This window comes from Pseudoalteromonas sp. XI10, from assembly GCF_001469895.1.
GTDB lineage: Bacteria > Pseudomonadota > Gammaproteobacteria > Enterobacterales > Alteromonadaceae > Pseudoalteromonas.
The window spans coordinates 173,014-230,684 of record NZ_LOPY01000061.1; the positions used below are offsets into that span (position 1 = coordinate 173,014).

General features: G+C 42.1%; 56 protein-coding genes (2 of these 56 only partly in view). 20 read left to right on the forward strand and 36 right to left on the reverse strand.

Annotated features, from left to right (window positions below; all coding sequences use genetic code 11):
• Together AUR67_RS19435 and AUR67_RS21520 are read left to right on the forward strand one after the other, a co-directional pair.
• Positions 1–57, forward strand: the 3' end of a protein-coding gene (locus tag AUR67_RS19435) for a hypothetical protein (RefSeq protein ID WP_058586470.1). 414 nt of this gene lie to the left of the window's left edge; only the last 57 of its 471 coding nucleotides appear in the window; its start codon lies beyond the left edge, outside the window; the stop codon is at positions 55–57.
• Positions 58–308: 251 nt separating this feature from the next.
• Entirely contained in the window at positions 309–1,721 is a 1,413-nt protein-coding gene (locus AUR67_RS21520) for a family 43 glycosylhydrolase (protein WP_058586471.1), read from the forward strand.
• A gap of 32 nt (positions 1,722–1,753) precedes the next feature.
• Here AUR67_RS21520 and AUR67_RS19445 read toward each other — a convergent pair whose 3' ends face one another.
• Together AUR67_RS19445 and AUR67_RS19450 are read right to left on the reverse strand one after the other, a co-directional pair.
• Positions 1,754–2,503, reverse strand: a complete 750-nt coding sequence (locus AUR67_RS19445) for an RIO1 family regulatory kinase/ATPase (RefSeq protein ID WP_058586472.1) — start codon at positions 2,501–2,503, stop codon at positions 1,754–1,756.
• 86 nt (positions 2,504–2,589) lie between these two features.
• Entirely contained in the window at positions 2,590–3,054 is a 465-nt protein-coding gene (locus tag AUR67_RS19450; RefSeq protein WP_058586473.1) for a MarR family winged helix-turn-helix transcriptional regulator, read from the reverse strand.
• Between the two features lie 127 nt (positions 3,055–3,181).
• Here AUR67_RS19450 and AUR67_RS19455 point away from each other — a divergent pair, with 127 nt between their 5' ends.
• From AUR67_RS19455 to AUR67_RS19465, 3 genes are read left to right on the forward strand one after another with little or no spacing between them, the layout of a single operon-like run.
• Complete coding sequence (locus AUR67_RS19455) at positions 3,182–4,333, forward strand: hypothetical protein (protein WP_058586474.1); 1,152 nt, start codon at positions 3,182–3,184, stop codon at positions 4,331–4,333.
• Between the two features lie 48 nt (positions 4,334–4,381).
• Positions 4,382–5,272 carry a dienelactone hydrolase family protein gene (locus AUR67_RS19460; protein WP_058586475.1) on the forward strand — a complete coding sequence of 297 codons (891 nt, stop codon included), beginning with the start codon at positions 4,382–4,384 and terminating at the stop codon, positions 5,270–5,272.
• 48 nt (positions 5,273–5,320) lie between these two features.
• Entirely contained in the window at positions 5,321–5,536 is a 216-nt protein-coding gene (locus tag AUR67_RS19465; RefSeq protein WP_054562273.1) for a hypothetical protein, read from the forward strand.
• Positions 5,537–5,622: 86 nt separating this feature from the next.
• Here AUR67_RS19465 and AUR67_RS19470 read toward each other — a convergent pair whose 3' ends face one another.
• From AUR67_RS19470 to AUR67_RS19500, 7 genes are all read right to left on the reverse strand, one after another.
• The gene (locus AUR67_RS19470; RefSeq protein WP_058586476.1) at positions 5,623–6,330 is read right to left on the reverse strand and encodes a TorF family putative porin; all 708 of its coding nucleotides are present in this window, start codon (positions 6,328–6,330) and stop codon (positions 5,623–5,625) included.
• 11 nt (positions 6,331–6,341) lie between these two features.
• Positions 6,342–7,559, reverse strand: coding sequence for a choline transporter (locus AUR67_RS19475; protein ID WP_058586477.1), 1,218 nt, complete (start codon positions 7,557–7,559; stop codon positions 6,342–6,344).
• 129 nt (positions 7,560–7,688) lie between these two features.
• A complete protein-coding gene (gene betA / locus AUR67_RS19480) occupies positions 7,689–9,359 on the reverse strand; it encodes a choline dehydrogenase (RefSeq protein WP_058586478.1) in 1,671 nt (556 codons plus the stop codon).
• Positions 9,359–10,822 carry a betaine-aldehyde dehydrogenase gene (betB, locus tag AUR67_RS19485; protein WP_054554308.1) on the reverse strand — a complete coding sequence of 488 codons (1,464 nt, stop codon included), beginning with the start codon at positions 10,820–10,822 and terminating at the stop codon, positions 9,359–9,361. Before betB ends, betA begins: the two co-directional genes overlap by 1 nt.
• Before the next feature lies 1 nt (position 10,823).
• The gene (gene betI / locus AUR67_RS19490) at positions 10,824–11,414 is read right to left on the reverse strand and encodes a transcriptional regulator BetI (protein WP_055020667.1); all 591 of its coding nucleotides are present in this window, start codon (positions 11,412–11,414) and stop codon (positions 10,824–10,826) included.
• Positions 11,415–11,695: 281 nt separating this feature from the next.
• Positions 11,696–12,163: a nuclear transport factor 2 family protein gene (locus tag AUR67_RS19495; RefSeq protein WP_058586479.1), complete on the reverse strand. Its 468-nt coding sequence runs from the start codon at positions 12,161–12,163 to the stop codon at positions 11,696–11,698.
• Positions 12,164–12,251: 88 nt separating this feature from the next.
• Positions 12,252–13,433, reverse strand: coding sequence for an MFS transporter (locus AUR67_RS19500; protein WP_058586480.1), 1,182 nt, complete (start codon positions 13,431–13,433; stop codon positions 12,252–12,254).
• Positions 13,434–13,543: 110 nt separating this feature from the next.
• Between AUR67_RS19500 and AUR67_RS19505 the strand changes: the two genes are divergently transcribed.
• Entirely contained in the window at positions 13,544–14,431 is an 888-nt protein-coding gene (locus AUR67_RS19505) for a LysR substrate-binding domain-containing protein (protein WP_058586481.1), read from the forward strand.
• Positions 14,432–14,529: 98 nt separating this feature from the next.
• The gene (locus tag AUR67_RS19510) at positions 14,530–15,621 is read left to right on the forward strand and encodes an alkene reductase (RefSeq protein ID WP_058586482.1); all 1,092 of its coding nucleotides are present in this window, start codon (positions 14,530–14,532) and stop codon (positions 15,619–15,621) included.
• A 2-nt stretch (positions 15,622–15,623) separates the two neighbouring features.
• Here the strand turns inward: AUR67_RS19510 and AUR67_RS19515 are convergent, their stop codons facing one another.
• Entirely contained in the window at positions 15,624–16,061 is a 438-nt protein-coding gene (locus tag AUR67_RS19515) for a hypothetical protein (protein WP_058586483.1), read from the reverse strand.
• 239 nt (positions 16,062–16,300) lie between these two features.
• Here AUR67_RS19515 and AUR67_RS19520 point away from each other — a divergent pair, with 239 nt between their 5' ends.
• Both AUR67_RS19520 and AUR67_RS19525 read left to right on the forward strand, forming a co-directional pair.
• Positions 16,301–16,675, forward strand: coding sequence for a type II toxin-antitoxin system RelE/ParE family toxin (locus tag AUR67_RS19520; RefSeq protein ID WP_058586484.1), 375 nt, complete (start codon positions 16,301–16,303; stop codon positions 16,673–16,675).
• Positions 16,668–16,970 (forward strand): helix-turn-helix domain-containing protein, encoded by a 303-nt coding sequence (locus tag AUR67_RS19525; RefSeq protein ID WP_058586485.1) that lies wholly within the window; start codon positions 16,668–16,670, stop codon positions 16,968–16,970. The genes AUR67_RS19520 and AUR67_RS19525 overlap by 8 nt, the downstream gene beginning before the upstream one ends.
• Before the next feature lie 38 nt (positions 16,971–17,008).
• Here AUR67_RS19525 and hrpB read toward each other — a convergent pair whose 3' ends face one another.
• A complete protein-coding gene (gene hrpB / locus AUR67_RS19530) occupies positions 17,009–19,429 on the reverse strand; it encodes an ATP-dependent helicase HrpB (RefSeq protein WP_058586486.1) in 2,421 nt (806 codons plus the stop codon).
• A 169-nt stretch (positions 19,430–19,598) separates the two neighbouring features.
• On the opposite strand from hrpB, the gene AUR67_RS19535 reads away from it, so the two are divergent.
• Both AUR67_RS19535 and AUR67_RS19540 read left to right on the forward strand, forming a co-directional pair.
• Positions 19,599–20,366 (forward strand): substrate-binding periplasmic protein, encoded by a 768-nt coding sequence (locus AUR67_RS19535; RefSeq protein WP_058586487.1) that lies wholly within the window; start codon positions 19,599–19,601, stop codon positions 20,364–20,366.
• Positions 20,367–20,561: 195 nt separating this feature from the next.
• Positions 20,562–20,759, forward strand: coding sequence for a CsbD family protein (locus tag AUR67_RS19540; RefSeq protein ID WP_058586488.1), 198 nt, complete (start codon positions 20,562–20,564; stop codon positions 20,757–20,759).
• A 40-nt stretch (positions 20,760–20,799) separates the two neighbouring features.
• Here AUR67_RS19540 and AUR67_RS19545 read toward each other — a convergent pair whose 3' ends face one another.
• The 4 genes from AUR67_RS19545 to AUR67_RS19560 all read right to left on the reverse strand — a co-directional run bounded on the left by AUR67_RS19545 (position 20,800) and on the right by AUR67_RS19560 (position 26,664).
• Positions 20,800–21,840 carry a GGDEF domain-containing protein gene (locus AUR67_RS19545; RefSeq protein WP_058586489.1) on the reverse strand — a complete coding sequence of 347 codons (1,041 nt, stop codon included), beginning with the start codon at positions 21,838–21,840 and terminating at the stop codon, positions 20,800–20,802.
• A 179-nt stretch (positions 21,841–22,019) separates the two neighbouring features.
• Complete coding sequence (metH, locus tag AUR67_RS19550) at positions 22,020–24,650, reverse strand: methionine synthase (protein WP_058586490.1); 2,631 nt, start codon at positions 24,648–24,650, stop codon at positions 22,020–22,022.
• A 9-nt stretch (positions 24,651–24,659) separates the two neighbouring features.
• The gene (locus tag AUR67_RS19555; RefSeq protein ID WP_058586491.1) at positions 24,660–25,727 is read right to left on the reverse strand and encodes a homocysteine S-methyltransferase family protein; all 1,068 of its coding nucleotides are present in this window, start codon (positions 25,725–25,727) and stop codon (positions 24,660–24,662) included.
• Complete coding sequence (locus tag AUR67_RS19560; RefSeq protein ID WP_054562290.1) at positions 25,717–26,664, reverse strand: homoserine O-succinyltransferase; 948 nt, start codon at positions 26,662–26,664, stop codon at positions 25,717–25,719. Before AUR67_RS19560 ends, AUR67_RS19555 begins: the two co-directional genes overlap by 11 nt.
• Positions 26,665–26,863: 199 nt before the next feature.
• Between AUR67_RS19560 and ettA the strand changes: the two genes are divergently transcribed.
• From ettA to AUR67_RS19575, 3 genes are all read left to right on the forward strand, one after another.
• Positions 26,864–28,537, forward strand: coding sequence for an energy-dependent translational throttle protein EttA (gene ettA, locus AUR67_RS19565; RefSeq protein WP_054562291.1), 1,674 nt, complete (start codon positions 26,864–26,866; stop codon positions 28,535–28,537).
• A 115-nt stretch (positions 28,538–28,652) separates the two neighbouring features.
• A complete protein-coding gene (locus AUR67_RS19570) occupies positions 28,653–29,018 on the forward strand; it encodes a PilZ domain-containing protein (protein WP_058586492.1) in 366 nt (121 codons plus the stop codon).
• Between the two features lie 53 nt (positions 29,019–29,071).
• Positions 29,072–29,980, forward strand: coding sequence for a histone deacetylase (locus AUR67_RS19575; RefSeq protein WP_058586493.1), 909 nt, complete (start codon positions 29,072–29,074; stop codon positions 29,978–29,980).
• 81 nt (positions 29,981–30,061) lie between these two features.
• Here AUR67_RS19575 and cyoE read toward each other — a convergent pair whose 3' ends face one another.
• The 6 genes from cyoE to AUR67_RS19605 all read right to left on the reverse strand — a co-directional run bounded on the left by cyoE (position 30,062) and on the right by AUR67_RS19605 (position 35,640).
• Positions 30,062–30,946, reverse strand: a complete 885-nt coding sequence (gene cyoE, locus AUR67_RS19580) for a heme o synthase (RefSeq protein ID WP_054554292.1) — start codon at positions 30,944–30,946, stop codon at positions 30,062–30,064.
• Between the two features lie 141 nt (positions 30,947–31,087).
• Positions 31,088–31,447: a cytochrome o ubiquinol oxidase subunit IV gene (gene cyoD / locus AUR67_RS19585; RefSeq protein WP_058586494.1), complete on the reverse strand. Its 360-nt coding sequence runs from the start codon at positions 31,445–31,447 to the stop codon at positions 31,088–31,090.
• Complete coding sequence (cyoC, locus tag AUR67_RS19590; RefSeq protein WP_058586495.1) at positions 31,447–32,082, reverse strand: cytochrome o ubiquinol oxidase subunit III; 636 nt, start codon at positions 32,080–32,082, stop codon at positions 31,447–31,449. The genes cyoD and cyoC overlap by 1 nt, the downstream gene beginning before the upstream one ends.
• Complete coding sequence (gene cyoB / locus AUR67_RS19595) at positions 32,079–34,067, reverse strand: cytochrome o ubiquinol oxidase subunit I (protein ID WP_058586496.1); 1,989 nt, start codon at positions 34,065–34,067, stop codon at positions 32,079–32,081. Before cyoB ends, cyoC begins: the two co-directional genes overlap by 4 nt.
• Before the next feature lie 2 nt (positions 34,068–34,069).
• Complete coding sequence (gene cyoA, locus AUR67_RS19600; protein ID WP_054562298.1) at positions 34,070–34,984, reverse strand: ubiquinol oxidase subunit II; 915 nt, start codon at positions 34,982–34,984, stop codon at positions 34,070–34,072.
• 236 nt (positions 34,985–35,220) lie between these two features.
• Complete coding sequence (locus AUR67_RS19605; protein WP_058586497.1) at positions 35,221–35,640, reverse strand: hypothetical protein; 420 nt, start codon at positions 35,638–35,640, stop codon at positions 35,221–35,223.
• Positions 35,641–36,055: 415 nt separating this feature from the next.
• On the opposite strand from AUR67_RS19605, the gene AUR67_RS19610 reads away from it, so the two are divergent.
• Entirely contained in the window at positions 36,056–37,411 is a 1,356-nt protein-coding gene (locus AUR67_RS19610) for a M14 family zinc carboxypeptidase (RefSeq protein WP_058586498.1), read from the forward strand.
• Positions 37,412–37,624: 213 nt separating this feature from the next.
• On the opposite strand, the gene AUR67_RS19615 is transcribed toward AUR67_RS19610, so the two are convergent.
• The 12 genes from AUR67_RS19615 to AUR67_RS19670 form a co-directional block, all read right to left on the reverse strand.
• Positions 37,625–38,602 carry a transposase gene (locus AUR67_RS19615; RefSeq protein ID WP_058586499.1) on the reverse strand — a complete coding sequence of 326 codons (978 nt, stop codon included), beginning with the start codon at positions 38,600–38,602 and terminating at the stop codon, positions 37,625–37,627.
• 154 nt (positions 38,603–38,756) lie between these two features.
• Positions 38,757–38,969 (reverse strand): (Na+)-NQR maturation NqrM, encoded by a 213-nt coding sequence (gene nqrM, locus AUR67_RS19620; protein ID WP_036966498.1) that lies wholly within the window; start codon positions 38,967–38,969, stop codon positions 38,757–38,759.
• A gap of 341 nt (positions 38,970–39,310) precedes the next feature.
• A complete protein-coding gene (locus AUR67_RS19625) occupies positions 39,311–40,342 on the reverse strand; it encodes an FAD:protein FMN transferase (RefSeq protein WP_058586500.1) in 1,032 nt (343 codons plus the stop codon).
• 112 nt (positions 40,343–40,454) lie between these two features.
• On the reverse strand, positions 40,455–41,681 hold the full coding sequence (gene nqrF / locus AUR67_RS19630; RefSeq protein ID WP_058586501.1) for an NADH:ubiquinone reductase (Na(+)-transporting) subunit F: 1,227 nt from the start codon (positions 41,679–41,681) through the stop codon (positions 40,455–40,457).
• 19 nt (positions 41,682–41,700) lie between these two features.
• On the reverse strand, positions 41,701–42,309 hold the full coding sequence (nqrE, locus tag AUR67_RS19635; RefSeq protein ID WP_016708692.1) for an NADH:ubiquinone reductase (Na(+)-transporting) subunit E: 609 nt from the start codon (positions 42,307–42,309) through the stop codon (positions 41,701–41,703).
• A 10-nt stretch (positions 42,310–42,319) separates the two neighbouring features.
• Positions 42,320–42,952 carry an NADH:ubiquinone reductase (Na(+)-transporting) subunit D gene (locus tag AUR67_RS19640; RefSeq protein WP_054554281.1) on the reverse strand — a complete coding sequence of 211 codons (633 nt, stop codon included), beginning with the start codon at positions 42,950–42,952 and terminating at the stop codon, positions 42,320–42,322.
• A complete protein-coding gene (locus tag AUR67_RS19645; protein ID WP_054562304.1) occupies positions 42,952–43,704 on the reverse strand; it encodes a Na(+)-translocating NADH-quinone reductase subunit C in 753 nt (250 codons plus the stop codon). Before AUR67_RS19645 ends, AUR67_RS19640 begins: the two co-directional genes overlap by 1 nt.
• Positions 43,697–44,899 (reverse strand): NADH:ubiquinone reductase (Na(+)-transporting) subunit B, encoded by a 1,203-nt coding sequence (locus tag AUR67_RS19650; protein WP_054554279.1) that lies wholly within the window; start codon positions 44,897–44,899, stop codon positions 43,697–43,699. The genes AUR67_RS19645 and AUR67_RS19650 overlap by 8 nt, the downstream gene beginning before the upstream one ends.
• A gap of 4 nt (positions 44,900–44,903) precedes the next feature.
• Positions 44,904–46,247, reverse strand: coding sequence for a Na(+)-translocating NADH-quinone reductase subunit A (locus AUR67_RS19655; protein WP_058586535.1), 1,344 nt, complete (start codon positions 46,245–46,247; stop codon positions 44,904–44,906).
• 348 nt (positions 46,248–46,595) lie between these two features.
• The gene (fabV, locus tag AUR67_RS19660; protein ID WP_058586502.1) at positions 46,596–47,789 is read right to left on the reverse strand and encodes an enoyl-ACP reductase FabV; all 1,194 of its coding nucleotides are present in this window, start codon (positions 47,787–47,789) and stop codon (positions 46,596–46,598) included.
• A 243-nt stretch (positions 47,790–48,032) separates the two neighbouring features.
• The gene (locus AUR67_RS19665; RefSeq protein WP_054554277.1) at positions 48,033–48,344 is read right to left on the reverse strand and encodes a BolA family protein; all 312 of its coding nucleotides are present in this window, start codon (positions 48,342–48,344) and stop codon (positions 48,033–48,035) included.
• Between the two features lie 73 nt (positions 48,345–48,417).
• Positions 48,418–49,005, reverse strand: a complete 588-nt coding sequence (locus tag AUR67_RS19670) for an alpha-ketoglutarate-dependent dioxygenase AlkB family protein (RefSeq protein ID WP_058586503.1) — start codon at positions 49,003–49,005, stop codon at positions 48,418–48,420.
• A gap of 41 nt (positions 49,006–49,046) precedes the next feature.
• Here AUR67_RS19670 and AUR67_RS19675 point away from each other — a divergent pair, with 41 nt between their 5' ends.
• The 4 genes from AUR67_RS19675 to AUR67_RS19690 are packed head-to-tail and all read left to right on the forward strand — an operon-like array spanning position 49,047 to position 52,781.
• Positions 49,047–50,180 (forward strand): methyltransferase, encoded by a 1,134-nt coding sequence (locus tag AUR67_RS19675; RefSeq protein WP_058586536.1) that lies wholly within the window; start codon positions 49,047–49,049, stop codon positions 50,178–50,180.
• A gap of 13 nt (positions 50,181–50,193) precedes the next feature.
• Positions 50,194–50,745, forward strand: coding sequence for a YajG family lipoprotein (locus tag AUR67_RS19680; RefSeq protein WP_054562307.1), 552 nt, complete (start codon positions 50,194–50,196; stop codon positions 50,743–50,745).
• Between the two features lie 2 nt (positions 50,746–50,747).
• On the forward strand, positions 50,748–51,365 hold the full coding sequence (locus AUR67_RS19685; RefSeq protein WP_054562308.1) for a peptidylprolyl isomerase: 618 nt from the start codon (positions 50,748–50,750) through the stop codon (positions 51,363–51,365).
• A gap of 36 nt (positions 51,366–51,401) precedes the next feature.
• Entirely contained in the window at positions 51,402–52,781 is a 1,380-nt protein-coding gene (locus AUR67_RS19690) for an AmpG family muropeptide MFS transporter (protein WP_054562309.1), read from the forward strand.
• A 118-nt stretch (positions 52,782–52,899) separates the two neighbouring features.
• Here AUR67_RS19690 and AUR67_RS19695 read toward each other — a convergent pair whose 3' ends face one another.
• Complete coding sequence (locus tag AUR67_RS19695) at positions 52,900–53,139, reverse strand: helix-turn-helix domain-containing protein (RefSeq protein WP_054562310.1); 240 nt, start codon at positions 53,137–53,139, stop codon at positions 52,900–52,902.
• A gap of 311 nt (positions 53,140–53,450) precedes the next feature.
• On the opposite strand from AUR67_RS19695, the gene AUR67_RS21310 reads away from it, so the two are divergent.
• Positions 53,451–53,624 carry a hypothetical protein gene (locus AUR67_RS21310; RefSeq protein WP_165385093.1) on the forward strand — a complete coding sequence of 58 codons (174 nt, stop codon included), beginning with the start codon at positions 53,451–53,453 and terminating at the stop codon, positions 53,622–53,624.
• Positions 53,625–53,663: 39 nt separating this feature from the next.
• Here the strand turns inward: AUR67_RS21310 and AUR67_RS19700 are convergent, their stop codons facing one another.
• Positions 53,664–56,738 carry an efflux RND transporter permease subunit gene (locus AUR67_RS19700; RefSeq protein WP_058586504.1) on the reverse strand — a complete coding sequence of 1,025 codons (3,075 nt, stop codon included), beginning with the start codon at positions 56,736–56,738 and terminating at the stop codon, positions 53,664–53,666.
• Positions 56,739–56,740: 2 nt separating this feature from the next.
• A protein-coding gene (locus AUR67_RS19705; RefSeq protein WP_058586505.1) for an efflux RND transporter periplasmic adaptor subunit crosses the window boundary here: on the reverse strand, positions 56,741–57,671 show its 3' portion. Its footprint extends 161 nt past the window's final position; the window shows 931 of its 1,092 coding nt (coding positions 162–1,092); its start codon lies off the right edge, out of view; its stop codon occupies positions 56,741–56,743.

Sequence of the window (57,671 nt, forward strand, 5' to 3'; positions counted from 1 at the left end):
CAAGGCCAACTGCATACCCTCAAATGGGATATTCCCAGCCAGTTTATTACTCAATAACATCCGAAAAGCCACTCACTGAGTGGCTTTTTTGTATCTCAGCTAAACACTAAAGTCCCTTCAAAAATAGTTAAAGGTAAAATTTTTGTTAATTATTTTTACCGATCACCTTTACAAAGGTAATAATATAATAAAGTATTATAAATAGTTTTCATTTGCATCAATCCTCTTAAGAGAGTTGGTGTTGATCAAAACTCATCCAAGGAGCAGAACACACAAGGAAAGCTCAATAACAATGATTTGGAGACACAATGATACTTTCAAAAAAAGCCCTGGCTGCACTCAGCTTGGCAACAACACTCATACTGCCCAATGCTTATGCGATTGATAATGGCGTATACACCATTAAATCAAAGTACAGTGCTAAATTTGTTGAAGTAGCCAGCGCGCAAACCAACGATGGTGCAAATGTTAGTCAGTGGGCTGACACCAATCACGACACCCAGCGCTGGTTAATCACCAACATAGGTGGCAGCAACTATTCGGTTATTAACTTAAACAGTGGTAAAGCCCTCGAAGTGTTTGACTTCTCGACTGCCGATGGCGGCAATGTGGTGCAATATGAGTACGCTGATCTTGCCAGCCAACACTGGCAAATTAATGAGGAAGGTAGCGGCTATTACAGCTTTATTAACGATCACAGTGGTAAGGCACTCGACCTTTATGCTTTTGATGGCAACGATGGCGCGAATATTAGCCAGTGGAGCTATAACGGCAGCGATGCACAGCAGTGGCAGCTAACCAAGCTTGCTAATGTTGAATCAACCCCTTGGGATCCATCCACAACCAATGGCGCTGCAGATCACTGGCCACTTACAGGTAATTTAGTCACCCACGATCCAACCCTTAGCTATGAAAATGGCACTTGGTGGGTTTTTCAAACAGGCCCTGGTATTTACGGTAAATATTCAAGCAACGGTGTAGATTGGAATGATGCACAACCAATTTTCTCAAATGGCTTAAGCTGGTGGAGTAACTATGTGCCAGATCATGATGGAATTGATGTCTGGGCGCCTGAATTAAAAAGCTACAATGGTCGTAGCTGGCTTTATTATTCGATTTCGACCTTTGGTTCACGTGTCAGCGCTATTGGTCTTACCTCAGCAAGTAGTGTGGCAGCGGGTGATTGGCGTGATGATGGTTTAGTAATTAACACGACCAATAGCAATAATTATAACGCCATTGATCCTGATCTGGTGGTAGCAAAAGATGGTGCACCTTGGCTTGCCTTTGGCTCATGGAATTCGGGTATTAAACTAACGCGTATTAACCCAATGACCATGAAACCATTTGGCCAAATCTACTCTTTAGCAAGTCGCTCTGGTGGTATCGAAGCACCTACCATAGTGTATCGCCAAGGCTATTACTATTTGTTTGTTTCAGTTGGCAAATGCTGTGATGGCACGAATAGTACTTACCGTATTGCGTATGGTCGCTCTAGTGACATCCGCGGTCCATACCTAGATAAAAATGGCACCGACATGTTAGCCAGCGGCGGGAGCATTCTTGATGCGGGTAATAGCCAATGGGTAGGTCCGGGTGGACAAGACATTTTAAATACCGATGTGATTGTTCGTCATGCCTATGATGCAGGTGATAATGGTATCCCTAAATTGCTCATCAGCACCCTGAATTGGGATGCAAACGGTTGGCCTAAATACTAGTTCTCCCCACTAAGCGCGTGCAAGCGCGCTTTTTACAATCTCTCTAATATACTGCGAACAAATTCAGAATTAAGAATCTGAGTTACTGCCCCGCTACACCATAAATAGGCACGTTGAATCGGATAACCTTTAAAAATCCAACGCTTACGCACATGATTAAAGTCGTGCAAATAATCAGCCTTTGCTTGCGGTAACGAGTCTTTGGCTAACTTATGCCATGCTTTATAAACCCCACTCATATCGGCACCACGCATAAAACGCTGTAACCAGCGAGGAAAGCGTGCAAAGCGAATCGCTGACTGAAAATCAATAATGTAAGGCTTGCCGTCTTTTGAACAAATAACATTACCTAAATTACGTAAGTCGAGGTGCACCACGCCGCGGCGATGCATTTTTGCTACCAAACGCTCAAACTCTTTAAAGAACTCACCCGGTAAATGCTGCTGTTGCAAGGCAAGCTGGCGAAGTGGCGTGCCTTCAATAAAATCATAAGCAATAGCAATTGATGACAAACGACAAAAGTTATCGACCACTCCGTCTACGTCTTGCAGGCGTGCCAGCCCCTTGTACTCTTGATTGATAAATAGCGGCGCGATGGTTTTTCTCACCCACCATGGGCTGTGCTGAAAGTCTTTAATAATTAGATCAAATTTCGCGTCTTTATAACGATAAACAATGGCATTGGCAAAGCGGCCTGTGTGAACAACCGACAAACCTTCTGGGCTAAATTGATGAGCTGGAAATTGAGCGTGAAGCTCTGCAAGCAAAGATGATTCAAACATAACAACCCGGACTTGTTAAAATTAAGTGCCTAGGCAACTATATTATCAAAATGCGTCTACAGCGACAATGTACCGCTTAGAGAAATTTATGCTTTTAAATTATGAATTGCTCTAAACAGTAGGCTTGCGAGTTGCTCTTGCTCATCATCAGAGAAGCCTGTGAGTGCTCTGCGATAGATATCATTTACAGTGGGTAAAATTTCCGGGTAAAGCTGTTGGCCTTTTTCAGTCAGGCATAAAAGAGTTGAACGGCGATCTTCAACTGATTGCTTTTTAGCAACTAAGCCCTTGTCTTCTAAACGAGAAAGTAACCGACTCATGGCACCGCGGTCATACATCATGTGCTCACAAAGCTCAGCCAAGGTATTTACTTTACCACGCGCAAGTAGCACAACCACAATGTACTGAGCTGAGGTTAGCTCTTTATCCTCTAAAGCATTATCAAGATGAGTCACTAGGTTTGAACGTAAGTAAGAGACTAAGCGACCTAAGTCTTGCACGGGATCTAAATCTTCAATACAGCACTGGCCAATTGATGCAGGTTCTTTCATATTTCCTCTAAAGCGGTTAATAGCAATTCATAGACAGTTAATCGGAAAAATAATTCAATCCTATTAGATTGCTTCAACGGCTATGAATAGTGTAGCGTGGAGAAGCGTACTAACTGTCGGGGGCGTTATGCTAACTAAACAACATATTATCAAGTATTTATCTCTTACAATACTGCTACTTCTTTGTTGGCTAGAGCATTATAACCATTTCATTATGCGCTTTATCGACAGCGCTCTTGTGCAATCAACCCTAGTGTACGCTTCATCTCGTACAGTTAATGCTGCTATATCACTATTGCAATCAGCCGAAGTGGGCATTGGTATTGCGAGTATTCAACCTGCACAACTACTCGACCCAGTAAATGACTTAGCTGAATACATGTCGGATGCCATGCGCCTCGCAATAGGCTCGTTATTTTTACAGCGCATTTTATACACCATTTCTTCTGGGGTTATTTTTAGTGGTGTATTTACAGTTTCGGTTGTCGCTTACTTTATTTGTGAATGGCGTAACTTCTTACCTAACTTGCGTCATAAAATTATGGCGAGTCTGATTTTAATTCGCTTTTTAGTGCCTGCTGTGGTGCTTACAACTGGCCTCGTGAGCCAAATATTCTTAGATGAGCAAATAAACCAGCAAAGTGAAATCGTGAGCGAAAAAGTCGAGACAGTGAATAGCAGTGCAAATAACACCTCTGCCCTATCAGCCAAGCTAAAAGCCGAGGTCGATAGTGAAAAACAAACCATCTTCGACAAGCTCTCTCTCTTAAATGAGCAGCAGATTAAAAACCACCAGCGAGCCACTGAGCTCAAAGGTGATTTAGCAGAGGTCGAAACCCAAATAGAAGCGATTCAAGCAACCCGCAGCTTGTCTGAGCGACTGACCTTTACTGAGCTTGAACAAGCCAAGCCATTACTTGATAAAAAGCAGCAATTAACAGCGCAATTTAATGCAGTACTGAACCAGCAAAGACAGCTAAATCAAGACAAAGACGCCTTAAACGAGAAACTAGAAAACCTTAATGCATCACTCAATCAAGACCAATCGTCGCAGGTGAGTAAAATTATCGATACCGTCACCTCTGGCATTAGTAACATGGTGGCAGCCGTCGAAGACTTATTTATCGACTTTTTGAATATCTTGTCACTGCTGATTTTAAAGCTGTTATTAATGCCGCTAATATTTTTATACCTATTTAACAAAGCCTTTAAGGCCATTTGGCAACGCCGCTTTATGGACGTAGTAATGCAAACAAAGCAACTGGCTGTTAATCGCTGATATTTCAGCTAAAGTTATAAACCTAACTAGTTTTTAAAGGATATAAGTATGACTGAGCAACGCCATAACCACATTCCCCAAGAAGCTTTCGATTGGTACGATGAATACGCCCATGGCTTAATGGACCGTCGCACCTTTATGAAAAAGCTGGGTGGCTTAGCTGCCCTTGGCTATTCAATGGCAATGCTAAGTAGCGCTTTACTGCCAAACTACGCATTAGCTGAGCAAGTATCCTTTAATGACCCTGATATCAAAGCCAGTTATAAAACCTTTGATTCGTTTAAAGGTCACGGCGAAGGTAAAGGCTATTTAGTCGAACCTGCTAATTTAACGGGCAAGCTCCCAATAGTATTAGTGATCCACGAAAACAGAGGCTTAAACCCTTATATTAAAGATGTTGCTCGCCGCCTTGCTAAAGCCGGTTTTATTGCCTTTGCGCCAGATGCATTACACCCTCTTGGTGGCTACCCTGGCAATGACGATGAAGGCCGCGCCATGCAGCGCTCTATGGATAAACAAAAAATCCAACAAGACTTTATCGCCGCAGCAGAATACATAAAAAGATACCCAAATAGTAACGGCAAACTTGGTGCGGTAGGCTTTTGCTTTGGTGGCTATATGGTTAACTACCTAGCAGCAGTTGATAGCAAGCTGATTGATGCGGGCGTGCCTTATTACGGCACTCCTGCCGTTAAAGAGCTCAGACAAAATATCAAAGCCCCACTACTAGTACACTTAGCCGAGTTTGATAAACGCGTTAATGCAACATGGCCAGAATACGAGAGCGACTTAAAAGCGCATCAAGTGCCTTACACTATGCACATGTATGAGCAAGCAAATCATGGTTTTCATAACGACTCTACTTCTCGTTATGATGAAAAGCAGGCGGAGCTTTCTTGGCAACGCACATTGGCGTTTTTCAATGAGCAATTGATTTAAACAGAGCAATTTCATACACTCTCGAAAAAATTTTAGGCTAGAAAAGAGATGGAATCGCAAGTCAGTTATCGCTTTGACTCACAGCAAACCGCCAATCGGTTTTTAAACAAGCTTAAGCACTGGTCGGTGGCTAAAGTCACTGCGAGTCTTTGCCAAGGCGGTTATGGCGTAAAAATACGCTACGAAGTCGATACCAGTGGTTTTGATTACACCCTTGCAGAGCTTGATGATTTAGCGATGCAACACGAAGGCGAAGAGATTTAATTCTTATACTCTAGTATTCTAGACATAAAAAAACGGCTAACTAAGGTTAGCCGTTTCATTTTAAAGCCGAGCTTATAACGCTCTACTTATAAATCAAAGCTACGTGAAATAGACGCAACAATTCGCTCGTCTGCGTACTCAGAATCAATGCTGGTATTCTCACCTGCAATTTCAATATTAAAGCCCGCATAGCTCGTTTGATACGCTAAACGATAATGCTTGTATGACTTATCACTGCCATCCCAGCTAAACTTATCGCCATCTAATGAATTAGATACATCAAAGCTGGCACGAATTGCATGATTTGGCGCTACTTCAAATGTGTGCGCTACCATGTAGATTAAATGGCCTGCACCAGTACCAAAGTAATCCCAAGTATACCAAAAGTTAAGCTCTACTTGACCAATGCTGCTGGCATAACCAAATTTCGAATACACTTCAGGGTAGTTGCCATCGCTTGAGTAATCTTCACCGTGGTAAGAGTAGTAAGCAATACCATAATCAACACTAAGGGTGTCAGTTAACTCAGCATAGTTACCAAAATACGCATCCCACTCGATGTCTGTGCCATCGCCAAAATCTACATTTGAAGCCCAAGTACCTACATACATACCTGAATCTGCAAAGGCATAATCTAAGCTGCCCTGAATCGCTGGGTCATTCATAGTTTGGCTTACACCATTGAAGGTGTAATCTGATGCCAATGTAACCGTAGTCGATAAGTCAGCCATGGCTGATGTCGATAGTAATGCCAATGGCAACGCTGCTGCTAATACTGTTTGTCTTGTTGTCATGTTGGTTTCCCTTAGCTAACTGTTTCTATTTTTGTGTAATCTAATTTATTGTCTTTTGGTGAGCCTTCGATATTTTTCACTGTTTTTAACTTGCTGTAGCCAATAAACGCAGCACAGCCGAAAAATAACGCAATAACGAGCGCACCAACCCATTGGATCTGTAAAAAGTCGAACTTAAACAGCAGGGTTAACAATGAAAGCGCCACCACATTTAAGGCAATATAATTAAATTTACCTAAACGTTTCACCGTTAAGTTTAGGTTATCTGTGTATAAACGGATCAAAGAATCAAGTGAGTTGATCACAAACACCACACCAACAAACACCATAGCGATGTTTTTCAGGCCTGCTGTTGCAATACCCGCTTCATGATATTGATACAAAACACTAAACCAGATGGCGATTGGAATAGACGGGAAAATCAACATAGCCGCCAGCACTTGGTAAGTTTTTAAACCACCCACAAAGCGTGAGGTAAATTGACCAATCATGATGCTCCAAGCAAACCACCAAAACAGGTAGAAGGCATGGTAATCATTCAGCGGTAATATAAATTCATTGATATTGCCAAAGTAACCGCCGATCAACGCAAGGTTATCAACAAATGCTGATGTTTGTGCATCAGAACCAACAAAGGCACCGAACCACATAAATGCGATTAAAGCGATAAACAACCAAGTAGTAGAAATACTTAAAAAGCGTACATACTTAATGTCTGTGCTCGAATAAACAGCAAAACAAATCGCTGCAAACACCATTAAGTAGAATGTCGGAATAATTGACTCACCATCACCAAGCGACGGCAAATACCAAGGTAAATTCGACAGCAGTAAAAATGCAGTAAATGCGCATGTACCAATAATAACGATGTTATTAATTAGTTTTACCCAAGCAATTTCAAAGAACTTTACTTTGGGTTCTATTACACAGAAATAAAAGCACGTAAGGAAATAAAATCCCCAGATCAAGAAGCCCCAATAACCAAACTCGATGGCTAGAGGATTGGCAAACGCATACTCTGGGCTTGCTTTTATGTCTGCATAACCTGCAAACTCTGTCAGTGGAAACATAATCAAGCCAACGTCTAGGCCCGATGTAAATAAAATTGCAATGAACGTAAACGTTCTAACCGGTGTGACGCCAACACACCTAACCGTACCCCATTTAAATAAAATAACCGCAATTGCTAACAGGGTAAAAATGATGCCAGCACTAAGCCAAAAGGTCATAGTTACCCCCCCAAAATAAGTAATAATACTTCATTGTTTCTCCAGTTTTATTCCTCGCATTAACGCACCACAAACAACTCGTGATGCGCGCCACTGCAAGCCCCACAGCCGAAACTACGGGTGGCCTTATTAGATCTCCGAACTACGCTGCGTTGATTGCCATTGTTTTTCCATGGCAACATCTGCAGTTGATGCCGATAACACAGGCTTACCTAAAATGTGGTCCGCCGCTTTTTCTGCCACCATAATGGTTGGCGCATTTAAATTACCGTTTGGAACGGTTGGGAAGATAGATGAATCCACAACCCGTAAACCTTCGATCCCGTGTACTTGAGTTTGCGAGTTAACCACGGCCATCTCGTCCTCACCCATCTTGCACGAACACGACGGATGGTAAGCACTCTCAACCGCCTGACGAACAAAAGCATCGATTTCTTCATCGCTTTGAACATCTTTACCGGGTTGAATTTCACCATCGCGATATTCATCAAACGCACTTTGTTCGATAATCTCGCGAGTTAGACGTACACAAGCTCTAAAGCCTTCAATGTCATCTTGATGCTGTAAGTAGTTAAATTGGATCTTAGGCGCAACCTGTGGATCCGCTGACTTAATCGTTACTGCACCACGGCTTTTTGGTTTGTTATGCCCAACATGAACTTGGAAACCATGACCATCAAAGGCACTTTTACCGTCATAACGAATGGCTGCTGGTAAAAAGTGATACTGAATATCTGGCCATTCAACACCCGGTTTTGAACGAATAAATGCACATGATTCAAAATGGTTAGTCGCCCCTAAACCTGAGCGATTTAATAACCAACGAGCACCAATTAGCCCTTTTGAAACAAGGCCTAATTTGCCGTTTAAAGTAATTGGTTGCTTACACTTATATTGGAAGTAAAACTCCAAGTGATCTTGTAAGTTTTGGCCAACACCTGGTAAGTGATGTTTAACCTCAACACCCGCTTCGCTCAGGATGTCTTTGTCACCAATACCTGATAATTGCAGAATATGCGGTGAGCCAATTGGGCCCGCACTTAAAATAACGTCTTTTGCTGCAAATACTTGCTGCTTAGAGCCAGATACTGAAAACTCAACACCCACGGCTTTTTTGCCTTCTAGCAAAACTTTTTCAGCTAAAGCACCGGTGACTAGCGTTAAGTTTTTACGTGACTTAACTGGGTCTAAATACTCACGGCTAGCAGAGCTTCTTACGCCATCTTTAACTGTCATATGCATTGGCCCAAAACCTTCTTGCTGGGCTGCATTGTAGTCATCAGTTTGAGCATAACCTGCTTGCTGGCCCGCTTTGATAAAGGCTTTATAAAGCGGATTAGCCATTTCATTACCGTTATTAACCCCTAATGGGCCGTTATCGCCACGGTAACTGTTACCACCTAAGTAGAATGATTCAGCACGTTTAAAGTACGGTAAACATGCTTGGTAATCCCAACCATTAGCGCCGTGTTGCTGCCACTCATCAAAATCTTTGGCATGACCACGTACATAGACCATGCCGTTAATCGATGATGAGCCACCTAACACCTTACCTCGTGGGCAGTGCATTTGACGGTTATCTAAATATGGCTCTGGCTCGGTATGAAATTGCCATGCATATTTGTCAGTATTCATTGGGATTGATAGCGCGGTAGGCATCTTTATAAAAATGCTTTTATCACTACCACCCGTTTCAAGTAATAACACCTTATTAGAAGGGTCTGCTGATAGTCGGTTTGCCAACACGCAGCCTGCTGAGCCAGCACCGACTATGATGTAATCATAGTTCTGTGTACTCATTAAAATGGACTCTCTATATTGCTCATACCCACATAAATCGATTTTGTTTGGGTATAGTGATCTAAGGTTTCGATACCGTTTTCACGGCCGATACCTGATTGCTTGTAACCACCTACTGGCATTTCTGCAGGTGAATTACCATAGCTGTTTATCCAACAAATACCGGCTTGTAGTTGGTGGATCACGCGGTGTGCACGCTGAATATCTTTAGTAAACACGCCTGCGGCTAAGCCTAGGTGCGTATCGTTTGCACGCTGAATAACGTCATCTTCATCATCAAACACCAACACGCTCATTACCGGGCCAAAGATCTCTTCTTTAACTATGGTCATGTCGTCTTTACAGTCGACAAAAACGGTCGGTTCCACAAAGTAGCCGTTTGGCGCAGATGCTGGTGATAGTGCCTTACCGCCGGTTAATAAGGTTGCGCCTTCTTGAATACCTTTATCGATATAGCCAAGTACTAGCTCTTGGTGTTTTTTAGAGATAAGCGCCCCTAAATTCACCTCAGGATCCATTGGGTCGCCAGCAATAATATTTTGCTCAGTGCGTGTTTTCAGCTCATCAATAAACTGCTGATAAACATTTTTATGCACATAAATGCGCGTACAGTTAGTGCAGATTTCACCTTGCGTATAAAAATTACCTAACATTGCCGCACTAACAGCTTGTGATACATCGGCATCATCAAATACTAATAACGGTGACTTACCGCCAAGCTCCATGGTCACATCTTTAAGTGAACCAGCAGCGCTTGCCATTACTTTTTTGCCTGTGCCTACTTCACCAGTGAAAGACACTTTTTCAATATTTGGGTTTGCTGTTAACCATTGCCCTACTTCAGCAGCGCCTTGCACAACGTTGAATACGCCAGCAGGTACACCCGCTTCGATAAAAATCTCTGCAAGTTTAATTGCACCAAGTGGTGTTTCTTCAGAAGGTTTGAAAATAACCGCATTACCCGCAGCCAGTGCTGGGCCTGATTTCCAACAAGCAATTTGTAGTGGGTAGTTCCATGCACCAATACCGGCACAAATACCTAAAGGCTCTTTACGTGTGTAGTAAAAGTCATTGCCAACCATTTGTTGCTGACCCACTTGCGCAGGAGCAAGACCAGCAAAATATTCGATAACATCGGCGCCAGTTTCAACATCGACACACTCGGCTTCTTGCCAAGGCTTCCCCGTATCAAGTACTTCTACTTTTGCTAGTTCATCGTTACGTTCGCGTAAGATTGCCACGGCTTTTAATAAAATACGGCTACGCTCAATTGGTGTCATTGCAGACCATGCTGCAAACCCTTGTTTTGCGCTTTCGATTGCCGCGTTTTGAATAAACTCATCAGCGATTTCAACGTGATAAATCACTTCATCCGTTGCAGGGTTCTTAACTGCAAAGGTATCGCCAGTTTGATTCTTTAAAAAATGGCCATTAATAAAATTTTCGTAAACAGGTGTGGTCATTTTAGGCTCCATACTGTTTTATCAGTGAACGAATGTAGTCTTTGGCTAATCGCTCACAATTTTCGAATTGATCTTGGTCTGACTTACTTAATACGGCTCTTAGCCATAAACCATCGATCATGGCTGCACTTAGCTCAGCAGCTAAATTGGCATCGCTATCGCTCATTAACTGTTTGAATGAGCTTAATAAGTTACTAAATAAACGTTTACTATTTACGTTTTGTAAGCGATGCAACTGGGCGTCGTGCATTGAATGCGCCCAAAAGCTCAACCAAGTTTTGGTGTTGTTGCTTTGCTGCTGAATACGCGAAAAGTTTGCTTCAACGATAAACATTAATCGTTGCTCTGGACTAGTTTGTGGCGTTACTTGATTCAAAAGTGCTTGCTTTAAGCTGGTCAATAAATAACGCACAGTGGCTTCAATTAAGCCCTGCTTACCACCAAAATAATGACTGATAATGCCAGACGATAAGCCTGCCTTTTTACTAATGCTATTTATGGTGGTGCCTTGCAAACCAAGCTCTGCAACCGACTCTATTGTGGCGTCAATTAACTGCTGACGACGAACAGGTTCCATTCCAACTTTCGGCATAATTTTTTATTGATTGAACGTTCAATTAAAATAAAGGTTAAGGTAATGAGCATGGCAATTCAAGGTTGACAAATTGTAAACAGCCGCAAAGCTATACTCGTAAGTTAAGCTAACCCACTGTTCTTACGCTCATTATCAGATATATAAAAAAGTTTTAAATTTATTCAAAATAAAGCCTAAAAAGTATGAATTTAGGCTGAAATGCGGAAAAAAGAGAATATTTATTGCAGGCGTATTTTTAATAAAAAAGCGCTTATAAAAGCGCTCATGTTAGGCTAAGCTCATTCGTGATATTTACGAATCACCGCTATCTTGCCATCTTCGATTTCGAGCACATCCATAATGGTCTGCGTGTATTCAATTTCTTGCTGGTTTTGCGGGTGTATACCTTTAGCATGATGGGTATAACGTAAAGCAATGGCAGAATCATTAAAAATAAAGGTATCGAGTAAGTTTGCTTGGTATTCAGTGTGTGCCCCAAGGTAAAAAGTCATGCCTTTACGCATCATCGCTTTGCCATCAGGCTCTCTAGAATCATCTGTTTGATAAGGTAAGTGTTGGTTTGCTACATCGTCAGTTAATAAAGCTAAAAAGGCTTCTAACTCTTTGTTGGTGGCATTGGGTGCTTGTGTTGCAACCATGGTATTAAAGTACTGCTGTGCCAATGCTGTAAGCGCTGGGTTAGCTTGCTTTGCTTGGCTGCTAAATGCGCTTAACAGGCAAATAGCTAGAAAATAAAGGTGCTTCATCGTTATTCCTTGTGGTTTTAGTTATTGACTAATAATCAAACTACGCACCTAAAATAACGACAAAGCCCTGAACTATCAATATATTAGTTTAAGCTGTTTGTGGCTTTGGGATCTCGCGTTTATCTAAATAGCCGCTGTATCGTGTTGCAATTAATGCAGCTAAACTGATGATAGCGCCAATCCAAGCAGTGTCTTGCAATGAGTAGTTTTCAACGACAACACCACCTAACACTGAGCCCAGCGCAATCCCGATATTAAACGCTGCAATGTTTAACCCTGATGCCACATCGACGGCATTGGGGGTGAACTTTTCGGCAAGTTTAACCACATATACTTGCAGCCCAGGCACATTACCAAACGCAAATGCCCCCCATACAAGTATGGTCAGTACCGCAGCGACTTTAGATTGCATGGTAAAGGTCAGCACTAACAGCACAATACTCAAAGCACTAAAGATAATGGTCAGCGCACTAATGGGGCCTTTTTTATCGGCTAACTTACCGCCATAAATATTACCAACAGCAACCGATACCCCATATACCAGCATGATTAAGCTAATGGTGGCTGATGCAAATCCAGTTTGCTCCTCTAAAATGGGCGCTAAATAGGTAAAGGCAGTAAATGTGCCGCCATAACCAAGTATGGTCATCAAGTACACCAGTAAAAGCCTAGGTTGCACCATTACTTTTAGCTGCTCACCCAAAGTAGCCGGTTTACTTTGCTTTAAGTTGCTAGGAATTAAAAACGCGCTACCAACAAGTGCAATTAAGCCCAGTAAAGACACCACTAAAAAGGTCGCTCGCCAACCAAAGTGCTGACCAATCCAAGTCCCTAATGGCACACCGGTTACTAATGCAACCGTTAACCCCGTAAACATAATCGCAATGGCACTAGCTTCTTTATCTTTACTGACAAGCCCAGTAGCGATCGTTGAACCAATTGAGAAAAACACCCCATGGGCAAGGCCTGTTAGAATCCTTGCGGTGATCAAGCTACCATAACTAGGTGCTTGCCAAGCCAGTAAATTACCGATTACAAATAGGCTCATTAAGCTAAGTAATACATGTTTTCGATTCCAGCGTCCGGTAAGCGCGGTTAATACTGGCGCCCCCACCGCAACCCCTAATGCGTACAAGCTAACAAGTAGCCCGGCACTCGGTAACGAAACCGCTAAATCATTAGCGATGGTTGGCACTAAGCCGACAATCACAAACTCAGTGGTGCCTATGGCAAACGCACTGAGAGTTAACGCAAGTAATGCTATTGGCATCACATATCCTCTGTTTAACTTTGAAAGTGCGGCTATTGTGGCTAAAATTAAATTTGCAAAAAATAGCAGTAGTGACAAAATACTTTTGTCAAAAATGAAAAGGTAAAACCATGAGCGTGATCTCCAACACCCAAGATTTAGAAGCATTTATTAGCGTGGTTGATACCGGCGGGTTCTCAAGTGCAGCCAATGCATTAGATGAGCAAGTAGCAAAAATATCACGGGCGGTCACTCGGCTCGAGAAATCCTTAAACGTTACCTTATTCAACCGCACTACAAGGCGCATTGAGCTGACCGAAGAAGGCCAGTTATTTTTAGGCTATGCTAGAGAAGCACTGAGTCAGCTTGCACAAGGCGAAGAAGCCTTAAAGCTTCTGCACTGTGCGCCATCAGGAAAATTAAGAGTCGATGCTGCAAGCCCCTTTGTGTTTCATCAAATAGCACCACATTTAAAAGCCTTTAGCCAAGCTTATCCTGACATAAAACTTGAGATCACCAGCCACGACAACATTATCGATTTACTTGAGCATAAAACCGATATTGCTATTCGTATTGGCGAACTTGCTGACTCAAACTTGCATGCACGCACTTTGGGAGTTAGTAAGTTACAGCTCGTTGCAAGCCCTGACTATTTAAAAGCGGCACCGCCATTAGATGAGCTAACTGACTTAGCCTTGCACCAGCTTATTGGTTTTACCGATGCGCCGCATTTAAATCACTGGCCGCTAACCACGCCTTTAGACCTTAAATTTTCAATCAGTGCATCAAGTGGTGAAACTGTGCGCCAGCTTTGTATACAGGGCCATGGCATTACCTTGTTGTCGGAATTTATGATCAACGAAGATTTAAAAGCAGGCCGTTTAGTAAAAGTGCTCGAAGGCGAGGTACTGAGCCCTAATCGCCGCGAAAAAGTGCATGCGGTGTATTACCAAAACAGCGGTGTTTCATCACGAGTATTAGCATTTTTAGACTTTATAGCCCCAAGGTTAACGCTGTAGTTTTTGCATTTTTAACAAAAGTGTTTTGTGATTAGTGGCATTAATTTCATAAATAATTTTCGTTATGCTGAAAGCATATTCGCTTTCAAGGAGCCGTAATGAACAAATTATTCGATACCGTACAACTTGCCGGTCATACATTAAAAAACCGCATTGTTATGCCACCGATGACCCGCTCTCGCTCATCACAACCGGGTGATATCGCCAATGAGTTAATGGCCGACTACTATGCACAACGTGCGAGCGCTGGCTTAATTATCAGCGAAGGCACACAAATATCAGCCCTGGGTAAGGGTTATGCTTGGACACCGGGTATTTATACCGCCGAGCAAATTGCCGGTTGGAAGAAAGTAACCGACAAAGTTCATCAAGCTGGTGGCATTATGTTTGCTCAGCTATGGCATGTTGGCCGAGTATCTCACCCAAGTAACACAGGTGGCGAGCAACCAATTGCGCCATCTGCTATTGCAGCTAAAGACGTAAAAGTTTTTATTGATGAAGATGACAAACCCGACTTTGTTGCCACAGCACAGCCACGCGCAATGAGCCATGACGACATCAAACAGGTTATAAACGAATATCGCCAAGCTGCCCGTAATGCAGTTGATGCGGGGTTTGATGGTATTGAACTTCACGCTGCTAATGGTTACTTAATTAATCAATTTATTGATTCAGAGTCAAACCAACGCACTGATGAATACGGCGGCAGTTTAGAAAACCGCTTACGCTTTTTACAACAAGTGACACAAGCGGTTTGTGATGAAATTGGCGCTGAACGTATTGGCGTTCGCCTTGCTCCACTCACAACCCTCAATGGGACGGTCGATGATAACCCATTTGAAACCTATATTGGCGCAGCAAAAGTACTCAATGAACTCAACGTTGCTTACCTGCACATTGCTGAAGCTGATTGGGATGATGCGCCTTTAATGGAGCAAAGTTTTAAGCAAGCGCTACGTGAAAACTATGCTGGATTAATGATTTATGCGGGCAAGTACACTGGCGAGAAAGCAGAGCAAGCAATAGCCGCAGGCTGGGCTGATTTAATTGGCTTTGGTCGCCCGTTTGTTGCCAACCCTGATCTGCCAGCTCGTATTGAACAAGGCATTGAACTTGCGAAGCATGATCCAGATACCTTATTTGGAGGCGGTGCTAAAGGTTACACTGACTACCCTTTAGCAACGCAGTAGCGCTAAAAAAGGTGGCTCGTCAACCAAAAGCTCAATACAATAAAGCTGATGTTGGCGAGCGCTCTTAACCACCAAGAAGCTGAGCTAAACTGGAGTTGGCTGTACTTGCTTACTAATACCAACACGCCCATCACAGTAAACCAAGGAGTAAAAAAGAATAGTGGCTTTAACTTCACTAAACTCACCGCTAAATCGTGCAGCGCTCCACTGACTGCAAAAGTCACAACAACCGCACACCAAGCCGGCATAAAATCATTGCAAGGCTTCATTACAAACCGAGATAAATAATAGCTCCAGACCGGATTCCAATATCGCCAAAACAAATAAAATGAGCTAGCACCTAGAGAACGTGTCAGCATATTGCGCAACGAATCTTTATGCCCAAGGGGCACACCTGTGCGTTTTTTAACGTATTGACCAAGGGTAATAGCTGCAGACACCGACTTTCTCTTTTTTACTAATGACTAATTCAGACTACTAAACAACCAACAAAAGAGAAACCCAAACAAGGCTAGAAATTGTAACGGTTTATTTTATTCGTATTGGTTTTGCGCAGATAGATAGCTGGTAATCACCCATTACTTCTGATATCAACATTAGAGGGGCACCGATGAAAACTTCATTATCATTGATTTGCTACTGAGTGAAACATTGAAAGTGTACCCTAACGGAGTATACTATGATTTATAAAACAAAGGATTTTGTTTCGCGCACGAAAAAAGAAAGCCTGTCTGATGCTGATTTAATAAACGCTTGTAAAGAGATGTCAGCAGGCCTTTACGATGCAGACCTAGGTGGTAATGTCTATAAAAAGCGCGTAGCCATGGGCAGTAAAGGAAAAAGAGCTGGTTATAGAACTATTGTCGGGGCGGTAATTGGTGATAAATATTTCTTTCTCTATGCGTTTGCTAAAAACGCTAGAGCTAATATAAACGCTAAAGAAAAATTAGCATTAAAAGAGTTAGCAAAAGAGTTTATTCGATTTTCCCAAAGTGAACTTGAACAACTAGTCGATGATGGCGAACTTTTAATTGTAGGTGATGATCATGAGTGACATATTAAAGTCAGTTCACAAAACAGCGAGTGGATTAAAAAAGTCAGGAGTTATAGACAAAACGACAATGCGTAAATTTGACGCATTATGCCTTACAAGTGTTCATGAATTTACCCCCGAACAAGTTCGTAATTTAAGACTGAAATACAATCTCTCACAACCGGTTTTTGCTCAATACTTAAATGTCAGTGACAAGTTAGTTAAAAAATGGGAGCAAGGTGATAGCTCACCAAGAGGAGCAGCATTGAAAATGCTCACTCTGGCAGAGCAAAAAGGGTTAGAAGTAATCGCTTAAGCCCAATCCAAAGCGCTGTAAAACTCACTTCATTAAAATCACATCTTACTTTTTACTTTATTAGTCGCTTGGCTGGTGGCGGGGTTGTCTGGCCAAAAATGTTTTGGGTAACGCCCTTTCATTTCTTTTTGTACATCGCGGTAACTCGTTTGCCAAAAGTTAGCTAAGTCTTGAGTTAACTGCAGCGGTCGCCTCGCTGGTGATAATAGCTCCATTAATAATGGCAGTTTACCTTGTGCCAGCAAAGGCGTGCTGGTCATGCCATACACTTCTTGCATGCGTACACTGAGCTTCGCAGGGCCATCAAGCTGATAGGTCACTTTTACATTTGAACCACTTGGCACCGTTAATCGTAAGGGGAGCAATTCATTCAATAAACTTTGCTGCTGCCAATCAAAACAGCTTTTAATCGCTTCGCTGTAATTGAACTTTTTTAATTGCTCAAGGTTTTTAATATCATCCAAATAAGGTGCAAGCCATTGGCTATCGGCAATTAAATCATCATGATTTAAACTCGGGAATGACTCTGGTAACAGCTTACTTGCCAAGCTCATTCGAATAAGTAACTGCTCACTATCGGGCTGTTCATTAAATAACGAAAAGCCCCGCTTACTAAATAAATTTAACCAAGCTTTGGTGCGCTCGTTTTTATCTAGTGGCTGTTTACTTGGTTGACTCGCTATGGTGATGGCACCCAGCTTGAGCTCATCTTGATGGATAAAACGCCCTGCTTTTTCATCGTATTCGCAGCGAGTTTGCTCAGTAAATAAATGCGAAAGCTCATCTTCAAGCTCACTTGGCATAAAGGCAACAGCAGCAAAAACACGGTTTCCCTTATGGCCGCCCATATGCGCAATGGCAATATAGTCATCGTTATGCCAAAACTCCTCACTTAAATCGGCGCCTGCACCATTGGCAAGTAAATAACCATTACCGCGTTTTTTGGCTAGGCGGTCTGGAAAAGCAAGCGCCACCAGCAGCGACAAGTACTCTGTTTTAAGCTCATTAACCGGTTTGAGTTGCAAGCGCGATAGCCAATAATTTAATTGCTGCTTAAATACTGGGTGCGGTTTGCTGTGCTGACTATGTAATGCCAAATTAAGATCCGCAGGCATACTAATGCGGCTTTCAAGCAGTGCAGTTAAATACCCCGCTAATACATAAATACCAGACATGTGCTGCTCTAGTTGCTTTGCCTTAATGAGCATGTGTGAGAGACGAATATCGGCTCCATAGCTCAGCATTTGGCTGCCAAGGGCTGTTAGCTTTTCATTTTCATCAATGGCTTCGAGCATTTTTAAAAGTGCCGTTGCCTGTTTAATCTGCTGGCTACTAGGTGGGTCGAGTAAGCTAAGCTCAGCAAGTGATGCCCCCCACTGCTTTGCCTCTAATAACAACTGACTAATATCACTGGTCAAAATTTCTGGCGCATCATGGCTATTACGGCGCTCAAAGGTTTGTTTAGAGCCTAATCGATACACAACCCCTGGCTCAATTCGCCCAGCACGACCAGCGCGCTGAATGGCAGAAGAACGAGAAATACCTTGCGTTACGAGCTCTGTAACACCGGTTTTTAAATTGAAATTTGCTGCACGGCGTTTGCCGCTATCAACCACAATGCGTATTCCTTCAATGGTCAAACTGGTTTCAGCCACATTGGTGGTTAATACCACTTTGCGTTTGCCATTTTTAGCTGGCGCAATAGCAGCTTGTTGCTCGTTTTTATTTTGCTCACCATACAAGCTAAATACTTCGACGCTATCACCTAAATCATTTAAAGACTGCTGAACGCGCATGATTTCACGCTGCCCTGGCAAAAATACTAAAGCACTGCCCGTTTGCTCACTAAGCGCCTGTTTTATTACTGCAGGTATGTCATCGAGCCAACGGCTTTCGTCTTTAAGTGGAATATACACTTCATCAATGGGGTAGCTTCGACCTTGTGATGAAATAATAGGACAGCTGAAAAACTCACTGTAACGATCGCCGTCTAAGGTTGCCGACATCAGCAATATTTTTAAATCATCGCGAAGTGCCGCCTGTGTTTCAAGGGCAAATGCCAAAGCCGTATCTGCGGCAATTGAGCGCTCATGAAATTCATCAAATATAAGTAAATCAACATCACTAAGCTCTGGGTCATTTTGCAACATACGCGTCAGCATGCCTTCCGTGACAATTTCGAGTTTAGTTGTAGAACTTACTTTTGATTCGCCACGAATGCGTAAGCCGACACTGTCACCGACTATTTCATTCTGCTGACTTGCCAAATACTGGGCAATATTGCGTGCGGCCAGTCGTCTTGGCTCTAACATAACAATGCGTTTAAAGTGCCCTTCGCGCATTAAGGTAAGAGGCAGCCATGTTGATTTACCCGCTCCCGGCGGCGCTTGCAATAAGGCCATTGGGTTACTCTGTAATGTGGTTAACAGGGATTGATAAATATCTTGAACTGGCAGCACGTTAGGTATCTCTTACTTTCTTTTCACGCATTGTATCAAAAAACTAAAAATTGCGATGGCTATAGGCTTATTTTCTATCTCGGGCTTTAGAAGTGAAAACATTGCATTCTGCCAGTTTAGACTTATTCTTGATTAAACGACCAAACAAAAATCAGAATAAGGAATTAACTTGTTCAGGATTTACACCCGTATTTTAATCACCTTGCTACTTTTAGTTTTCCCGTTTCAAAAAGCATTTAGTCAGCAAAAAATTACGGTTGCACTTGGCAATACACTACCCCCTTGGGTCATGGTTGAAGACAACACAGGCATTATTCCTGACTTACTTCGCGCGACGCTCGGTGTTCACGGTTATCAAATACACTTTGTCTACGTTCCCTATGCAAGGCGGATCCCTTTGTATACTGAGAACTTAGTTGATGTTGTGTCTGATATTAATGAAAAAGTTATCGAAGCCCATCAAATGAGCGGTTACTTTTCAGATATTGCTTACAGCTACGAGAACTTTGCTTTTAGTCTGGCCAAGCAAAACCTGCAGCTTAGCTCTATTACACAATTAAAACACTTTAGTGTTCTTTCATGGCAAGGTGCAAAAGAATTACTCTCACCAGAATATCAAGCAATGGCCAGAGAAAACCCACAATACGCAGAAACCTATGATCAACTTGCACAAGTACAGCTTTTGTATCGAGAGCGCTACGAGGTAATCCAGATGGACGGTAAAATTTTTGATTATTATCGAGCGTTAATTAATATCAATGACGAAATTGATGTCTCTAAACCTGTGCAACGATTTGCGTTATTTGGCAAAAACCCCAGTGGCTTTTTATTTCGAGACGAGGCCTTAAGAGACCTGTTTAACGAGAACTTGCGTAAACTAAAATCAACTGAAGAATACACGCGGATAATCAATCGCTATACATCTAAGAGCCACTAAGTATCTAAAAACTAGCGCAACAGAAAATATTACAGGCTGATTCTAAAAACTACGTAGTAATTGCAAACTTTTAAATTCCACTCACTATATTCAAAAAATAAAATAACTATAAATCAATCAGTTAATAGATTTCACCAAATTGGTACAGCGATTGCTCTTACTAAGATGAATGTTTAACAAAGTAAGGAGATTATGATGAACAGCGATCGTTTAGAAGGCAACTGGAAAGAGATTAAAGGTAAAGCACAACGTAAATGGGGTGACCTTACCGATGATGATTTAGATAAAATTGAAGGTAGCCGTAAAGAGCTGGTTGGTAAACTTCAGCAAAAATACGGTAAATCTAAGGAAGAAGCTGAGCGTGAAGTCAGCGACTTTGAAAAAAGCCATTAATTTGAGCAATCAATAAAGCCGCTATTTGCGGCTTTATTTATCAAGCAGGCTCATGCTTTGCTAAATCAACTTCAGCAACCGTTTGATTTTTACCTTGCGATTTAGCGCGGTAAAGCCGTTTATCGGCAATGTTCAAACAGTGATCCACGCTCTCATCAGCGACGCGCACGTACAAGCCAATACTTAAGGTAACATGAAAAAGATGCTGGCCGCTCGTAAATGGCTTTTCAGCAAGTTTCTTATGGATTTTTTCAGCTACTTTTCTGGCTCTAAGCTCATGCCCTGTTGGGATCACAATTAAAAACTCTTCGCCGCCCCAACGGGAAATAACATCTTCTTCTGTGCACACGTTCTTAAATACATCAGCAAAAAATATCAGCACCTCATCGCCCACTTGATGACCGTAGGTATCGTTGATTTGCTTAAAGTTATCAACATCCATCAGCAAGAACACTGCCCCTTCGCCAAAGCGCTTATCTTGCAAGCATTCTGTTGCATAGCGACGGTTAGCGAGTTCTGTCATCGCGTCAGTACGAGCCAGCTTTTGATTAAGCTTAAGTTGTTCCATTAACTGCAAACTGTATTTGTTACGGTAATATTCGTAGAAGCCAGCCAAAATACATAAAATCGAGAAACACAGCATGACCCGAGTAGGAAAGTAGTGACTCGGATAACTGTAATAGCCAAATTGATCGGTAAAATAGAAAAGCACCGAGATAATACTGGCAAGCAAGATAAGATCGAACGCTCCGCGCTTTAAACCACGAATAAAAAAGGTCACAGGAGATACGATAAACAGCCATAACGGCCCCGTGCCATTACTTCCTCCTGAGACGATTAAAAAACACATCATCGAATAGAGGGCGTACAGCATAAGTACTGCGATGGTTTCGTCACGATTTTTAATGACAAAAGGTGAGGCAAACACAAAGCCGCCAATAATCAATAAATAGCTAAGGGCATGGTAACCATCTTGATAGCTGGTGATCGCCATTAAAAACGAGGTGATCGAACCAATAAATGCAAAAACACGTAAAAACCGTGCTTTATCTTTGTCACTTGCATTCACTGTATCAATCACAATTTCACCTTAGATTTCTTGATCAATCACAATAACTTTAACACAAATATATAAATTAGAAGGAATTTGCCAGTATTAAAACAATTAAAAAGAAAAAAGTATGATAAAAAATGGGCATAAAAAAACGAGCCATTTAGGGCTCGTTTTTAATTTAAACAAAAGCTAATAACTAAAGGTTATTATTCTGGTTCATAGCCCAAATTAGGCGACAACCAACGCTCGGCTTCTGCAAGAGTCATGTTGGTACGCTTAGCGTAATCTTCAACCTGATCTTTTTGAATTTGCGCCACTGCGTAGTATTTAGCTTCAGGGTGAGAGAAATACCAACCAGAAACCGCCGCACCCGGCCACATTGCGTATGAACTGGTTAGCTTCATGCCAATACGTTGCTCGGTATCAAGTAACTGCCAGATTTTCTTCTTCTCTGTATGTTCAGGACAAGCAGGATAACCTGGCGCAGGGCGAATACCTTGGTAGTTTTCACGAATAAGTTCATCGTTCGATAGATTCTCATCTACCGCATAGCCCCAATACTCTTTACGTACTTGCTCATGCAAATATTCAGCAAATGCTTCTGCTAAACGGTCTGCTACGGCTTTAACCATGATCTTATTATAATCATCTTGCTTAGCATCGAAGGCATCGGCAAGGTCGTCTTCTTCAAGACCACCAGTAACCGCAAAAGCACCAAAGTAATCAGGGGTGCCTTTTGGCGCAATATAATCAGCTAAACAGTAGTTAGCAAAGTCGGTTTTTTCTGTTTGCTGACGTAAATGACACGATGTAGTTAAAAGCGTTGTACGCGACTCATCGGTGTAAATCTCAATGTCATCCCCTACTCGGTTTGCAGGGAATAAACCAATGACACCTAGAGGTTGTAGCGCACCTGATTGTTCAATCTCATCAAGCATTGCGTTGGCATCAGCGAATAAGCTTTTAGCCTGTTCACCTACAATTTCATCTTCAAGAATACGTGGGTACTTACCAGCGATTGACCACGTCATGAAATAAGGAGTCCAGTCGATGTACTGTCTTAACGTCGCAATCGAAACATCTTTAAACTCAGTCACACCCAGCTTTTTCGGTACAGGTGGCGTGTAGTTATCCCAATCAAGTTTCACTGCATTGTCGCGAGCACGCTGTAAAGTAACGGGTTTTGAGCGCGGCTTTTTACGTGCTTGTTGTTCACGTACTTTTTCATACTCAGCCTTGGTTTTCTCTAAAAATGCTGGCTTTAACTCTTTCGACAATAAATTAGAAACCACCCCAACAGCACGGCTGGCGTTATTTACATAAACCACACCTTTATCATACTGAGGCTCAATTTTAACCGCAGTATGCGCTTTAGAGGTTGTTGCACCACCAATCAGTAACGGTAATTCAAAACCACGACGGGTCATTTCTTTAGCAACATGCACCATTTCATCAAGTGATGGGGTAATCAGCCCTGATAAACCAATAATGTCGGCTTTTTCGTCAATGGCGGTTTGCAAGATTTTCTCTGCTGGCACCATCACACCAAGGTCAATAACCTCGTAGTTATTACATTGCAGTACAACGCCTACAATGTTCTTACCAATGTCGTGTACATCGCCCTTAACAGTTGCCATAACCACTTTACCATTGGTTGCGCCCTCTTCTTTTTCGGCTTCAATGAAAGGGTCAAGATAGGCAACGGCACGCTTCATCACACGTGCAGACTTAACAACCTGCGGTAAGAACATTTTACCCGCGCCAAATAAGTCACCTACTACATTCATGCCGTCCATAAGCGGCCCTTCGATCACTTCGATAGGCTTAGCTTTGCTCTTACGGCACTCTTCGGTATCTTCGTCGATGTACTCGGTAATGCCTTTTACTAGCGCATGTTCAAGGCGCTTTTCAACAGGCCAAGTACGCCACTCTAGATCTTCAACTTTCTCTGCTTGCGCCATACCTGAGTATTTTGGTGCAAGTTCAACAAGTCGCTCACCAGCACCTGGGTCGGTATTGAGTATCACATCTTCTACAGCTTTGCGCAGCTCTTCAGGGATATCGTCGTAAACCGCTAATTGGCCCGCATTTACAATGCCCATGTCCATACCCGCTTTAATCGCGTGGTATAAAAACACTGAGTGAATAGCTTCACGTACTGGGTTATTACCTCGGAACGAGAACGACACATTCGATACACCACCCGACACTTTACAGTGCGGTAAGCCTTGCTTAATTCGACGCGTACCTTCAATAAACTCAACAGCGTAGTTATCGTGCTCTTCAATACCCGTTGCAACGGCAAAAATGTTCGGGTCAAAAATAATGTCTTCTGGCGGAAAGCCAATATCATCAACGAGTATTTTGTAACTACGCTGACAAATCTCGAACTTACGATCAGCAGTTTCTGCTTGCCCGGTTTCATCAAACGCCATTACAACCGCAGCAGCACCAAAGCGTTTAATTAGCTTAGCTTGGCGGATAAACGGCTCTTCACCTTCTTTAAGTGAAATTGAGTTAACAATGGCCTTACCTTGAATACACTTTAAGCCTGCTTCAATCACGTCCCATTTAGATGAGTCGACCATGATAGGTACTTTTGAGATATCAGGCTCTGAGGCAATTAAGTTTAAAAACTTTATCATCGCCGCTTTCGAGTCCAACATGGCTTCATCCATGTTGATATCAATCACTTGCGCGCCATTTTCTACTTGTTCACGGGCAACATCGAGAGCAGTCTCGTAATCTTCTTCCATGATCAAGCGCTTAAACTTAGCCGAGCCTGTTACATTGGTACGCTCACCGACGTTAGTAAATACAGCAATTTGGTCAGTCATGTCGGTTTCCTAGTTTAAGTTACACGCTTCAAGGCCCGATAAGCGCATACGCACTTCAAGCTCAGGTAATTGGCGAGGTTTAACACCTTCAAGGCCTTTCGCAAACGCCTTAATATGAGCCGGTGTGGTGCCACAACAACCACCTACAATGTTGATAAAGCCAGACTTGCCCCAGTCGATAATTTCTTTTGCCATTTCAGGGGCTTCTAAATCATATTCGCCAAACTCATTCGGTAAACCGGCATTGGGATGCACCGAGGTAAAGGTTTCGCAAACACGTGATAACTCTTCAACATATTGACGCAGTAAATCAGGGCCAAGGGCACAGTTAAGGCCGATTGATAACGGTTTGATATGGCGAATTGAGTTATAAAATGCTTCTGTGGTTTGCCCTGATAAAGTACGGCCAGAGGCATCGGTAATGGTGCCTGAGATCATCACAGGTAAACTACGACCAGCTTGTTCGAATGCTTCTTCTACGGCAAACGAAGCCGCTTTTGCATTAAGGGTATCAAAGATCGTTTCTATTAAAATAAGGTCAGCACCACCTTCCATTAATGCCAGTGTTGACTCAACATACGCAGCCACCAGCTTATCAAAGTTGATATTACGATAACCTGGGTCATTTACATCTGGTGAAATAGAACAGGTTTTTGACGTTGGCCCAAGTACACCAGCTACATAACGCGGTTTGCTAGGATCTTTTGCTTCAAGTTCATCACACACGCTGCGTGCAAGCTTCGCTGACTCGAGGTTGATTTCGCGGCTAAGGCTCGCCATGTCGTAATCTTCCATCGAAATAGTCGTGGCATTAAAGGTATTCGTTTCGATGATATCGGCACCGGCTTCTAAATAAGCACGGTGAATATCAGCAATGATTTTTGGCTGAGTCAGGCTTAATAAATCGTTATTGCCTTTAATAAGTACGTGCCAGTCTTTAAAGCGCTCACCGCGATAATCCTGTTCTTCTAATTTATATTCTTGGATCATGGTGCCCATCGCGCCATCGAGGATTAAAATTCGCTGTTTCAGCGCCTCGGTTAATTGTTCGCGTTTATTCACTGCATTACTCGGCATAGTTGTTAGTCCTTACATCTTGGCTAACTAAGTTAATATCATACGGTGTAGTTTGGTACACATAATAGTTTAACCAATTCGAAAACAATAAAAAGGCATGGCTTTGCCACGTTTTCGACGGTTCGTTGTCTGGGTTATCGTCAGGAAAGTAATTTTCTGGCTTAGGTGCATCCGCTGATTTTTCTTGGTCACGTAAATACTCCCCTTTTAAGGTATGAGCATCGTACTCTGGATGGCCAGTAATATACACTTGGCTGCCTGATTTATTTTTAATTAAGTAGGCACCAACTCGCTCTGATCCGGCTAACACCACCAGCTCTTCGCAGGCATTGATCTTATCGATATCAATATGACCATAACGAGAATGTGGCACTAAAAAGGTATCATCAAAGCCACGCGTTAGCGCTGCATGGTCAAAATAGCTTTTATGGGTAAATACGCCACTGAGTTTGTTTGGTTTCAAATCACGTTTAAGACCATAGTGATGATAAAGCCCAGCATGGGCCGCCCAACACGAAAATAGCGTAGACGTCACATGCTGCTCTGCCCAATCTAAAATAATTTTTAGTTCGTCCCAGTAAGCAACTTCGTCATATTCTAAATGAGCAAGCGGCGCCCCCGTGATAATCATGGCATCGTAGTTATTATCTTTCACTTCTGAAAAATAACGATAAAACGTATCCATGTGCTGCTCAGAGTTACTACTGGTGCGATGGGTATCTAAGCGCAACAGCTCAACATTAACTTGCAGCGGTGAGTTTGCTAACAAGCGAATAAACTGCACTTCGGTTTCAACTTTGTTTGGCATTAAGTTTAAGATGGCCAAACGCATTGGGCGGATTTCTTGCGTTTTAGCACGACTTTTTGGCATTACAAACACGTTTTCTTGACGTAACTTTGCAATGGCAGGCAATTCATCTTTTACTGTAATGGGCATAGCTGGCTCCGAGCATACTTATCTGACTGCTAATTATGAACGGATAGTTAGAAATTTCAACCTCTAGATGTTTAGATGTCCAAATGAATTTTAATTGTTTGAAAGCAAAGCCCATAAAAGCCTGTTTCGTTGACGTATACGCGACAGAGCCTCTACAATATACGCTATTAATTTTTCTTATAAATTGAAGGCTCCTTTCATGGTGTTACCAGATAAGTTTATATTCTCGATGAGTCGAGTTTCTAAGGTTGTGCCACCTAAGCGCACTATCTTAAAAGATATTTCTTTACACTTTTTCCCAGGCGCAAAAATTGGTGTGCTAGGTCTAAACGGTGCAGGTAAATCAACGTTACTTCGCATTATGGCTGGTGTTGACCAAGACTTTGAAGGTGAAGCTCGCCCTCAACCAGGCACTAAAATCGGTTACTTACCGCAAGAACCTGTACTAGACGAAAGCAAGACAGTTCGCGAAACAGTAGAAGAAGCAGTAAGCGAAGTTAAAAATGCACTAAACCGCCTTGATGAAGTATACAACGAGTATGCAATGGACGGTGCTGACTTTGATGCACTTGCGAAAGAGCAAGGCGAATTAGAAGCTATCATCCAAGCGCACGACGGTCACAATATCGACAACGTGTTAGAGCGTGCAGCTGATGCATTACGCCTTCCACCTTGGGATGCAAAAATTGAACACCTTTCGGGTGGTGAGCGTCGCCGTGTTGCGATCTGTCGTTTGCTACTTGAAAAACCAGATATGCTTATTCTTGACGAACCAACCAACCACTTAGACGCTGAGTCAGTTGCTTGGTTAGAGCGCTTCTTACACGACTACGAAGGTACCGTGGTTGCTGTAACCCACGACCGTTACTTCTTAGACAACGTAGCAGGTTGGATTTTAGAGCTTGACCGTGGTGAAGGTATTCCTTGGGAAGGTAACTACTCATCGTGGCTTGAGCAAAAAGATTTACGTTTACAACAAGAACAGAAATCTGAAAAAGCACGTCAAAAATCAATCGCGCAAGAACTTGAATGGGTTCGTTCAAATCCGAAAGGCCGTCAAGCTAAATCTAAAGCACGTATGGCGCAGTTCTCTGAGCTACAGCAGAACGATTACCAAAAGCGTAACGAAACGAATGAGCTATTCATTCCACCGGGTCCACGCTTAGGTGACCAAGTTATCGAAGTGAAAGGCCTGAAGAAGAGCTTTGGCGATCGCGTATTAATCGATGACTTAAACTTTGCAATGCCGAAAGGCGCTATCGTAGGTATTATCGGTGCCAATGGTGCGGGTAAATCAACGCTATTCAAAATGCTAAGTGGTGAAGAAACACCAGATAGCGGTGAGATCATTGTTGGTGACACTGTTGAGCTTGCAACGGTTGATCAGTTCCGTGGCGACATGGACGAAAGCAACACTGTTTTCCAAGAAATCTCTAACGGCCAAGACGTATTAAAAATTGGTAACTTTGAATTCCCAAGCCGTGCCTATGTTGGCCGCTTTAACTTCAAAGGTAACGACCAACAAAAATTCGTTAAAGACCTATCAGGTGGTGAGCGCAACCGTTTACACCTAGCTAAGTTACTAAAAGCAGGTGGTAACGTATTACTACTGGATGAGCCAACCAATGACCTAGACGTTGAAACACTACGTGCACTTGAGAACGCTATTTTAGAGTTCCCTGGCTGTGTAATGTGTATCTCGCATGACCGTTGGTTCCTTGACCGTATTGCTACACATATTCTTGATTACCGTGACGAAGGCCAAATTAACTTCTTCGATGGTAACTACACAGAATACGAAGAGTGGTTGAAGAAAACCTTAGGCGCAGAAGCGGCACAACCTAAGCGTATTAAATACAAAAAAATTGGCTAATTAGCTGATACTTAAAAAGCCCCTACTTAGGGGCTTTTTTGTTGCTGTAATCATTTCTCTCACTAATTTCATAATGATCTATACTGATTAGGTCACTAAGGTTGGAGATACAGCTATGAATGAACGCAGAGAGTTTTCGCGGGTATTATTTTCTTGCCCTGCGATCCTTCGTATCGAAGATAACGACTATCACTGTCAGTTACTTGATTTATCTTTGCAAGGTGCGCTCATTACTAAAAGTGATTCATTTTTAGTGCCTATTCATAGTAAAGCTGACTTAATCTTCACCCTGCCAGAATCAACTATCGAGATTAAAATGCAAGTGGAGCTGTGCCATGTTGAGCATCAGCATGCAGGCCTTCGCTGCGAACATATCGATATTGATAGCATTACTCACTTAAAACGATTGATTGAATTAAATCTGGGTGATGAGGCATTATTACATCGCGAGTTAGCTCATTTAATTCACACACCAGAGTAAACATTTGTCGGTAGATTCGTTATGCTGTAGCAAATTCAGCTATTCAATGAGCTATGCAGTTAAATCCCCACTTACCCTTGGTGTATCACCCAAATTACTCGTTTAGTTTCGATCCTAACCATCGCTTTGTAATGAGTAAGTTTGCTTATTTATATGAGCATGTACAAAACCTTGGATTAATAAATGACAATCTAACTCAACCGATGCTTGGCAGCCCTGAGCCTCTTGAATTAGTGCACTGCGAAAACTATATCCACGACCTTTGGCACAACCGCTTAGATGAAAAAGCAATGCGCCGTATTGGCTTACCTTGGTCAAAAGAGCTGATGGCACGTACCTTTACTGCGCCTCTAGGCACCTTACAAACAGCACGTTTAGCACTTAAACATGGCATTGCTTGTCACTTAGCGGGTGGCACTCATCATGCCCATACTGATTTTGGCTCAGGCTATTGCATGGTAAACGACCTCGCTTTCACCAGCGAAACTCTAATAAAAAGTGGTGAAGTAACCAATATACTTATTTTTGATTTAGATGTTCATCAAGGTGATGGTACCGCAGCAATGCTGGCGCATCAGCCCTACGCTTATACTTGCTCTATTCACTGTGAAAAGAATTTTCCGTTTCGAAAATCAGCCAGCGATCTAGACATAGGTTTAGCACCGAATGTCGCTGATAGTGAATACCTAGGCGTTGTTGACGATACGCTGAGTTATTTATTATACACCCTAAACCCAGATTTAGTGCTTTATGATGCAGGTGTAGATGTATGGCAGCAAGATGGCTTAGGTAAACTTGATATAAGCTGGCAAGGGATAGCACAACGCGACCATTTAGTTCTCAAACGTTGCCTTGAGCACAATGTACCTGTCGCAACCGTAATTGGTGGTGGTTATGATAAAGACCATCGCCGTTTAGCAGCTCGCCATGGCATTGTGGTAGAGCAAGCTGCTCGATTTTAAAAACAACAAAGAAAAAAGGCCCGGTGGAGAAAAAACCGGGCCTTTGCTACTGTAACATTGGGATATGTTAGCAACTTTTTTCTAAGTTAAAACAAGTAGCTGTGGAGCTACCGAATGGTAATCTAAAGCCATCGCTATGCTCAAAACCGTGATGTTTACAATTGAAAAAGCAAACACTTGGCGCGCCCAGCCGCTGACATCAATATTGCGACGATAGCCACGAAGCGCCATTAGCAACCACCAAAAACTCGTTGTACAAGCTACAGCCATAAAGGCTAAACCTGTATAACCACTAATGGTTAATAACATCACAACCAACGCATACACGGCGATATATAAAACAATGTGATGCTTTGCCTTCTCGATCCCCTGCGCTACTGGTAACACAGGAATTCTGGCCGCTTGGTAGTCGTTATAACGAAAGATTGCAATTGCATATGAATGAGGCATTTGCCATAGACTAAACATAACCAATAAAATCACAGCACCAGCATCAAACTGCCCAGTTACGGCACAATAACCCACTACAGGTGGTACTGCGCCAGATAAACTTCCTACAAAGGTGCCGTACACAGAACGACGTTTCATATATAAGCTGTACACACCTACGTAGATGACGTAACCAAAAGTAGCAAATAAGAGTGCCACTACGTTGGTATACACTGCTAATAACCCGAAACCAATAACACCAAGCACGATGCCATGTGCCATAGCCGCCTTTGCTGACATTTCGCCAGTCACTGTGACGCGTTTGCGAGTGCGCGCCATAGCAACATCAATATCACGATCAATTACGTTATTGATCGCGCATCCTGATGCCACTACTAAAGATAACCCTAGTAAGGTTGCGATCATTAACCATGGGTCAATATCACCACGAGAGGCTAGCAAGAATCCCCCCGCGACAGAGATCAAATTGCCCATGATAATGCCAGGTTTAGTGACATTTAAATAACGTCGAAACACTTCCTCGACTCCTCTAATTTTCAGCACAAACGCAATATTACGAAAGAAACTAGTTAGTAACAGACTGTGAGAACTGGAGACACAACCTCAGACTAACCAGCTCCTTTCGTAAATCTTTTACCAATTACCAAGTAATTGTTATTAGTACATCATCATGGCGTTCGATTCGTAGATGATCCACACCGACAAACCAACCACCATGACAATGATTAAAGCACTAAAGATAAACGACAATGAACTTGCCTTGCCGTCTTCAGTTTTGAAATTTAGGTGTAAGAAATATTTCAAATGCACCCAAATTTGCACAATCGCCATACTCACGATGCACCATGCAGTGGTCGTTTTAGAAAACGAACCACTCATCACAGCCCAAAATGGAATAGCCGTTAAAACCACTGACAGTAGAAAACCAATTAAATAGTCTTTAACGCTGCCATGTGATTGTTCATTATGTGCATTAACTTCTAAATTATTAATTACATGTGATTCACTGTGGCTCATTACATTGCTCCCATTAAATAAACAACGGTAAATACACAGATCCACACCACATCTAAGAAGTGCCAGAATAGGCTTAAACAACTTAGGCGTGTCACTGTTTGTGGGTTTAAACCACGACGCACAACTTCAATCACCAGGACAGTCATCCAAATAAGACCGGCTGTAACGTGAAGACCGTGTAAGCCCACTAAAGAGAAGAACGATGTTAAAAAGGCACTTTGCTGAGGGCCATTACCGTGCGCAATTAGGTGGTGGAATTCGTACACTTCCATACCAATAAACACTGCACCAAAGGCAAAGGTAACCAGCAACCAAGTTAACGTAGCCGCCTTTTTCTGCCCATGAGCAGAAATCATCGCAAAACCAAAAGTGATACTACTGAGTAGTAGAGCTGCGGTTTCAACCGCAACAAAATCAAGTTCAAAAATGTCTTTACCCGACACACCGCCAGCAGTGTTCATGAACAATACTGCGTAGGTTGCAAAGAATGATGCAAACAACAAACAGTCAGTCATAAGATAAAGCCAGAAACCAAATACGGTGTTACCACCTGTATCGTGGTGCTCATGGTCATGTGCATCGACATGACCGTGTGCGCCGTTCAAGGTGTCGAGTCCTGCAGAAATGGTACTCATGCATTCACCTCCTTCGTAGCGGCTGTATTGTGAGCCGTTTCTAGTTCAACAATTTCATCTGGTTGCACGTAGTAATCAACATCGCTGGTGTAACAACGCTTGATGAACACCACGATAGCACCCAGTAAACCAAAGGCTGCAAGCCACCAAATGTGCCAGATCATGGCAAAACAGAAGGTTGTTAAAGCTGCGCTCATTAATACACCTGCCGATGTATTTTTTGGCATATGAATTGGGCTATAAGAGGCTTCTTGCTTGTAAGCTAAGCCTTTTTCTTTCATGTCTGTCCACGCATCGATGTCATCAACATGTGGGATTTTCGCAAAGTTGTAGTACTGCGGAGGTGAAGCAGATGCCCACTCAAGGGTATGACCATTCCACGGATCGCCCGTTGTATCATCAAGTTGCTCGCGGTTTTTGAAGCTCACTACAAGTTGCACAACTTGGAACAAGATACCGAACATAATGATCACCGCACCGCCAGCTGCAATGTATAACCAAATGTTCCAATCAGGGTTGTTTGTGTGGTTTAAGCGACGTGTCATACCTAAGAAACCAAGTACGTATAACGGCATGAATGCCACGAAGAAACCAATTAACCAGCACCAGAAAGATCGTCTGCCCCAGCTCTCGTCAAGTTTGAAGCCCATTGCTTTAGGGAACCAAAACGCAAAACCAGCTAAATAACCAAATACCGCACCACCAATGATGGTGTTATGGAAGTGAGCGATTAAGAATAAGCTGTTATGTAATACGTAGTCAGCACCAGGAATAGCAAGTAACACGCCGGTCATACCACCGATAGTAAAAGTCACCATGAAACCTAAAGTCCAAAGGACAGGCACAGTAATACGTAAACGACCACGATACATAGTGAATAACCAGTTAAATAACTTAACCCCGGTCGGTACCGCAATAACCATGGTCATAACACCAAAGAAGGCATTAACGTTAGCGCTTGAGCCCATAGTAAAGAAGTGGTGAAGCCAAACGATGAAACCTAAAATCGAAATTGCACCGCTTGCATAAACCATCGACTTATAACCAAACAGGCGTTTACCAGCAAACGTTGAGATAACTTCTGAGAAAATACCAAACGCAGGTAAGATCAGAATGTAAACCTCAGGGTGACCCCATGCCCAGAATAAGTTGATGTACATCATCGCGTTACCACCTAATTCATTCGTGAAGAAGTGGAAATCGAGATAACGGTCAAGCGTTAACATTGCCAGTACAGCCGTTAAAATTGGGAACGATGCTGCAATTAAGATATTTGCCCACGTACATGCCCAAGTAAAAATAGGCATTTTCATTAATGTCATGCCTGGTGCACGCATTTTAAATACAGTCGCTAAGAAGTTTACCGATGTTAATAAGGTACCCAAGCCGGATATCTGCAAGGCCCATATATAATAATCGACCCCGACACCTGGACTGAATGACAACTCTGACAATGGTGGATATGCAACCCAACCCGTTTTCGCAAACTCACCAAAGAATAATGAGATATTGATTAGGACTGCGCCACCAGCAGTTAACCAAAAGCTAAGGTTATTTAAGAATGGGAATGCAACATCACGAGCACCAATTTGCAGAGGTAAAATGATGTTCATTAAACCAATCATAAACGGCATCGCCATAAAGATGATCATGATCACCCCGTGTGCCGTAAAGATTTGGTCATAGTGCTCTGGTGGTAAGTAACCACTTGCACCGCCGGTAGCCATTGCTAATTGCAGTCGCATCATAATGGCATCCGCGAAACCACGGAAAAGCATGATAAGCGCAAGAATGATGTACATAACACCTAAACGCTTATGGTCAATTGAGGTGATCCAGTCGTGCCAAATCACGCCCCACTTTTTATATTTTGTTACTAAGCCTGCCACTAACAGACCTAAGACAGCAACAACCGTCATGGTAACCATGATAATTGGTTCATGAAACGGGATTGCGTCTAATGTTAATTTACCTAACAACGACATGATTATTCCTCGTCCTCGCTGTGCTTCTTATGAGCTGAGTGCTCTGGCATAGCGTGTTGCATTGCACCGTGAGAGCCATGCGCTTGCATATATTTCATTACGATTGAATGGAACATATCTTTATCTACGCTGGCATAATATTTAACTGGGTCGTATTCACTTGGTTTTGCAAGTTCAACATAGCTTTGCTTAGTCAGTGCAGAGCCGGTGTTTTTTACTTTGTTAACCCAAGCATCGAAATCAGCTTCTGTGGCTGTTGCAATTGCATCGAACTTCATACCTGTGAAACCTGCACCACTGTAGTTAGCAGAAAAGCCTTTAAAAGTACCTGGCTCATCAGCGATTAAGTGAAGCTTTGTTTCCATGCCTGCCATTGAATAAATTTGGCTACCAAGCTGTGGAATGAAAAACGAGTTCATGGTGCTTTCTGAGGTGATTTTGTACTGCACTGGCACATTGGCAGGAAAAACAAGCTCATTCACTGTGGCGATACCTTGCTCTGGATAAATGAATAACCATTTCCAGTTCAAAGAAACAACCTCAACAGTAAGGTGCTTACCTTTACCCTCAAGTGGTTTATATGGGTCAAGTTGTTGTGTTGACTGCCACGTGATCACACCTAAAATCGCAACGATGATGATAGGAATGGTCCAAACTACAGCTTCAATCTTATTAGAGTGCGCCCACTTTGGAGCGTAAATTTCTTGATCTCGTCCATCACGGTATTTCCATGCAAAATAAATTGTCATGGCAATAACTGGAATCACAACAATCAGCATTAACACCGTAGCTACGATAATTAAGTACTTCTCGTCGACACCAATTTGACCTTTTGGATCGAGTACCCCGCCTTTACAGCCAGACAAAGCCAGCACTAAAGACGCTAGAGCAATATTACAAAGGTTTCGAATTGACAAAGGAATATCCTACAACCTAAAAGTTAACACTTGTCGAAATAAGAACACGACGCTTTTCTGCAACAGATGCTACAGATATCCCTCGGCTGAATAACGAGCACGACAAATAGGCACGCTAAAAAGTGAGGGATTTTAGGTTGGCTGACTGAAATTTGGGCGTAAAAATCCCACTAGGTGCTTAGTAAAGACAACTTAGAAAATGACTAAAATGGCTGAACTTAAGCAACAAAGCTTATTTACAGACAACCACTTACACGAGGAGGAGCACGACAGCCATGAGCGCTGTGTACTACTAAAGACTTTATCGTTTCACGCGCAGCGAAGGCCGCTTTACGTAAAATGACACCTGCACGACGCGCAGGGAAGAAATGGAAGACCAACCAGCATAAACCAATAAGTAATTGGCAAGACACCACAGGGTAAGCTAAAAAACTCAACACATTAAGTAAGGGTGTTTCGTATAAAGCACCTTCGCTTAATAAGCTTCTCAGCCCTTGAGCATCTTCTACTGTGCCGTTGATTAGCATCGCTGAATTAATCAGCAACAAGGCTAAAACTGACATTAGCTCTTTACCAGCAAAAAACGCACGCGCAGCCAATTGCAATCTAGCTAAGCTAGACTGTTTGACACCTTGTGACTGATTAATTGCTCGCAAAACTCACGCCTTTTTATCGCTTTTACTGCATTTTAGGTAAATGACTTACCCTATTTTTTAATGCGGTAACATGATCTTCATCAATAAAGTTTCAGTAATTACTGAAATTTCGATGTGAAGTATAACAAAGTCAACAGACGGTACAAGTAGAATTTAACAGCACACGGTTAAGTATTGTTTAGCCATTTGATAATAAACTGTAAAAAAGCCAAATCATTAAAGCTAAGTAATTAAAAGTAATACTGTATTTTATATAGCGAAAAGCAATGAAGAAAAAGAAAATAGCATAAAAATAGCGATTTAAAGCATACTTAGTCAGTAGCAATCAAAGCCTTAATACTGAACAAGGATTAGCCAAACCATAAAAAATATAATATTCTTGATGACATTAAAATAAAGAATAAAAGAGATAATTATGCGCCTATATGCACTCGCCACAGCCCTTTTAGCATTAAGTACCAGTACACTTGCAAGTACGATTGAAGATACCGCTGTAGCAGGCTTAGATAAACCTGCGATTTACTACGCCGATATAGAACCCCACCTAAAAAACGCAGCAAAACACCCAAGCGTTACACTAAAACAAATCGGCACCTCTTTCCAAGGACAGGCACTTAACTCTCTTAAAATCGGCACCGGCCCAATCAAAGTGATGATGTGGAGCCAAATGCACGGCGACGAAAATACAGCAACTGCTGCATTAATGGATTTTTTAAGCTTTATAACCGCAGATGAAAACGCACAATGGCTAGAAAGCTGGCATCAAAAAATAACTCTTCTCATTATCCCTATGGTGAACCCAGACGGCGCCGCAGCTCAAACTCGCCATAATGCACAAGGTATTGATTTAAATCGTGATGCAAAAGCCCTTCGCACAAAAGAAGGGCAAATACTCATGGCTGCTGCGAATGAATTCAAACCTGATTTCGGCTTTAATTTACATGATCAGAATGCATATTACGGTGCCGGCAAAATGGGTAAACAAGCCACTATCTCAGTGCTAGCACCCGCCTATAATGAAGCAAGAGAAGTAAATAAAATTCGTGGTGAGGCTATGCAGTTTATTGCCTATTTAGCCAAAACGGTTGAAACCATGATCCCTGGGCACTTAGGGAAGTACAACGACAGTTACTCTTATCGCAGTTTTGGAGATACTTTTTCGGAAAAAGGTATCCGAACTATATTAATTGAATCAGGCGCTTACCCAAACGATCCAAATCGCCAAATAGCGCGTAAGGTTAACCGTGTTTTATATAAAAAGACCATTGATTCTATAACTTCGGGGGAATGGCAAAGCGCTAAAATAGCCCAGTACCACGCTATTCCATTTAACGCTAAAGACAATTGGGTAGACTTACTAATAGACGATGTAACAGTAAAGAGTGAACTTGGTGATTACCAGATAGATATTGCAATAAACAACAAAGGACAGTCACCCATAATTAAAGAATTGGGTGATATAAGCAGTATCCGCCAAGGTTACACCAGTTTAGATGCAAGCAGCCTGAATTTTAAGGTAGGTAACAGCTTTGTATTAAATGAGTCGTTAACGCTTACCGAAAATAAATATAAAGAGCTTTTAATACAAGGGTATAGTTGCTTTTCAGGCGATATTAATATGCTAGAAAACGCCACAAATTGGCCAGTTTACGCATGCAAAAGTGTATTTACATCAATACCTTCACTTCATGCACCTGCCGCCTTTTTCTTACAAGCAAATGGCAAAAATAAGTACGCAGTTTTAGGGGCTGAGCTAATTAATTTAGATTGAACACGATTTAAAAGGACAGGCACTCTTTAAAGTGCCTGTTAAATCTCCAAATACCTTAAATTTGTAACCTAAAATAATAGCTGTGTAGGCAAAGCACCCTATTAGCTTAATCTAATAATAAAAACCAAGATAAAAGATTTAGCTTTATGAGAATTAAAAGCACAAGTTAGCTGCAAGTGTTTACAAAAAATAAAAGTCGAGAGAAATTTAAGGTTAACTAGCAAGTAATAACTTACAACTTGTTAGGTTACTTCGTCGCTTACGAGCAGTTTTACTGCAATAACTTTCAATAGCACCCACTCGACCTGCAGCTCCACGAAATAAGTTTTCAAATTGAGTTGTTAGTGTTAACCATTTTTCCGGTTCGAAATTCAGCCTTTCAAGAATAGGAGGTAAATTATGCTCTATATATCCAGGCTTATCCGCGCTGATACAACGCCCAGTTTGCTCCACGAGTAACAGGTATGACTTTAACTCAAAAGGTATTCCCTTTGATTTATACTTACTCATGCCACCAATAAAACGAGCTAGTAATTTAGGTTGCTTTGACTCCTTCGCGCTCTGGCATCGCTTTTTAAAGCTGGTATAGTCCGGTTGCTCCGGCGTGCTCGCAGCTTTAGCACGAACAGGGTTTAAATCAACATAGGCCATACATGCTAAAAGTGCTGACTCATCAAGCAATGCTTGGCTCTTAAATCGCCCTTCCCAAAAGTGACCTGTACACTCGTCTTCTTTATTTGCGCGTCTAGCTATATATTCATTAAGCATTCGCATAAACCAACTAATGCTCGAAAGACGCGCTCTGTATTCTGCAACCTCTTTCTTTAAGAAGACTTGTTGGCCGTCATTTAAAGGCTGACCATAAAGGTACTTTTGCCCTAAAGGGGTCATTTTACTGAGCTTAAACCAGCGTAAAAGAATGGCTTTATCCGATAACCTATTTGCTTTTTTATCATCAACATAAAGCACAAGATGAGTATGATTGCTCATCACCGCATAAGCACATACATCAATGCAAAATATCTTTGCAAGAAAAAGCAGGCGCTCCTCAACCCACCCTCTGCGGTGTTCATATGATTTACCGGTGAGTGCGTCTTCCCCACAAAGGTAGGCGCGTCTAACGCAACGGGATACGCAGTGATAATACTTGGTGTTCGACAAGCAGATTTGCCGCTTCCTTGCTAAAGCCATCGTCCACTCCTTGAACTGATAATTTGAAATGCATTAGCTGTAACTAAAGTTTAGACAAAATCTTCTTTGCTGCAAGAATAAGTTAACAGATAAAAGTGACTGTCCTTGTAAAATTTAGGTATTAAAAAAGCGCCTTTGGGCGCTTTTTCTGTGGTTAGAGAATTTGATTCTCTTTCCAGGCTTGTTCTTTTGCCATGCGCTTTTTACGCTTGTCACATGGGTCGTCACAGTCGCAGGCTTTGTCGATACCAACAGCGCCTAGGCCACCACAACTACTGGCCATAGATTTCTTTTGCACTATCATGCCGACAGCCATCGCTGCCACAATTAAAATGAGTAGACCAAATGTAAGAAGAAAAAGTGACATTGCTTTGCCCCTATCGTCAGCAATTAAATCGAGCCCAACTAATTAGGCTGCATGTATTATATACCCAAACCACCCCAAGGTGCGAGTTTCAGTTGGAATTAAAAGCGATTTAGGCAAGGCATTGATTGCAAGCAATAGTGGTTCTATTGTTAAAATCAATAACGCTGTATAAATCGCTTTTCAACCAACCCTTTGGGCGCTTCACAGGCGCTTACTCTCATCGTTGTTACTTTTTAAAAGGGACTGCCATTGTTGCAAAGTAACGCCTTGATATTAAGCACCTGTGAAACGCTGAATTCTGCATCTTGAGGTGGCTTGGGTATGCACTGCTTCTTGCCCTGCTACAAATAAGGTTTAAATGCAGGGCTTGAATAAGTTACTAAGCCATTGTCTGACTTACCAATTAAGTACACTGGCAAATCGTGCTCTTCAGCGTATTTCTGCGCTTTTTCCATGCCCATCACTGTGATTGCCGTCGCTAAGCCATCTGCAGTCATCGCTGATGGGTGTAAAACAGTAACTGATACCAAATCATGACGGCTCGGCATACCTGTTACAGGGTCAATTAAGTGGCTATAGGTAATACCATCCATTTCGTAAAAAATTCGGTAATCACCTGATGTCGCAATACCATTAGTACCGGGCTCAATTACTTTATGTACTTTACGCACGCCTGGCTCAGCATCAGGCTGTTCAATAGCTATTTTCCAAGTGATGTTGTTTGGCTTAATACCCGACACACGCAACTCACCACCAATTTCAACCATATAATTAGTGAAACCATGGCTTTCAATCACTTGTGCTACTTTATCAATACCATATCCTTTTGCTGTAGCAGAAAACGACAGCTCTAACCCATCAATTGTTTTCATCAGGCCAGCATCTGTAAGTTTAAGCTTATCAACACCAATTTTGGCAATCATTGCCTTCAAGGCTTCATCGCTTGGGCGTTTAGTCGGCTTTTTATCTGGACCAAAACCCCACAAGTCAATAAGTGGCCCCATAGTCACATCTAGCGTTTTTGTTGATTCGCCAAGGCGAATCGATTCAGCTACCACATTTCTAAAATCAGCACTTATTGGCATTACCTGTCCTGCTGGTAACTGGTTAAACTGGTTAATTTCTGAATCAGGAATGTAAGTCGACATAGATTGATTTACATCTTTAAGCACTTGCTTAATTTCAGGATGTAAATCAACACCTGCAACCTTTGAAGACTCTGCAAACACCTTAATATGATAAGTGGTGCCCATTGTCTTACCTTCAAAATAAAGCTCTTCAGCCTTATCAGCTTGGCTGCAGCCAGCCATGAGTAAAGTCATAGTTAATAGAAAAAAGGCCATCAAGCCTTGGCGATAAAACACTCTATTCATAGCATTCACCTTTTAGATACCACAGGGTTAGGTATAGAAATAAAAAAGCCTCGTAACACTATGTGCTACGAGGCTTGTATTCTAACCAAAACTTATTGTTTTGTGTATGGTGTTAGCCACCGAAGTCATCTAATAAGATGTTTTCGTCTTCTACACCAAGATCTTTAAGCATGTTGATAACAGCCGCGTTCATCATTGGAGGACCACACATGTAGAACTCACAATCTTCTGGCGCTTCATGATCTTTCAAGTAGTTTTCATAAAGTACGTTATGGATGAAGCCTGTGTAACCTTCCCAGTTATCTTCTGGTTGTGGATCAGACAGTGCTGTGTGCCATACAAAGTTATCGTTTTCTGCTGCTAAGCCGTCGAAATCTTCTACATAGAACATTTCACGCTTAGAACGCGCACCATACCAGAAGCTCATCTTACGCTTAGATTTTAAACGCTTAAGTTGGTCAAAGATATGTGAACGCATTGGTGCCATACCTGCACCACCACCTACGAATACCATTTCTGCATCTGTGTCTTTCGCGAAGAACTCACCGAATGGGCCAGAAATAGTTACTTTATCACCTTCTTTTAATGACCAAATGTACGAAGACATTTTACCACATGGAAGGCTTAGGTCTCTTGGCGGCGGCGTAGCGATACGCACGTTAAGCATGATGATGCCTTCTTCTTCTGGGTAGTTAGCCATCGAGTATGCACGAATTGTTTCGTCGTCTACTTTAGACTCCAGATCGAAGAAACCGAAGTGGTTCCAGTCGCCACGATACTCTTCTGGAATATCGAAATCAGCGTATTTAACGTGGTGAGCTGGTGCTTCAATTTGAATATAACCACCGGCACGGAAAGGTACTGACTCGCCATCAGGGATTTGTAACTTAAGTTCCTTGATGAACGTTGCCTTGTTATCGTTAGAGATAACAGTACAGTCCCACTTTTTAACACCGAAAATTGACTCTTCAAGTTCAATTTCCATGTCGGTCTTAACATTTACCTGACACGCTAAACGGCAGCCTTCACGAGCTTCACCTTTAGAGATGTGATCAAGTTCTGTTGGTAAGATATCGCCGCCACCTTCTTTGATGTGTACACGACACTGACCACAAGAGCCACCGCCACCACATGCAGATGAAACGAAGATACCTGAATCAGCTAGCGCGCCTAATAGCTTGCTACCTGCAGATGTTTTAATAGCTTTTTCTGGGTCGCCATTAATTCCGATGATGATATCGCCGCTTGCTACTAATTTAGATTTAGCACCAATGATAACTAAAACTAAAATTACAACGATAGCGATGAAAACACCAACGCCTAAGAAAATCTCATTCATGATTTATCCTCGCTACCTATTAAAGTGAAATACCAGAGAATGACATAAAGCCAAGACCCATAAGACCAACAGTGATGAAAGTGATACCTAAACCACGTAAGCCATCAGGAACGTCTGAGTACTTCATTTTTTCACGGATACCAGCAAGTAAAGTAATTGCTAGTGCCCAGCCCACACCTGAACCGATACCATAAACAACAGACTCGCCGAAGTTATAGTTACGCTCAACCATGAAAGATACCGCACCGAAGATCGCACAGTTAACTGTGATCAGTGGTAAGAAGATACCTAACGCGTTGTAAAGTGCAGGGAAGAACTTATCTAATGCCATTTCAAGAATTTGTACAAGTGCTGCAATAACACCGATGAAAGTCAAGAAACGTAAGAAGCTAAGGTCTGCTTCTGGGTAGCCAAGCCACTCTAATGCACCTGGTGCAAGAACAGCGTGATAAACCAAGTTATTTACAGGTACTGAGATACCTAGTACCACGATAACTGCCACACCTAGGCCGATTGACGTTGTTACTTTCTTTGATACAGCAAGGAAAGTACACATACCTAGGAAGAAGGCTAAAGCTAAGTTTTCAATGAAAACTGCTTTTACAAATAAACTAATATAATGTTCCACTGCTCGCCCCTTACGCTTTTGCTTCTACTTGGTCTTTCTTGAAGGTACGAAGTACCCAGATGAATAAACCAATAATGAAGAATGCACTCGGTGGTAAAATCAATAGACCCATTGGTTGATACCAGCCACCATTTTGAACTAATGGAATAATATCAACACCGAATAGTGAACCTTTACCGAATAACTCACGGATGAAACCAACAGTTAGTAGTACTACTGAGTAGCCTAAACCGTTACCGATACCGTCTAAGAAAGACATTAACGGTGGTGACTTCATTGCGTATGCTTCAGCACGACCCATTACGATACAGTTTGTAATGATTAGACCAACGAATACTGAAAGCTCTTTAGCAGTTGCATAAGAGAATGCTTGCAGTACTTGGTCAACAACGATTACAAGTGATGCGATGATCGTCATTTGCACGATGATACGTACAGATGATGGGATGTGGTTACGAATTGACGAAATAAACAAGCTAGAAAACGCAGTTACTAGTGTCAATGCGATTGACATGATTAGTGCATTTTTTAAGCTTGATGTTACCGCTAGCGCAGAACAAATACCTAGTACTTGTAATGCGATCGGGTTATTTGCGAATACCGGGCCAAATAGGACCGACTTCATTTCTTTAGTATCAGCCATTATTTCAACGCTCCTTCACGTACTTTCGCAAGGAATGGACCAAAGCCATGCTCGCCAGTCCAGAAGTCAACTGTGTGATCAACACCGTTTGAAGTTAATGTTGCACCAGAAAGACCATCGATTTGATGTTCGTTCTTCGCACCGCTCTTCATGATATTGATTGGTAACTCTTTACCTTGCCATTTAGCAGTCCATTGTGGATTTTGGATTTCACCACCTAGACCTGGCGTTTCGTTGTGCTTGAAGAAGTTGATGTTTTTAACTGTTTCACCATCGCTTTCAAGCGCTAAGAAGCCGTACATTACACCCCAAAGGCCGTAACCTTGGATTGGTAGAATGATTGCGTCTGTAGAACCATCAGGTTTCTTCGAAATATATACAGGTGAATTTTTTGTCATACGCTGAATACCAGCGATGTCTTTAATTCCTTCTGCTTTCAACGCAAAGCTACGAGCTTGGTCGAATTTTGTTTTCTCGAAGTCAAATGAGTTAGGATCAGCACCCTCAACAAACTCACCTGTGTTCATGTCTACAACACGTGCTTCAATTTTTGAGTTAAAGGTATCTGACACAGTACCTGATACTTCAATGCCTGCAGCCGCTAAGATATTACGTTGGATATCTTGTGTTTTGTTAGCTTGCTGTAAAGGACGAAGCTGAACTGAAGCAAACGATACGATGATTGCACACACTAAACATAGTGCAACAACAACGGTTAGCGTTTTGCCGATTGATTCGTTATTACTAGACATTACGTGCCAACCTCCGCTTGATATTAGCTTGCACTACAAAGTGATCGAATAATGGTGCAAATAAGTTAGCAAATAAGATTGCTAGCATCATACCTTCTGGGAATGCCGGGTTAACAACACGGATCATTACAACCATAAAGCCGATTAACGCACCGTAAGCGAACTTACCTTTGTCTGTGAATGATGCAGATACTGGGTCTGTTGCCATGAAGAACATACCAAATGCAAAACCACCAAGAACTAAGTGCCAGTGCCAAGGCATAGCAAATACAGCATTGGTTTCTGAACCAATTGTATTTAGTAAGAATGCCGTTGCAACCATACCTAGGAATACACCTAGTACGATACGCCATGAAGCGATACGCACGTAAATTAGGAATAAACCACCGATTAATAGTGCTAGTGTTGACGTCTCACCCATAGAACCTTGAATGAAACCGTAGAACGCATTCCACCATAGCTCCATGTTGCTGTAATCAAGTGAACCAACAACAGCTTGGCCAAGCATAGTTGCACCAGAGAATGAATCTACTGCTGTCCATACTGTGTCACCTGAAATTTGCGCTGGGTATGCGAAGAATAAGAACGCACGACCGGCAAGAGCAGGGTTAAGGAAGTTACGACCTGTACCACCAAAGATTTCTTTAGCGATTACAACACCAAACGTAATACCTAGTGCAACTTGCCATAAAGGAATCGTCGCAGGCAGGATTAGTGCGAATAATACAGATGTTACGAAGAAACCTTCATTTACTTCGTGCTTACGCACTGAAGCAAATAGTACTTCCCAGAAACCACCCACAGCAAACGTTACTGCGTATATAGGTAGGAAGAAGCAGGCACCGTAAAACATTTTAGCGCCCCAACCAGAGTCAGCAGTTAATTCACCACCGAATAATTGGAACAGACCAACTTGCCATGTGTTTGCTAGTTCAAAACCTTGCGCTAAAGCACCAGCGGCCTGATGACCGATGTTGAACATACCAAAGAACATTGCAGGGAACGTCGCCATCCACACTAAAATCATCATACGTTTTAGGTCGATGTTATCGCGAACGTGTGTTTTGCCTTTATTTACATAACCAGGCGTATAGAAAATAGTCGCTGCAGCTTCGTAAAGCGCATACCATTTTTCGTGTTTACCACCCGGTTCAAAATGCGGCTCAATATCTTCTAGAAATTTCTTTAAACCCATCTCTCTAGCCTTCCTTCTCGATCGTAGTCAAGCAATCGCGTAGGATTGAACCGTACTCGTATTTACCTGGACAAACGAAGGTACATAATGCTAAATCTTCTTCATCAAGCTCTAGCGCACCTAACGAAATAGCACCATCAAGATCACGTGCGATTAAATCACGTAATAATAGTGTAGGTAGGATGTCTAAAGGCATAACACGCTCATAGCTACCAATTGGAACCATGGCACGCTTCGAACCACCTGTTGAAGTCGTCATGTTAAATAGACGGCTAGGAGCAAGGTGAGATAAGAAGGTACGTGTTACTGAGAACTTGTTAGCACCTGGTGCGATCCAACCGAATAGCTCTTTTTCGCGACCTTCAAGTAATACAGATACTTGAACATGGTAACGACCTAAGAACGCGTGTGGACCTTGAGAGATAGCGCCTGATAATACAGAACCAGAAATTACACGGTTATCACCGTCTTCTAATTCACCAGCAACTAAATCATCTAAAGATGCACCTAGCTGAGTTTTCACTAAGCGTGGGTTTTTAACACGTGGACCAGCAAGAGAAACAACACGGTCTGTGAAGATTTCACCTGTTAGGAATAAATTACCAAACGCGATTACGTCTTGGTAACCTAAGTGCCAAACCTGCTTGCTTGCAGAAACTGGGTCTAAGTTATGAATGTGTGTACCAACAAGACCTGCCGGATGCTTGCCACCAAACTCATGTACTTCTACTTGAGGGATTGATGAACTAGGCACTTGGCTACCAGCTTGTTTACAAACAAATACTTTGCCGTCAGTCAAACGAGATACCACAGCTAAACCTGCTTCAAATGCTGCAGTGTTTTCAGCAATGATTACTGCAGGATCTGCAGCTAGCGGGTTAGTGTCGATAGCCGTTACAAAGATAGAGCTAGGATTTGCATCCAAAGCAGCTACTCTGCTGAATGGGCGAGCACGTAGTGCTGTCCATTGACCTGACTGAACTAGTACTTCTTTAACTTTTTCACGGTCTAAGCCCGAAAGCTCGTCGGCCTTGAAAGAGTCAAAGGTGATTTGCTCACTGCCATTAACTTCAATAACAACAGATTGCAGCACACGTTTAGCACCACGATTAATTTCTTTAACTACCCCAGAAGCTGGTGCAGTAAATAAGACGCCTGGGTTCTTTTTGTCTTCAAAAAGTACCTGGCCTTTTTTGACTTGGTCATCCACGCGAACATGCATGGTTGGACGCATACCAATATATTCTTCACCTAGCACAGCTACACGTTTGACGGCAGAACCATCGTGAATAACTTGCTGAGGTGCGCCCTCTATCGGTAAATCCAGACCTTTTTTTATGTTGATCATACGCACTTGCATTACATTAACGGAAAGAAACTGAAAAATCGTACCAACCACGTCGCCATTTGATATGCTCAAGTTAAACTCTAAGTATCAAAGAATAGCCTGTTTAACACCCCAAACAAGCAACGCAGTAAACTCCTCACATATATTGCCCGAATTTTAACATCAATCAGGGTGACTATGCGAGAGCAAATATGAAATTTATACGACAGATACGGTTATTTAGACTACAAAAACCTTTTGAATAAAATTCAATATAGACCAAAGTGCTATTGATGATGTTTTATTTTCACCCATAAACAAAAAAGTCGCTTAAAAAAGCGACTTTACAAAATCAAGTTTGTTTAGCGATTAATCGATCAGCTGTGAAATCGCAACATCAGGATTCACATCTTGCTCGTAATCAACACTGTCGATACCAAAACCGAATAAACGTAAAAACTCATTATGGTAACCTACGTAATCCGTTAATTCGTCAATTGTATCTGTATCTACTGTATCCCAAACATGTTGTACACGAGCTTGAACATCATCTTCTAACTCTTTGTAGTTTTGGAATAAATGACCACCTTCGTCAAAACGTGGTGTTTCACCGTAAAGGTTTTCAGTAAATAGTGAGTGAATTTGCTCAATGGTACCTTCGTAAGTCCCGTCTGCTTTCATTACTTTGAATAAAGCAGAGATATATAAAGGCATAATTGGAATTGCCGAGCTTGCTTGTGTCACAACCGCATTTAACGAAGAAACATACGCTTCACCATTTAAGCCTTTTGTAGACTCTTTGATTGCTTGTGTTGCACGGTCCAGATCTTCTTTCGCTTTACCAATTGTCGCATGGCCATAAATTGGCCACGTTAACTCTTTACCGATATAAGTGTAGGCTGTTGTTTTGAAGTTATCAGCTAGCACATCCGCTTCTTTTAATGCGTCAATCCACATTTCCCAATCTTCACCGCCCATTACTTTAATTGTATTGTCGATGTCTTCTTGGCTTGCTGCTTCAACCGTTACTTCATCAATCACACGCTTTGAAGTGTTTAGGTTCTTCGTGGTGATATCTGAGCCAATAGGCTTAAGCGTTGATGAGTAAGTTTCGCCTGTATTTGGATCAGTACGACGAGGTGACGCAAGGCTGTAGATAACTAAATCAATTTTACCTAAATCAGCTTTGATAGTATCAATTGCTTTTTGCTTGATTTCGTTAGAAAACGCATCGCCATTGATATTTTTAGACCATAAACCAGCTTCTTCAGCGGCTGCTTGGAATGCTGCTGTGTTGTACCAACCTGCAGAACCCGTTTTGCGTTCGCTACCTTCTTTTTCAAAGAAAATACCTAACGTTTTAGCACCGCCACCAAATGCAGCCGTGATACGTGATGCTAGGCCGTAACCTGTAGACGCACCAATCACTAATACATTCTTAGGTGCATTGCTCAGTGGTCCTTGCGCTTTCACATAATTAATTTGTTCTTGTACGTGCTCTGCACACCCTACTGGATGCGCGTTAGTGCAGATAAATCCACGAATTTTCGGCTTAATGACCATTGATCATCCTATATCTATCACAATAAAAATTAGCGCTAGTTTAAAGGCTAATAGTTAAAATACAGGTCTGATCAGTAAAACTTTTCAGACCCACTTAAATCTTTCGAGCTTAAAACCCCAAGTGACAAGCAGTCTAGAGTGACTGTCCTTCTAACTTTGAGTGACTGTCCTTCTAACTTTGAGTGACTGTCCTTCTAACTTTGAGTGACTGTCCTTCTAACTTTAGGTGACTGCCCTGCTAATTTAGTCGAACTTTGAGCCACCTAAGCATTTAGGTGATTCAGGTGCCTGTCCATGTTGTTCACTAAACTCTTCTGGAGTAAATGTGTGAATCGCTAATGCATGAATATGGTTTGCCAATTCATCTTTTAATAGCTCATTAATTTGACGATGACGGGCAAGTAAACGTTTACCTGCAAATTCTTCACTCACAACCACCACTTTGAAATGCGACTCAGTTCCACGGCTATGCATATGGCTTTCATTGACAACATTCAGGTGTTTACATTCGATACCCGCAGCGAGCTTTTGCTCAATTTGTTGTTGCATTGACATGTGTCATAGACCTTTAATAAGAAAATAATTGGCAGCTACTATATCAAGGGCATGAGTCATTTTGCCAATGATTTTATATGATTGAACGAAAGGTAAGGTTAATTCGAGGGTGTTTAAGTCTTTGCTGCTTTGGCAAACTATGCTGGTAATCACGCTGGCTAAAACCATTCATGATTAAACAGCTGCCACTTTGCAGCACAATGCTATGTTGTTCATTATTATGTTTGTGCTTTATTTTAAATATCCGTTCGGCCCCTAGTGATACAGAAGCGATTGTTGGTTGCTCCCCAAGTTCTTTCTCATCGTCACTATGCCAGCCCATACAATCATGACCATCTCGATACAAATTAACTAAAAGCGCATTGAATGGTATCTGCAAAGTTCTTGATAAGCGTACACGCATAGCATCAAGTACCTCTGGCCATGGCTCAACGATTAACTGTGAACCCGAGTAACCATAACTTACGTTCTGATCAGCAATAAAGCATTGCAAACGTGGGATCACATGGCTTTTTCCGTACACCTTTATAGTTGGTTGTTGCCATTTGAGCTGCTGCTGAAGATAGTAAAATAATTCGAGGCTTTTTTGTGCGCTCAATGCATTAGCTTGGTAAGAAAACCCACCAGGTAAATGATTAGGGTTGGCGTTTGGCTGTTGCATGTTAGAATTTACCTATACATTAATACATTCGTAAAATCATGATGACCACCCAAGCACAGCTCGGTGATAACACCTATACCCTAGAACGCTTTCCGTTAGATCAAAAGAATCGCAGTCTTCAAGCGTGGGACTCAGGCGATGAGTACCTTGTCAATTATGTACAAGAGCACTATCCAGATGCAAATTCAATCCTGATACTCAATGACAGCTTTGGCGCTTTAGCCTGTGCCTTTAATACGTTAACAGTTTATTCAGTTAACGACTCGTATATTGGTCATCAAGCTACCCGCTATAATTTACAAGCCAATGAGTTATCAACAGATTCTTTAACGCAACTGGACTCATTAGCAGCATTACCTAATCAGGTTGATTTAGTGATATTAAAAGTGCCACGCAATTTAGGCTATCTTCAGCATCAACTTGCCGCAATCAGCGCAGCTTTACCTGCCGACATTGATGTTATTGCAGCTGGAAAGACGAAAGACATTCACAACTCAACTATAAAGGCTTTTAGTCAGTATATCGGTGAAACATCAACCAGCTTAGCGGTTAAAAAGTCCCGCTTAATCATCAGTAAAACCAGCGGCCATAATAAAGTTGCCTCCTTCCCTGTTAACTGGCCACTTGAAGGCAGTGAATTTGAAATACAAAACCATGCTAATGTTTTTTCACGAGATTCACTAGATATTGGCGCGCGCTTTTTCTTTAACTATTTGCCACAAACAAGTAAAGCCCGCAGCATCATTGATTTAGGCTGTGGCAATGGTGTTGTTGGCTTAATGACTTTAAAGCGTTGCCCTAAAGCCCATGTGACCTTCGTTGATGAGTCGTATATGGCCGTTGAATCAGCCAAGTTAAATATCACTCACAATCTACCTGAGCAATTGGAACAGTGTGAGTTTGTCCAAAACGATTGCTTAACCGATTTTCAACCTAATAGTGTTGACCTCGTTTTATGTAATCCGCCATTCCACCAAGCGCAAGCGGTTACTGATCATATTGCTTGGCAAATGTTCAAACAGGCAAAACACACATTAAAGCACGGTGGTGAATTAAGAATTATTGGTAATCGTCATCTAGACTATCATGAAAAGTTAAAACGCATGTTCGGCAATTGTAAGTTGTTAGGGTCTAACAAAAAGTTTGTCGTACTAAGTGCAACAAAGAATAATTAATGGAGCTAACTAAATGAAAAAAATACTTCCTTTATGTGCGGTGCTTGCGCTTGCGGCATGTAGCAACCAACCCAATCAATTAATTTTAAACCCCGTTTATCAAGGCGGCAAAATTTCAAACCTTAGCACTAGCGTTAGTACTAGCGTAATTGATTTACGCGGCGACAACGTGACCCTAAAAATTATTGAATCAGATAAAACTAAAACCCTTGCCAGCCCTGGTATTACTGATTCAGTGAAAAGCGCTCTAGACAGTGCATTAAGCCGTAATGGGGCGAGTATCTCAAACTTGGCGACAACACGCTTTGAATTAGATATTCATAAGCTACAAGCAGTTGTTACTGAAAAGATGATGACTCACACAAGTGACGCAACTATTGAATTAGGCTTAAGAGTAATCAGAAATTCAAGCACTTTCAGCAAGATATACCGTGGTAATGCAAACCTAGAAGGGCCACTCAGCCATGACCGTGCAAAAGTAGAAGGTCAGCTTAATAAGTTGACTGAGCAAATAATTACCCGCATTGTATCTGACCCAGAATTAATCGCCTATTTAGAAGGTTAACTATGAAGCGTATTTTATTACTTAGTTTTATATTGTTTTTTGCTCACAGTTCATTCGCAGCGACTGAGGGTAAATTTATTCAAAAAGATAATATGTTTCCACGCGTAGAAATTGTCACTACGCTTGGCAGTATTGTGGTCGAAATGGACCGTTCACGCGCACCAATAACAGTAAATAACTTTCTAACTTACGTTGCCGACGGTAGCTATCAAGGTAGTGTGTTTCACCGTGTAGAACGTGATGAAGACAACGAACGTGATTTTGTTATTCAAGGCGGTGGTTACGATAAAGACTATGATGGTCTGTACGAAGGTGACCCTATTTTTAATGAAAGTGGCAACGGGTTAAAAAACGATATGTATAGCATCGCAATGGCATATCAAGACCGTAAACCTCACTCAGGTACTCGTCAGTTTTTCTTTAACATGGACGATAACGATCATCTTAATCCTGGTCGCGACTGGGGCTTTGCTGTATTCGGTATGGTCATGGATGGCTATGACACACTAGACAAAATCATGCGTGTCGAAACCGCTTTTAACGAAAAAATCGGTTACAGCTTTGTACCCAAAGATCCTGTTGTTATCTTAAACGTAAAAGTGCTTGACGCTAATCAATAATAAATAGGGGCGCACGCCCCTTAAACTGGCAACACTATGACAAAACCCCTTTCTATTTCAGAGTATTTCTCGTACTTCAAAGATAAACGTTTAATCAATATATTCATCTTTGGTATCAGTAGTGGCTTTCCTTGGGTACTGATTGGCTCCGTCATGTCGGCTTGGCTGAAAGACGAAGGTCTAAGCCGCAGTATGATTGGGTTATTTGGCATCGTGTTTGGTGCGTATAGCATTAACTTTTTATGGTCACCGCTCGTTGACCGTGTAAAGTTACCTGTTTTATTTAACTGGCTAGGCCAGCGCCGTAGCTGGATTTTACTTTGCCAGTCAGTGATTTTTATTGGCACCTTTTCACTTGCAGGGCTCGATATTAAAGCCAACCTCTGGTTTGCTGCCGCGCTGTGTTTAGTTATTGCTATCGCTTCTGCGACTCAAGATATTGCTATTGATGCATTTCGTATCGATACTTTAGCCGAAAACGAAAGCCACAAAGCCACCGCAGCGGCTGCAATGGCCACTTCAGGTTGGTGGAGCGGTTACGCCCTTTTAGGCGCCCTGCCATTTTATATGGCCGACATCCCTTCAATTGATTGGCCGCAAGTATACTTTTTCTTATCTGTGGTAATGTTGCTATTAATGAGCAGCGTATTGTGGGCAAAAGAACCCGAATCAAACCGTGACGCTGTTCAAGCTGAGCTTGAACAAACCTATCAACAAAAGCTGGCTGGTAGTACGCAGACTCGCTTTGCTAAAGTTATTGCATGGCTTGCTGTAACCGTTTTTGACCCTTTCAGAACCTTCTTTGCCCGTAATGGCGTAAAAACAGCATTGGCATTATTGGCCTTTATTTTCTTATTTAAAATCGGTGAAGCCTTTTTAGGGCGAATGTCTATCGTGTTTTATAAAGAAGTGGGCTTTTCAAATAGTGACATAGCGACCTTCTCAAAAGTGGGTACTGCAGTGCTCACCATCGCTTTTACTTTTTTAGGAAGCTTATTCAATCAACGCTATGGCATTGTAAAAGGCTTGTTTATTAGTGGTATTGCGATGGCAGCCTCAAACCTTGCCTTTGCTTGGATTGCGATTGCAGGTCCTAAACTAAGCCTGTACGCGTTTGCTATTATTATTGATGGTTTTACCCAAGCTTGGTCACTCGTTGCCATGGTGGCGTTTATATCAATGTTATGTGATAGAGCATTTAGTGCGACCCACTATGCACTACTTGCTTCATTGGGTAATTTAGGCAGAACCTTACTGTCGAGCTACAGCGGCGTGGTTATTGATGACTGGTTAGGTGGAAACTGGGCGATGTTCTTTGTGCTAACTGCATTGATGGTGATCCCATCACTGGTATTTTTATTCTTAATTCGCCATAAGCTTTATGCGTTAGAAAACAACTATCATCAAAACAATTAACAAATTTGATACGTATGTGATTAGTATGATGAAAATGCAAGGGAGGGGCTTTAAATAGCGCTTCCTTGCACTATTTGTATTACTTTAAAAGCGGCGTTTCGCTTTTAGTAATGAATAATTAAGCGTCTTTAAGCAAGTTAAGACCTTCGTATGGGTCAACTTCTAAAGCATCGCAATAACGCATGAATTCAATTACATCTAAACGACGTTCTTGGTTTTCAATTTTACCAATGAAAGAATGCGGTGTACCTAAAACCTGTGCAAGGCTACGCATTGTGTGACCTTTTTCATGACGCTTAGTTTTAAGCCATTTCGTTAGTTTCGAGTTTTCTTCAGAAGAAACTGTTTTACCCATCATAAAATACATCTCCTACTAGATGATTCAAGTTAATAATTTAAGAGTGAAATTTGCCCGTCTCACTCTTGGACACATTATATACTAATAATTTTCAGTTTGAATGATTAATTATACAAATGTCCACCTTTTAGGTATGGACCTTTTTAGTATACAAGCTTAAGTGTAGCTAAAATTAAAGCATGTGCTCTATAGTTAACTGGTTAACTGTACCAAAAAATTGATCAATTGGAAGTGTAACAAGATGAAAGTATCACTTTAAAATCTGCATATTTATGCTTAAAGTGTATGTAAATACTGAAAAAGGTTAGGAAATGTTTCGTATATTATTTTTGTTGCCAATTGTACTGTGTGTGGCGTGGTACCTATTTTTAAAACAAAATCGTGTACCAATTAAGCAAGGCAAGAAGGGGTTTGTGTATATTTTAATCGCCTCTGCGTTAGTTTTAGGCTTCTTTTTACTGATGATTAAAGTGACCCAACACTAGGGTCACTCATTTTTAATTAATCAGTAACGAAATTACCGATTACCGACGACGATCTCGCAGCATTAACAGGCAAGGCGTAAGTACCAGTGTTAATACAGTAGCAAATGTTAATCCACCCGCAACAGCCGTGGCCAATTGCACCCACCACTGAGTAGATGGCGCACCAAAATCAATATGACGGTTAAATAAATCAATATTCACTTGCAGTACCATCGGCATTAATCCCAAAATGGTGGTCACTGTCGTTAACAATACTGGCCTTAAACGCTGAGCACCAGTTCGTAAAATCGCATCTTTTGCAGCAAGACCTTGGCTACGTAAAACATTATAGGTATCAATCAATACAATATTGTTATTAACCACAATACCTGCAAGCGAGATAACCCCGATGCCTGACATCACGATACCAAACGGTTGCTGTAATACGATTAAGCCTAAGAACACACCCACAGTTGAAAACAGTACGGCACTTAAAATCAAAAATGCTTGATAAAAACTATTAAATTGCGTTACCAAAATGATACCCATCACAAACAGGGCAACTACAAAAGCCTGCTCAAGGAAGGCTTCTGATTCATCTTGATCTTCGGTTTCACCACGCACTTTAATTTTCACGCGCGGATCTAACCCTTGCTCCTCTAGTTGCGCTTGTAAGCGTGGCAACGCTTTAGCAAGTTGTTCACCCGGTTTCATGTCTGCATTGACGGTAACAACGCGCTGAGAATCAACACGGCGAATTGTATCGACCTTAGGAGCTGCTTGACGCTCAACAAAGTGACTAATTGGCACTTGCCCGTGCATAGTTTTTACACGCAGAGTTTCAAGCCGTCCTAAATCTCGCTTGTCATGAGGAAAGCGTACGCGTATATCAATCTCGTCATCAACATCATCAGGGCGATATTCCCCCAGTTTCAAACCATTGGTAATAAGCTGAACATTCGCCCCTAGCATACTGGCATCCGCACCAAAACGAGCCGCATCCGAACGATTCAATTTAAGTTGCCACTCAATACCTGGTTTTGAAGCACTGTCATCAACATTTCGAAACGCGCCATCATTTTCGATAGCTTGCCTTACTCGTTTAGCTTCACTGTTAAGCACATCAACAAATCGAGAGCTCAGCTCAATACTTAGCGCTTTGCCACCACCGGGGCCGTTTTCATCTTTACGAAGTTCAATTTCGACACCAGCATAACTTGCCGTGATTTCGTTAACTTGACTGATTATATCTTCTGCAGGTGGACGCTCATCCCAGTCTTTTAGATTCATTCTAAACGTGCCTACCTGATCTTTACCGCCAGTACGGGCATACAAGGTTTTAATACCCTCCACTTTTAAAATGCGTGACTCGATGTCTTTCATGATCACGTCTTTTTCAAAAATAGATAAGTCACTGTAAGAGCGTACTTTGATATTGACGCCATTTGGCTCAACATCAGGAAAGAACTCAACCCCTAGCTTAGAGACAGCAAATGCAAAGAACACTAAAGTAGAGAATACGATTGCAGCAGCAAGGCTCCACCAAGGGCGCTCTGTTGCATAATCAAGCACTCGAATATAACGCCCAAGCATTCCTTTAATTTGTGTTAAGTCACCTGACTCAGCTAACTCTAAATCATGTTTTTGCTGCTCAGAAAGCGGCCTTGATTTTCCTATTAATCCACCAATGGTTGGCACAAAAACCAATGCCATAAGTAATGACGCAGTCAAGGTGGCAATAAGCGTAATCGGCAAGTATTTCATAAACTCGCCCATCATTCCCGGCCAAAATATTAGCGGCGCAAAGGCTGCTAATGTCGTTGCCGTAGAAGCGATGATTGGCCACGCCATTCGCTCAGCAGCTAGTTTATAAGCAGCCTTGCGCGGTTTGCCTTCACTCATTGCTCTGTCAGCAAACTCACTAACAACGATTGCACCGTCCACCAGCATACCGACAGCCATGATGAGTGCAAAAAGCACCACGATATTCACCGTTAAACCAAACACAGAGATCACTAAAATCCCGGTTAAGAATGAGCCTGGAATGGCAATACCTACTAAGAAGGCGGTGCGCGCGCCAAGTACCGCCACAATAACGATAACTACCAACAATACAGCAGACAGCACATTATTTTGCAGATCAGAAAGCATCATCTTCACGTCTTTTGACATGTCGCCGGTGTAATCTACTCGTATATGCTCAGGCCAAATTTTCTTGGCCTCATTAACCACTTTTTTAACTTGATCGACCGTATCAATGATATTTTCGCCAGCACGTTTTTTCACTTCCAGCGAAACCGCATGGCGGCCATTAATACGTGCGATTGAGGTTGGGTCTTTATATGCTCGGCGAATTTTTGCTACGTCCATAAAACGCACCACCCTATCGCCAACAACTTTCACAGGCTGCTCCATCACATCCTGAATCGTCTCAAATACCGACGGAATTTTTACAGCAAAGCGGCCTTTACCAGTATCAAGGGTACCGGCAGCGACTAAGCGGTTGTTATTTGATAGCAGTTGAATAATGTCATTCGGTTCAAGGCCATAAGAAATCATCGCCAATGGATCGACCTCAATTTCGACCATATCCTCGCGGTCACCACCTACATCGACTTCTAATACGCTAGAAATGCTTTCTAGGTCATCTTTAAGATTACGGGCAAGGGTTAGTAAACCACGCTCGGGCGCATCACCTGACAAGGTTAATGTAATTGTTGGCTGCTGATCTTCCATCAAGATTTCATGAACTTCTGGTTCTTCTGATTCAGAAGGCAGCTTTGCCTTAGCTAAACTAACTTTATCTCGTACATCTGCTAAGGCTTCTTTGGGATCCATACCCGCGATAAACTCAAGGGTCACAGAGGCATGCCCTTCACTAGCTACCGCTGACATTTCTTTTACCCCTTCAATTGAGCGAAGCTCAATCTCCATCGGCCTAACTAATAGCCGCTCAGCATCTTCAGGGGAAATACCATCATGAATGATGGAGACATAAATAAAGGGAATGGTGACATCGGGGTTCGCTTCTTTAGGGATGGTTTGATATGTCACCCACCCCGAGATCAGCAACAAGATGAAAATAGATAAAACTGTACGCGTGTGAGTCAACGACGCTTCGATTAAGTTTTTCATACTTAGTTGCTCGTTGCTTCAGTAAACACAGGCTCAACTTTGTCACCGGCACGCACAAAACCTTGACCAAGGGTAATAACATTCGCTTGATTGCCTAGACCCCAAAGCCAAACGCCCTGCTCGGTACTTTTAGCTAGATTTACCGACTTAAACTCTACAATATTGTCGTCATTCACGACTTTTACGCCGATATTACCTTGCTCATCTAGGGCCATGAAAGCCGGGCTCAATAACATGGCTGGCTCAGTTGGCAACTCAATATTAAGCTGAGTCGAAAAACCTGCTTTATATTTCATACCTGGGTTTTCAAATGCCGCTTCGATGCGAAATGTATTGGTGCTGTCATCAGCAACAGATGCAATATAACGAATTCGACCCGGATAGGTTTTGTCATTTAGCACATGAGCAAAAGTAGCTTGCCCAACTTCTAAGCCCTGCACTTCTTTTTGAGTCGCATCAGCTCTGACAATTAACGGATCTAAATCAGCAAGCTGCAAAATTGGGTCGCCTATGCCAACATAATCACCAATTTCGACTAAACGCTTGTTGATAACGCCATCAAAAGCAGCACGTACTTCAGTGCGCTCTAGCTTTAATTCAAGGCTTACCAAGGTTGCTTTTGCTTGTTGCAACATGGCTTGTGCTTGCATGGTCAATACTTTGTTTTGTAAACCTTGCTGATTAAGTTTAAGCGCGCCTTCGTATTCAGTTTGATACTGTGCAACTAATGCTTCTGCTGATGTGATTTGGGCGGCTAAATCAGATTTATCGAGACGTAAAATAACCTGATCTTGTTTTACAAACTGACCTTCTTCAACCAAAATTTCGAGTACTTGCCCTGCTTGCCTAGCGCTAATGTTTGCGATTTTGTCAGGCTCAGATTTTCCATAAAAAGTTAGGTTTTTATTAATATTCTTAGCGACCAACGGCATT

Bases quoted from the DNA above. Each gene is read 5' to 3' on its own strand.
- fabV (WP_058586502.1), bottom strand. From the start codon at position 47,789: ATGGTCATTAAGCCGAAAATTCGTGGATTTATCTGCACTAACGCGCAT.
- nqrF (WP_058586501.1), bottom strand. From the start codon at position 41,681: ATGAATGAGATTTTCTTAGGCGTTGGTGTTTTCATCGCTATCGTTGTA.
- cyoC (WP_058586495.1), bottom strand. From the start codon at position 32,082: ATGAGTACCATTTCTGCAGGACTCGACACCTTGAACGGCGCACACGGT.
- nqrM (WP_036966498.1), bottom strand. From the start codon at position 38,969: ATGTCACTTTTTCTTCTTACATTTGGTCTACTCATTTTAATTGTGGCA.
- AUR67_RS19690 (WP_054562309.1), top strand. From the start codon at position 51,402: ATGACAAAACCCCTTTCTATTTCAGAGTATTTCTCGTACTTCAAAGAT.
- AUR67_RS19465 (WP_054562273.1), top strand. From the start codon at position 5,321: ATGGAATCGCAAGTCAGTTATCGCTTTGACTCACAGCAAACCGCCAAT.
- AUR67_RS19670 (WP_058586503.1), bottom strand. From the start codon at position 49,005: ATGCAACAGCCAAACGCCAACCCTAATCATTTACCTGGTGGGTTTTCT.
- AUR67_RS19575 (WP_058586493.1), top strand. From the start codon at position 29,072: ATGCAGTTAAATCCCCACTTACCCTTGGTGTATCACCCAAATTACTCG.
- AUR67_RS21310 (WP_165385093.1), top strand. From the start codon at position 53,451: ATGTTTCGTATATTATTTTTGTTGCCAATTGTACTGTGTGTGGCGTGG.
- AUR67_RS19610 (WP_058586498.1), top strand. From the start codon at position 36,056: ATGCGCCTATATGCACTCGCCACAGCCCTTTTAGCATTAAGTACCAGT.
- AUR67_RS19625 (WP_058586500.1), bottom strand. From the start codon at position 40,342: ATGAATAGAGTGTTTTATCGCCAAGGCTTGATGGCCTTTTTTCTATTA.
- AUR67_RS19455 (WP_058586474.1), top strand. From the start codon at position 3,182: ATGCTAACTAAACAACATATTATCAAGTATTTATCTCTTACAATACTG.
- AUR67_RS19520 (WP_058586484.1), top strand. From the start codon at position 16,301: ATGATTTATAAAACAAAGGATTTTGTTTCGCGCACGAAAAAAGAAAGC.
- AUR67_RS19675 (WP_058586536.1), top strand. From the start codon at position 49,047: ATGACCACCCAAGCACAGCTCGGTGATAACACCTATACCCTAGAACGC.
- AUR67_RS19470 (WP_058586476.1), bottom strand. From the start codon at position 6,330: ATGACAACAAGACAAACAGTATTAGCAGCAGCGTTGCCATTGGCATTA.
- AUR67_RS19500 (WP_058586480.1), bottom strand. From the start codon at position 13,433: ATGCCAATAGCATTACTTGCGTTAACTCTCAGTGCGTTTGCCATAGGC.
- AUR67_RS19450 (WP_058586473.1), bottom strand. From the start codon at position 3,054: ATGAAAGAACCTGCATCAATTGGCCAGTGCTGTATTGAAGATTTAGAT.
- AUR67_RS19615 (WP_058586499.1), bottom strand. From the start codon at position 38,602: ATGGCTTTAGCAAGGAAGCGGCAAATCTGCTTGTCGAACACCAAGTAT.
- AUR67_RS19460 (WP_058586475.1), top strand. From the start codon at position 4,382: ATGACTGAGCAACGCCATAACCACATTCCCCAAGAAGCTTTCGATTGG.
- AUR67_RS19560 (WP_054562290.1), bottom strand. From the start codon at position 26,664: ATGCCCATTACAGTAAAAGATGAATTGCCTGCCATTGCAAAGTTACGT.
- AUR67_RS19510 (WP_058586482.1), top strand. From the start codon at position 14,530: ATGAACAAATTATTCGATACCGTACAACTTGCCGGTCATACATTAAAA.
- cyoB (WP_058586496.1), bottom strand. From the start codon at position 34,067: ATGTCGTTGTTAGGTAAATTAACATTAGACGCAATCCCGTTTCATGAA.
- AUR67_RS19685 (WP_054562308.1), top strand. From the start codon at position 50,748: ATGAAGCGTATTTTATTACTTAGTTTTATATTGTTTTTTGCTCACAGT.
- AUR67_RS19570 (WP_058586492.1), top strand. From the start codon at position 28,653: ATGAATGAACGCAGAGAGTTTTCGCGGGTATTATTTTCTTGCCCTGCG.
- metH (WP_058586490.1), bottom strand. From the start codon at position 24,650: ATGACTGACCAAATTGCTGTATTTACTAACGTCGGTGAGCGTACCAAT.
- betB (WP_054554308.1), bottom strand. From the start codon at position 10,822: ATGACCACACCTGTTTACGAAAATTTTATTAATGGCCATTTTTTAAAG.
- AUR67_RS19645 (WP_054562304.1), bottom strand. From the start codon at position 43,704: ATGTCTAGTAATAACGAATCAATCGGCAAAACGCTAACCGTTGTTGTT.
- AUR67_RS19665 (WP_054554277.1), bottom strand. From the start codon at position 48,344: ATGTCAATGCAACAACAAATTGAGCAAAAGCTCGCTGCGGGTATCGAA.
- AUR67_RS19695 (WP_054562310.1), bottom strand. From the start codon at position 53,139: ATGATGGGTAAAACAGTTTCTTCTGAAGAAAACTCGAAACTAACGAAA.
- AUR67_RS19655 (WP_058586535.1), bottom strand. From the start codon at position 46,247: ATGATCAACATAAAAAAAGGTCTGGATTTACCGATAGAGGGCGCACCT.
- AUR67_RS19555 (WP_058586491.1), bottom strand. From the start codon at position 25,727: ATGCCGAGTAATGCAGTGAATAAACGCGAACAATTAACCGAGGCGCTG.
- AUR67_RS19640 (WP_054554281.1), bottom strand. From the start codon at position 42,952: ATGGCTGATACTAAAGAAATGAAGTCGGTCCTATTTGGCCCGGTATTC.
- AUR67_RS19525 (WP_058586485.1), top strand. From the start codon at position 16,668: ATGAGTGACATATTAAAGTCAGTTCACAAAACAGCGAGTGGATTAAAA.
- AUR67_RS19505 (WP_058586481.1), top strand. From the start codon at position 13,544: ATGAGCGTGATCTCCAACACCCAAGATTTAGAAGCATTTATTAGCGTG.
- AUR67_RS19700 (WP_058586504.1), bottom strand. From the start codon at position 56,738: ATGAAAAACTTAATCGAAGCGTCGTTGACTCACACGCGTACAGTTTTA.
- cyoD (WP_058586494.1), bottom strand. From the start codon at position 31,447: ATGAGCCACAGTGAATCACATGTAATTAATAATTTAGAAGTTAATGCA.
- AUR67_RS19540 (WP_058586488.1), top strand. From the start codon at position 20,562: ATGAACAGCGATCGTTTAGAAGGCAACTGGAAAGAGATTAAAGGTAAA.
- AUR67_RS19650 (WP_054554279.1), bottom strand. From the start codon at position 44,899: ATGGGTTTAAAGAAATTTCTAGAAGATATTGAGCCGCATTTTGAACCG.
- ettA (WP_054562291.1), top strand. From the start codon at position 26,864: ATGGTGTTACCAGATAAGTTTATATTCTCGATGAGTCGAGTTTCTAAG.
- AUR67_RS19475 (WP_058586477.1), bottom strand. From the start codon at position 7,559: ATGACCTTTTGGCTTAGTGCTGGCATCATTTTTACCCTGTTAGCAATT.
- betA (WP_058586478.1), bottom strand. From the start codon at position 9,359: ATGAGTACACAGAACTATGATTACATCATAGTCGGTGCTGGCTCAGCA.
- AUR67_RS19680 (WP_054562307.1), top strand. From the start codon at position 50,194: ATGAAAAAAATACTTCCTTTATGTGCGGTGCTTGCGCTTGCGGCATGT.
- AUR67_RS19445 (WP_058586472.1), bottom strand. From the start codon at position 2,503: ATGTTTGAATCATCTTTGCTTGCAGAGCTTCACGCTCAATTTCCAGCT.
- AUR67_RS19495 (WP_058586479.1), bottom strand. From the start codon at position 12,163: ATGAAGCACCTTTATTTTCTAGCTATTTGCCTGTTAAGCGCATTTAGC.
- betI (WP_055020667.1), bottom strand. From the start codon at position 11,414: ATGCCGAAAGTTGGAATGGAACCTGTTCGTCGTCAGCAGTTAATTGAC.
- AUR67_RS21520 (WP_058586471.1), top strand. From the start codon at position 309: ATGATACTTTCAAAAAAAGCCCTGGCTGCACTCAGCTTGGCAACAACA.